Here is a 49855-nt window from a genome sequence, read left to right as displayed (position 1 = left end):
AAGGAAATTCTTTTCAAGGAAAATTATTTTAATATTATCAATGGTTATAAACAACTTTTTCTAAAGCCCAACGATGATGAAAAATATTTAGATGGATGCACCTTTGATGAAATATATGCATTATATAAATTTGATAGAGCGCTAAGAAAACTATTTTTAGATAAGATTCTTATAGTTGAAAACAATATCAAATCTGTCTTATCTCATTATTTTGCTTCGCAATACACAGAAAATAAATACTTAAAACTATCAAATTTGTCCAGGCGTGATCATGATTGCATAAAAGACTCTACCAGGTTCATAGCATCAGTTCATTCCGACATAGCCGACAAAGCAAAAAGGCATAGTGCTATATCTCACTATATTACAAACCACGGATATGTACCGCCATGGGTTCTCGTAAACATTTTGACCTTTGGAAGAATTAGCATGTGGATTTCCGTATTAAAGGATATCGACAAAGAAAATGTTGCACGTTCCTTCAAGATCAATGCTACTCAGCTAGGAACTTTCACCAAGTTCTTAGCGCTTGCCAGAAATATTTGCGCCCACGATGAACGTTTGTATTGCAGCAAGTTTAACATTATTGCTGACACTAAGTATCATACTAGTCTGAACTTGCTTACAAACGTCCACGGAGATTTCATTCGCGGAAAAAGAGATTGCATGGCATTGCTTATAACTTTAAAATTCTTCATCGGAGATTCTGAATATAAAAATCTTGTAGACGCGGTTTGGGGAGAATTATTTACACTCAAGTCTTCTTTAAAAACTATTAACCTAAACCAAGTTTTATCGAAAATGGGCTTCCCGAAAAAATGGCACAAAATACGAGACTTATAATCATTAAGAGAGTAGCTCATATGCTGCTCTCTAGTTTTATCAAGGAGGATTTACTGATGATTAACGCAGCAGTTTACGCTCGCTATTCTTCTGACAACCAGAGAGATGAATCCATCGACGCGCAGCTCCGTGCTGCTTATGAGTATTGCAAAAAGAAAGAATATCGCATTGTACACGAATACATTGATCGCGTCCAGACAGCGACCAATGACAACCGTCCAGAGTACCAGTCCATGATGGCCGATGCAAAAAAGAAAATGTTTGATGTTATTGTCTTTCATAAAATTGACCGTAACGCCAGAAACGAATTTGACTACTACTACCACAAAACACAGCTCAAAAAATATAACATTCGTTATGAATATGTGGCTCAAAATATCGACGATTCCCCAGAAGGACAAATGATGGAAGGAATCATGGTATCATTTGCCGCCTACTATTCGCGAAATTTGGCAGGCGAAGTAAAAAAGGGCCATCGTGAAAACGCGCACCAGCAACTCTGGAACGGCGGAACCCCGCCCCTTGGGTATGATGTAGTGGATCGAAAGCTAAAGATCAACGAGCAGGAAGCAGAAGCAGTACGGATGGCCTTTCGGATGCGAGCAGAAGGGAAAACATTCTCTGCTATTATAAAAGCCTTGAATGAAGCCGGCCACTTAACGAAAAAGAAAAACAAATTCACACCTAACTCAATTTCCGATCTTTTAAGTAACGAAAAATACATTGGAACTTATGTATTTGGAAAGGTCACAGGAGGCCGTAGCGGCCCCAGGAACAGCCATATGAATAACCCTGATGCAATACGATATGAAAACGCGATACCGGCTATTATTGACCGTGCTACGTGGGAAATGGTGCGAGATAAATATGCCAAGCGATTAAAGCAATCTAATCAAATTGAAACGTACCTGCTCTCCGGCCTAATCAGTTGCGAATGTGGCGCCCCAATGTGCGGCGGTCGCGTACGCAATCAAAAAGGCATTCTATATGTCTATTACCGCTGCAACGACAAAAAATGCAAGGTCGGGAGAATTAAACGCGAAACAGTTGAAGAATATGTAGTTGAGTGCTTGCTTGAACATCTAAACGATCCAGTAAAGCGCAAAGCATTGGCGCAAAACATAGAAGACCACGCAAACACCTACAGCCAAATCTATACCTCCCACATTGCGGGCATAAAAAAAGAAATCGCCGCCTTAGACAGAAAGGCAGCGAAACTTTTGGATGCAATTGAAACGATGGGAATCTCTTCTGCTATCGCCGATCGGCTCAAAGAGATCGATAAGCAAAAAGAAGCAATGACCAAAAAAATTCAGCGGGCATCCGCAGCGGCAGCATCATTAGTCGGGCGCGATCAAATCGAGGCCGTAATTGATGACTGCGCATTTATTCTCAAAGATAACAAAAACAACCCGGACAAAGTCCGGGTTGTACTAGAATTATTTGTAGACTCGATCACGGTAAAACAGACTACCGTAGATGTCGTATACAAATTTGCGCCAAATTGGTGGAGACGAGGGGAATCGAACCCCTGACCTTTTGAATGCGAATTAACAGTTCAACCTAAAACACACTTAAACGTGTTGAAACTGATTTAAACTTACTCAGTAAAATAAGGCTTTTTAGACCTCCATCGGAAACAAATTGAAACGTCTTGAAAAACGTCTTGGGGTACAATTTGGGGTATACCCCATAATACCCCAAAATAGAAAAAGCCGCCAGCGTCAAAAGACAACCGGCGGCAATCATGCAAATGCGAGGCTGCAACTAAGGAGGACAATCCAAACCTGCACCCTCGGTAAACGGTTTTCGGCATTACCCGAAAGCGTTTGTTGCTAAGACACGTTTCTCCGCACGTCTACGGCGCGTTTAGCCTCTGTAGATATCATACCACCAAATGAGCAAATGCTCAAATGGATTTGGTAGGGGCATTAATGTCCTTACCAAATTGCCGGCATCGGAAAAATGGTTAGAACAAACCGAATAGTTTATCGGTTTTAACCACATACTTTATTTCATAGCCACTCTTGCCGCCAACATGGTACTCAGCAGCTAACGCTTTGTCCTTGCTATAGTTGCGCTGCAACCCAATGGGAATATAACTATCGCCACCATGCCGCCCGTACCCTGCGGACCATTCCCAATTGCGGTATAGGTTGACCTTCATCACATCGACTTTCCATTCCTTGTTGCCGTCTTTATTTACGACTTCCTGCGGCACCACGGCGGTGCGATCCGTCTTTTCTAAAGCCATGCTCGGCAGCGTCTTGTCACCATCGTTAATGCGCTGCGCCACCGATCCGGCGGCCTGGTCAACTGTCGGCGCTGTTTGCACAAACGTAACAGACGGAGCAAGGTTTCCTGCCTGTGCCGCTTTGACCGCCGCCGCCATTGCATCGGCGTTCTGCTTGCTGATCTTCAACTCATTTTGCAGATAGTCAGAGTTAGCTGCCTGCGCCGCTGTCATCACCGCCGCCTTTTGCAGCGCCTCTTCGTGCGCGGTGTTTTTTTGCCACAGCCATGCCAGGCCGCAAATTAGGGCCAGCACGAGCAGAATGGCACCACCACAAGCCGCAATCTTCGTCTTTGACCATCCGACAGCAGTGCCGCTTAATCGCTCCATGGCGGCCTTTAATTCTTCGTCGGTCATATCATCACCCTTTCCCAAACAACGCGCAAAGAGAAGCGGTGCCAAGGAGCGAAAGACCCAAAGCACCGCCAACCAAAGAAAGAACTCCCAAGGCAGTTCCTTCTCTCCCGCCTCTGTGGATATAAAGTACATATTGCAAAATCAGCGCGAATCCTGCGGCGGACATGAATCCGGCCATGGAACCACCTCCATCTCTTCTGCGCAGCACAAGGCGGCGTCGGTGCCGCCGAGCCACACACAATAAACAGGTTTTTTTATTCCGGTTACGTTTTCGGCCAGGCCAATGATTTCTCCGGCTTGACCGTGATGTTTACCGCGCAAAATGCAGACTCGTTGGCCGACCATTTTTATTCCCCTTTCTGTGCGTAAAAATCACTAATACCGCAAGCCAGCGCTTTGGCAATATCGTCTCTGTTGTTTTTCAGCAACACCGCGTCTTCTGTAGAATCAATAAACGCTACTTCTGCCAAGACTGCAGGCATGTTCGTGGCACGCAGCACAGCCAAGCCGTCACGAACCTTAATACCTCTGTCCGGGATGGTGCTGTCAATGCCCTGCAGCGTTTCCACAAGACGTCCTTGTACGGCTTTGGCCAAGCGTTCGCCGTCGCCACCAAGGCTAAAGCACAGCGTTTCAATACCTCTGGCTTCCCCATTGCAGGCGTTGCAGTGAATCGAGAGGAATAAATCGGCCCCGTAGGCATTGGCTTCGTCGCATACGCACGGAAGGTCCGGCGTCTCCCCGGTTAGGTTGTCGCTTTGCAGCAATACAACTTCATAGCCAGCTTGCTCAAGATATGCTTTGACCCGTTCCCCCAGGTCCAGAACTACATCGGCTTCGCGCATGTCATAGCCGCACGCGCCGGAATCTCTGTTCACATCATGCCCAGGGTTAATAAAGATTTTCATAATTTAGCCACTCCTTTTTCTTCGCGTAATTGCGCCAGTTTAGTCCGGAGGAAAACAGGTATGTAGCCGCCATACCCTGCGCGATCCACGTTTTCCAGCAAGCTAAGACCTTCCATACCGGCATACCCACAAATAACCATGCCCCGCAGTAAGTGATTCAGGCCCATTCCTAAATCAAGCATATTGGCAAGCGACACAACCAGGATAATTGCCACCTTGCGCGGTATGCCCATAAACCCCTTCTGGCTTGATAGTGTGCCGGTCTTCCAAGCTGCCAGCATTCCGGTGATATAGTCGCCAATAATCAAAACCATCAATGCCTGTGCGGCCTGGTCAAAACCTCCGACGAGAAACGACAAGCACCCGCCTGCCGCTGAACAAATGGCCCATGCGTCTACTTCTGTTTTGGTTCGGGAAATGATGTTTAACAAAAACTCCATGCGTCACCTCCGTAAATGAATAGAGTCAAGTTTATTAGTTTGGGTTAGCTGGTATCCATAAACGCGCCTCCTAGCCGTAAAATGGGCATGAAAAAACCGCCCTGTTAAGAGCGGCTTATCAATGAGATCATTTTTTGAGAATTTCCAGCAGCTTGGCCTTGCCTTTCTCGTTGTACATGAAGGTAGGCATTTGCTTGGCACTGTGTTCGGATTGCCCAAGGACCATCATACCGTATTCGTCTGTTTTGAGATTGTTGGCGTTGGCTGCTTTACCCACGTTATTCCGGTTGGTTCCCGCCTCTAATGCAATGTCGCTGGCGCTATAGAGCCGATCCACCTGCGGTCTGGGAAGAACCCCCTTCCCTGCAATCATTTCCACCGCGTTGATTTTCAGCAGCTCCGCAGCCACCGGCGAAAGGTGCAGGCTATCTGCTTTCTGAATCAAGAACTCCGCGTCCTTGCGCCGAGCGTTCATCAAGCGAGCCTGCGCGTTTTTATTGCGAGCTTCGATTATGGCCGGGTCGATTTGTTTGAAGGCCTTAACAGTTCCTTTGCGCAGTTCTTTGAGTATCTTGCGGACCCTGGCGCGGAATTCTCTGGCTATTTGTGTTTTAGCAAGCATAGTTACTTCATAGATTCCATCTTCTGTGAATACGCGAGTTTCTTGTTCGCCGGAAGGTGTACCCATTTTGACTACACCTGAAAACTCTTCCGTTCGCAAGTAGGCATTTCGGTCAACAACCTTGCTGATTGCTTGCCGGGGATTGGCATAGCCTAACGCGCTCCCTAGCTGGTCAGACGTCATAAAATAACTATCAGTATCTTCATTGCGCCAAAAATCGCACGTTACGCCCCTAAAAACTTCCGATTTTGCCAATACTAAATCGCTCATTGCAATACCTTCCCTTCTTCGTTCAAACACTCCATCAACATATCCTTAATGCGTTCTTCAATCATTCCACTTTCATATTGCTTCTGCAAAGACTCAATCAGGGCATCGCGGTTATCCTTATCCGGGAATATTGCCCGCACCTGTACGCATAATTCCACTGTTTTGGTCATAAAAAATCCTCCTTCGTGCTACGCCTTGCCGAAGAAGGTTTATCCGTGCTATGCTTATAGCAAGGCTAACCTCTTTTCGGAGAGGCGTGCTGGTGGGAAGTCCGCTTAACTCTTGGTCGGGGAGAGCGGCTTCCTTTTATTTTTGGTTTTTTTCAAGGTCTGCTTTTATAAGCCCGATTATGTAGTCCTTTAAGGTTTTCCCTTCAAGGGCTACTTTTACTTTTATCTGCTTATAAAATTCTTCATCAACCTTAAAATTGATGGCTTTCTCCATCTTTCGCCTCCTTCCTGTCTTCTTGTAACCATATTACTACATTACAACATAGACAGTCAAGAGGCAAACCAAAAATAATTAGAAGCCGCATTCCGGGTACGAAAAAAGCGCCCCGAAGGACGCTTGTGCTATAATGACAAAGGAGCCAACCTGTTCGCCCAGGAAGGCTCCAACAACAGAATAAGGAGGTGACACACCTTGGAGATCCACATCCTCTTCGACAACGACGTGGTTATCCGGGTGGTGGCTATAGCAGCTTTCATCTGGCTAAGCCGTCGCTGATCCTTATCCCTGTATTAGCCGTTGCCCTTTTGCCGAGGGTAGCGGCTTTTTGTCTGCCTTCAGTATACCATCGCGCTGACTATCTGCCAACTGTCTTTATTACTCTACAAAGTCATCAAGGTATTGTGTGCGCCTCCTTTCGTCTCTTGTCATAGATTTTCTAGACCGTTCATAATCTGTCAATGACTGATTTTTAACCGCCGTGCGTACCGAAGAAGGAGATACGCGAAGCTCACGCAATTTATCCCTGTTCTCCTTTGTGGGATTGTTAACGTATGCATCAATAGCTTTCTGACGCTTCTTGGCGTCGTCTTTCTTTATGGAGCTGTCAATTCGCTTGGCATCGCTTTCTTCGGCTTCCTGGATGGTTCTAAATCCTGCCGCGCGGATAAGCCGTTCTTTGACCGTATCGTAAGTTGTTTTAGGTCTGCCTCTATCATCATCTTTGTGGCCTCTCCACGCTGCAACTAATCCACCAGCTGCCGGAGACAACGCACTAACAGCTCCAACGGGGTCCGCGTTAAATGACTTCGTTACGAAACCATAAAGCGTGCTTCCGGCCGGTCCGCCAAGAGTCGACATTACAAATTCCCAAGCACTATCAGGCATCCTAGGCATACTTCCGGCCTCACCAATCCCTACGCGTTTCGAGATGTCGATACCGGCAAAAGCGCCAACGCCGTACCAAGCTACTTTAACGCCAGCCTCTAGGGCCTTGTTACCGGCAGCCGCCTTTATCGTGTAGTTTTTAACGATGGTTTCCCAATCATCCCCTTCGGCGTCAAACAATACCTTTAACAACCACCCCAGTGTAGGGCCAACCAACAAGGCGAACCCAGGAATTCCCCAAACACCAGAAATAGCCATTAGCGGCAACCAAAGTCTAAGTTTTTGCCCAGCTGTCGTTTTGTTTGACCAGGGCATAAACTCCCACATTAGTTCCATTTGTTTTACAGGATATTTTTTAAACTGGAACATGGCTTGCGTAACGGGTCCGCCCATACGCATAAAGCGAGGTGTATCGTGTATTCCGTAGTCAAAATTGGCTTTTAGGTTGATCTCCTTGGCGTAGTTTAAAGCTTCTTGGCGACTCATTCCCTTTCCTATCCCTTGGTGATATGCCCCTAAAATGGTAGCAGCACGATTAACTTTCTCCACTTTGCCAAAAAACAGCATTCCTAGATTTCCAAAAGCATCAAGGGTTCGCGATACTTTCCCACCGCCACCTTTGTAACGAGAAGATGCGGTGTATCCAGCCCCCAAGTCGGAAAAACCAATGTTTGTTTCCACCCCAGACTCTTTAAGAATCCTGGCATCTGCCAAGGATAGTTTTTTGAGCCGCTTAAAGCCACCAGCCAGCGCTCGGTAGCTCCCCATTTTCCCAGCAGCATTAATGCATTGTGTAAGGTTCACCATACCGGCCGCAACACTATAACCAAGTTTCATAATACCAGTCCACTTCATACCGGTGCTGCACAGTGACATCGTGGGACGGCTATATCCATGCATGTTTGTGAAATCTCCTATTACTGGAAATTCCTTGATGATACTGTCTGCCCATTCTTCCAGTCTAGTTGGTTCTCCGTTTACATCACTAATAAACCCCTTCAAAAATTCGGCGTCTCCCGTATGCTTACCGTCCCATTTTCCGTACCAGCGTTCAAAGAAGCTTCTGGATTTGCTTTTAAAGGGGTCTAGCGCTACATACCTGGCTACTTCATGGGTATGCCGGCGCATGGCCCACAGAGCGTCTTGCTCGTAGCCGTCTGCTCCTGTTCGATGCAGGACGCTACCCAAAAACCGATGCTTATTCTTCATGCGAACAAGATCATCCATTAAGACTTTTGCTTCGCCGCTAGAGATTTCAAACATATCTTCCACTTTATTCATGATGCGAAAATATTCCGCATCCCCTATTGTGGCAGCAGCCTCCGCAGCTCCCGGCATATGGAACGTCTTGCCTTTGATAATATACTCTTTGGATTTGTCCAGTTTGTTGGCAAAGCGCGAAGCAGCTGCAAGCGAACCAAAGCTAGCAATGGATTTATTTCCGTCATTCCCTTTCTCGTAAACGATAAACGATTCAAAGAAGTGACGAACATGGCCCTTACGCTTGTTGATCGGTGATGCTTGCTGTATATACGATACATATACAATGTCATCATTGCGAACGACCGCCATAGCTCCTGGTAGAATAGCACCGCCGCCAGCTTTTTGAATACGAGTGATCTGTACGTCAGGGTTGTTTTGCAATTCTTCCAATGCGGCTGTTGTCATTGGCGCATCTTCGGTTTTGTAGGTCTTTGGCTCTCTCCATGTGATAACATAGCGGTTTGCGTCAGGGCGAGATTCATGAACAATTTCATTGAATTTAGTATCCGTAATGGCCGCCTTAGCCGCAGCGATAATCTTCTCGTCTTTGTCTTTGTCTCCGGTAAGATCTATGCTTTCACTTTTCATTTCCGCACGTTGACGCATATTATTGGCTAATCGGTAAAAATAATCAGATAAACCGCGATATAACCGATATGCTTTGATGATGTTTTCAGCAAGCCCTTGGTTGCGAAGTTCTTGGTTTGTCCATTCTATTTCAGACATATCACCAGACATTAAGATGTTGATGAGTTTTTGCCGTTCTCCTTTTCCTTTGACTAATTTCTCGATTTTTTCAAGCTGTCGATCCGCTTTATTGCGAAGCATTTCATTTCTTTCGGTAGATTTTAAGGCAAGGTTGTAAATAACGCGAATAGCCGGATTCAACTTAGCTAGGTGGGAAGGTGAAAGTGTAAGTGTTTTTAGAACATTGGTACTGGTTTTTTCTTTTTCAACCGTTACGTTTTCGCCTGCTCTCCACCCCGTTTTCAGTCCCAATTTCAACATAAATTTTTTCCATGCTTTTTGCAACGTTTGTTTCACATTGGAGGAATCAGCGGAGTAGCGAATGTCGGTATCCTCTTCATTACGCTGCTCGCTTTCCTGTTCTTCACTACTATACGCCGGCACTTCCTTGTACGGGAACTTCGAGCGGTCTGTATATAACCGCTTGCCGTCTACGGCAGCCAAACCAAAAGATTGCCTTACCTGCTGTTCCAGGGCTTTTACTTGCGCAAGGTTTAGATGACTGTCCCTCTGCTCTTCTTGCCCAGAAGCAGCGGCCTTCAACTTAGCAATTACCTTTTGGAAAAACTCGCCCAGGCGATAGAATAAAGACTTGTCCTGAGTTGCAATACTTTCCAGCAGTCCACGGCGCGATACGGCGTCCGCCAACTCGTCTGCAAGCATTTCCTCCACCACTGCAGAACGCTCCATTTTATCTCCAAACGCAATGGTGTCCCGATAGGTTTCTACTTGCTTGTCAGTGACGCGAGAAGCGTCTTCCACGGCCTGCAAAACATCTTGGTAAAGTTCTTCATCGTTGTTGCGAAGCCAATGCATGTGCTCATGCCAGAACGTCCACGCTGGCCCTCTATTGCCATTACGGTTAATGTAAGTCACGTCTCCAAAATGGAAGCCGCGCAAGGAAGAGGCGCCAACAAAAAAACGCACCTTTACGCCCATGGTTTCCCCCACGGAAGCAATAGCACGCTCGCTGGAATTGATTTTTCCTTCGGGAACAAAGTTTACTTTTTGGCCTCGATAAGCTAGGAGCTCTTTTAGGTCTTCGTCAGAAAAAGCGTCTTCATCATCGGAAGCATCTTGGCTGCGCTTGATTTTGTAACTATCGTCTCCGTCTTTGCGAATAAAACTAAGAGACTTTAGTTCTCCCTCACTGGCGTGATCCTTGAATTTTTCAACCGCATTCCCATCGCCAACCCAGGCCTTGTGCTCCGGGTTCCAGCGGAAACCAGATTTTCTCAGTTCATCCTTTACGGCGTAGGTGTTGCCGGTTACGGCGTACTTTCCTTCCGGTTCAATCGCTTCTGCTTGCTTCTCCCCAGCATCCTCTTTTACCTTTTCTTTCACTTCCTGCCGATCCGGCATAGTGATATTTTCGATGCGGTCAAACAGATCCTTTATGGAATCGGAATTGGAAAGATCAATGTTTTTCTGCTGGATGTTTTGGGCGTTTTCTGGATTCGTTTGTTTTTCCAGTATCACAATGCGCGTTCTAACACTCGTTCCGGCGCGCTCAAAGGTGCAGGAAGGAAGTTTAACCTCGCCCACCATATGCAAGCCTTTGGCTTCGTCTGACTCGTACCATTTATCGAACTTGTCGGTAGCCGAACCTTCGGGAATCAACGCTACCACGCGGCCGCCGTCTCGCAGGTGCTTGGCGGCCTTGGCTACATGGTCAATAGCGGTCCTCCCTGCTGTACCAAAGGGCGGATTCATGACAACCGCGTCAAACTTATTCACGAGGTTTAGATTTTCAAAGGTGTCGTTGACTAGCTTGGCATTGTCCGTGACCATGTGCGCTTGCGAAGCTAACTGCTCGCTGGGTTCAACAATCGTATTGGTAGTGTTAGGCGAGAAGAAGCGGCTGATAGCGCCATGACCAGCGGAAGGCTCTAGTACACTTTCGCCAAGTTGCGGGTCGGCCCACTCCACCATCTTTAAGCCAAGAGGCTCAGGGGTGGCAAAGTAGTCTTTCCCTTCTTGCGCTTTATTACGGCTGTTCTTTTTTTGTCTGCCGAAATAGAAACTCTTAGCCCGTTCAAATTCGGTGAGATCACCGGCTCTGCCAGGAGCGTCCATTTCCTTGCCGCCAGTTCCTTCCTCGGTGTCTCCGGGCAGCCGGCGCTGCCAATCGTCACTCATTGTCTCCATGTAGAGGTTTACAAAGGAATCGCGCAGCCCTCTGGCTTGGTTACCCATAGCCAGGTTTTCCGCCGTAGAGGCGCGACTGGCAATGGTGCTGGCGAACAGCGAGCGCTCGATGGCCGTACCAGTGGAAAGGTAGCGAAAAATAGCATTGCTGGCCGAACCGACGCGATAAATGCGGCCCTCAATCTGTGTGGCGTAAATCGGGCGCGTGGGCATACTCAAATTAATCAGCACACGCTGATACTTACCAGTTGTGTCGTGCAGACTAATACCCGCATTGCCTGCGTCCTGCTGTACCAAGATAAGATTTTTGCCGCTGTTATCGTCCTGGAATTGGCGTACTATATCATCCTTTTCGCTCTTAGGGGTTTCCCCGTTGTACATCATAATATCGTCGCCAAAGGCGCTTTGCAGCGTTTCTCTCGGGGAAAGTAAAGACGCTACGTTTAGCCCTAACAAGTCAGGGCGTTTGGTCTTGAACAACTCGTATTGATGTAAGACGTTCTCTTCGTGATTGCCGTGGCCCAATAGGAACGGATGCACGGCTTTTTTCGCTTTCATGGATTGATGGAATAAGACTACCTTTTTGCCGCTTGCCAGATACTCTTTGACGAGTGGGATACACTCTTTGGCCTTGATGCTTTCCAGCAAGTATTTGCAGGCATTGCCGTTAAACTGTTTGCGCAGTACGTCGTACAGCTCGCGGAAGTCTCCGTTTTTCTTGTCGCTCAGCCAATCAAAACCTTCGTCAAACTTCTTGCCAATACCGCCGTCAACCAGGATAAAGCCACGGTCATAGTCTTGGTTTACCTCTAACGCCCTGCCGCTGAGAACGCCTGTACTCTTCAGCCATTCGTGAAAAGCGACTTCCATAACACGGTTATCTACTTGCGCGTCCGGCCGGGTCAATTTGTTATAACGCATACGGTAGCCAAAATGCTGCATCATAAAGCTATCGCGTCCGCCTGCGGAATTATAGCCGCCCTTCGATTCTCCTGGGTAATCGTACAAGTACCCTTCGCCGTAGTCCGTGCATTTGTCATACGCAAAGGGAGTAGCCGAAAGGAAAACTACCTTCGGCTTTTGGTCGGCCGGGATTGTTTTCCATTGTTCCACCAGAGCTTTGCGCTTGTCTTCCATCTTGGCATAAATTTCAGAAATGTCTTCTTTATGCTGGGAAATCTCCATAGTGAGAGAATTAACCTTGCTCCTAGATGCAGGGTCATTTTCTTTGGATAGCTTGCTGACCGCACGCTCTTTCTTGGCAATTTCCATTTCCAACGAGCGAATTTTCGAGGTTCGATGCAGCAACTTAAAACGCTCCCAGAAAGAGCGCGGATTCAAGGTAATGGCCCTTAAATTTTCCAAAGCCCCCGTGGCCTTGCCGGTTTCGGCTTGCATGAGGTTATGCGATTCATCGGCAACAACCAGATCCCAATTCCGGTTTACCAGTTCCTTATTGGCTTCCAAGTTGGCGTAGGTGGTAATAACAATGCCTTCGCCTTTATCCTTCGTGGAAGACAGTTCGGTTACGGTAAGTCCAAAATCATCACGCGCTGTATCAATCCATTGCGAAGTGACAGTGCCCCCAGGATTCACAATTAAGATATTCTTCTTGCCGCTGTCAAACAAGCGCTTGATAATGCCAAGGCCGGTATAGGTTTTCCCGGTGCCGGTGCCGTTGGTGAACATCATCCCTTGGCCGCCGGTTTCAAGCAGGCGCCTTTCGGCCTTGAGTACATCCTCTTGCTGTTCTGGCAATAACATAGGCAGGTCGTTCTTGATGCTCTCAAGATCGCCTGCCTTTTGTTTCAGTTCTGTTTTTCTTTTTGGAGTGGCTTCATGGTTGGATCGGTTTTGAGTAGATGCAACAGTTTGTCCAGTTCTTCCGTCGTCAAGGAAGGATTCTCCGCGCAGGCTATCCCTAACGCTTCTTGATAACTCAGAACCTCCGGTTCGTTGATCGCCGGATTCTTCATGCTGTACTCCGCTATGGCCAACCTCTCTGCTAAGAGAGGCGCTACTGTCACGAACGCTACCGCCACCTTGTTTCCCACTCTTTTCCGTAGGCGATAAAACACTTTGTCCGCTTCCGCCATCGGGTCTTCCGCTTTCAGCATCTCTCCCCAAGCTGTCTTGATTTCTCCTTTTGCCATCTCGTGAAGCCAATCCGTTGGCGCTGCCATGAACATCGTGATCGCCTCCATTCACCATTCCTTTAATTCCATTATACGCCATTTTTGCAAAAGGTGTATATTCTTCGCCTAAATCTTCTGCAATAACTTTGCTCAGCGCTTCTTCGGTGGTGTGTCCTTCTTTATGCGCAATACCAGCGTATTCAAACAGTTCATTTACCGTATCGGCGTCAAACTTCTTCCCTTCCGGGAAACTGTTTATCATGCTCCATGTACTAGGCAGGTAGGGCGTGATTTTATCGCCAGCTGCGCCAGTCATCTTTTCAGACCAATCAGCAAAGTTATTTACGCCGCGCTGCGCATAGATTAGACCCACGCGTAAGGCTTTTCCCATAAGGTCCGGGTTAAACATAGGATTCGCGGAAAGGTTATCTAAGCTCCCTTTCAAGTCTGCCAACGCTTCCGCAAGAGCTGCGTCACTATCATCCACCACATTGACCAGCTTTTTAGGCTTGCTCTTGGCCAGAAGTTTGGCTTTGAGCGCTTCCTTGCGGCTTACGTCAAAATCAAGAGCGGTTTGCGGTTTCGTTTGTTCGGAAGAAGGTGGTTCTTCTTTGGCAGGATGCTCTTCTTTTCCACTTACTTCGGCTTCCTGCTGCGCTGCTTTGCCGCTACGAGGAGTTTCTTCTTCTTGCGTCTTCTCGGTAGTGTTGTTTTTTACGTCGCTCGCAGGGCTATTTGTAGGCGTTTCGCTGGGGACTTTCTTTTCCCCAACAACTTTCTCGTAAGCAGCAAGCAATTCGCTTCTGCCGTGCGAATCAACAATGCGCTCGATAAAACCGTTGCGGCTCTTGCTGCCGGCTTTTCTGATCTTCAGTAATCTGGCAATTTGGTTTAACTGCGCGTCAGGAAGCGCCGCCAAGGCTTCTTCCATGTTGGAAGGAGCTTGGTCGGTTACGTTCTCTTGCGCTGCTGCTGTTTGGCTCGGTTGAGGTTCGGGGTCTTGAATTTGATTTGCGGCGTTTTCACGCTGCGAGGTTGTGGTGTTCTCATGGATTGGTTCCACCTTTGCTATTTCAGCGCTCTTTTGCGCATCTTTCTGCTTTCCTTGAACGAATGGCTGTGTTACTTCTTGCTCCTGCCGTGCCCTTTCTTCGCTTTGAACTGCAGCATTAAGGGAACCTTCTTCTGCTTGGTCAAATTTAACTGCCTGCGCCTTTTGCAGCGCTTGCAGTAAGTCAGGCATTACTTGCGAACGAAGATTGTTGGTTGCCGGTGCTACTGGGGCTTGCGTTGGTTGTTGTTGCCGCGCTTGCAGCGAAGCGGTTTCCGTAGCCGAAGCGGCACGCACATCCTCTGCAGCGCTTTGCCGGAATAGTTTGGCTTTATTTGCCAAAGCAAGTCCTTGCTCCGAAGCTGGGTTAATGGCTAAAAGCCTGCCTGCTTCTTGTTCCAGATCCATTGCTGTATTGAGCTTGGCCTTGGTTCCGGCGTGAATGTCGCTGTATAGAGGCTGTGCCGGGCGCGTTTGGGAATCCTGCGAGGTTGCTTTTTGGGCATTGACCGTTTGCTCTGCCACTGGCGCATTAAGAGCCGTATAGAGGTTCACAAGACCTTCGCGGCCTAACCCCAACTGCTCTTGAATAAGCGCCGCTTGTTCCGGGTCGGTTGTGGTTTCCATGATGTTTTCGGCCTGCGCCTTTGTATCCGCTGCCAGATTAGCCGGTTTTTCTGCTTGGTATCCCATTTCCTGCGCTTTCTTGGCAATATCCTGCATGTTGTTGGCTTCAAGCATCTTGGTAATGTCCGCCACCGTGGCCGGATCGGCTTGCACTTGCTGCAGATATTCTTTGGCACCGGCGTTCCAATTAGCCAATGCCTTTTCGTTTTCTGCAAAGGCTGCTTCGTTGGCGGCTTTTGCTTTGGCCATAATAGCAGCCGAAGACGCTGCAGCGGTTTTTGGAGATGCTACGGAGCTCTTGGTTCCCGGCGTTGCCGCCTGGTATTCTCCGGTAGGGTTGGCAATGTGGAAATGAGCGCCTTGGGTGTACTCGGTTGGGTGGTCGATTTCGTTTAAGACTTCCCCAAAGCCAAGTTCTCCGGCGCGTTTTTCAAGCCACGCCCGTCGTTCGGAACCGGCTTCGCTGTCGGAGATCATTGTCGGACTCCATAGGTCTACCGCCGTACCGGCTTTATGATAGCTCGTAGGGCTACCGTAGGCAGCGTCAGCTGGGCGAAGACCGTCTGTGATCGTAAGAGGATCATCACTGTAACGCTGGTTATACTCTCGGATCAACTGATAGACGGCGTTTTTCGTGGTAGGTGTTACCCCTTCAAAGTCGGCGCTGTCGCTAACCGAGAAGGAAGGAACGGATGTATCTTGCGTTACCTGTTCGGAATTTTGTTGCTGATTGCGAACCGAATCAAGAAGGGCCGCTGGGTCAGGAGCGTTATTCCGCTGCTGTTCAAGCGCTTCGCGGCCGCTGCCCATAACATGAGCTGTCCCAGCAAACATGCCGCCCATAGCGGCACCGGCATTAAAGTTACGCTGCATTTCTTCGTCCCAGTTTGCAGGATTCCATTGCGTTTCCTGCCCAAGAGAGCCACGTTTGAAGTTTTCCTGTGATGTTTCTTCCAGGCCTTCCGAACCCATTTCCGCGCCAACCGTAGCTCCTACCTTGGCTTTGTTGCTTTTCATCCAAGCCGGTGCTTTTTCCGCAAGTGCCGCTACCCTGCCAGGAACGATATTACCAAGCGCAGCTCGTCCCGCTTGGGTGAACGGTGCAAATTGGAGCGCATTGCTTGCCGTAAGAAAAGCCAAGTTCTTGGCAAATACCTCGTTGCCTATTTTTTTAGCCTCTTCTTCGCTGCGTCCTTCTTTTAGCGCCTGCTGATAAGCGTCTCCGGCTTCCGTACCACCTTCAAAGGCTGCTGTAGGAATGCCCATACCGGCGAAGGTGCCAATGGTTTGGGCAACCTTTTTTCCGCCAAGAGCGGCGGCAGCGCGCGCGCCAAGCGCAGCGCCGCCAAGGCCCATAGGCATAGTAGCAACAGTGAACGGCAGGGATTGGAGCACATCGGAAGCAACGCCATATTGTCCTAATTGGCTGGCATTGTTTGGGTCAGCAATATTGTCGATCATGCCCTGGCCGTTTTCGGAAACCGTTTGACCGCCAGGAATACCGGCCCACTCCATACCCTTGCCAGTGCCTTGAATGAGATTGCCAAAACCCATAGCAAAATCAGCAGATAGGTTGGCTACATGCTTGCTTGCCGCTTCCGCCGTAGGATTGCTACCGCGCTGGTATTCCATCCCTTCATAGCCGGTAGGAATAGACGGAGTAAGGGCTCCGTCATCTTTTGGGCCAAATTCTTTTAAGAAATCATCTGGACTATACTCTTTTTTTTGAGGAGGGTTCTTAAATTCACTCAAAAAATCATCCGGGCCATAACTCATACCCACTCACCTCTCCTATTCAGGAATCCAGCTCATTGCAATATCAGGATCTAATCCAGAATTAAGTATTGCCTGCTTGTTTGTTTCTACCCATTTTCTAGCTGCATCAGGTCCTTGACTATTAATAATGGCAGACAATGAAGACTGCAACTTAAAGGCACTTCCATTGTCTGCGCTATTTTGGTTTTGTTGCTGCCCTTGCCCTGATCCATAGGCAGAAACAATAGACGAAGCATCTGCAACTTCATCGGGAGTGAACTTCCTGTTGCCCATGGGAACTCCATTGCCTTCCTCGCGAGCATCATACCCAAGAATATATTTTGCTTTTTCAAATCTTGCCTTATCTTCTTTGTTTTGCTGTCGATTGTCATATTGCGTCTTGTACTGCAAGCGTCCATTTGCACCGTCCTGGCGCATTCCCTCTGTCTGTAAGGACGTTTTGTTGTTCATGCCCGTAGTAAGCACATGAGTTTGGTTCGTAGAATCAGTATTTCGCATAGAAACCTGTCCTTTAAAGGCATCACCAGGAGACAGCGAATTTTGCATGGTTTGCGCCGGTCCGTACCCGGTGCCGTTTTGCGGATACATGAGGGTTTGACCGCCAAGATCCTGCGCTTTGTATTCTGGATTGAGGTTCTTCATGTATTCCATAAACGCTTTCGGGTCAATGCCATTTTGCAAGGCCCATTGGGCTACGCTGCCGCCGACAGAGTTTCCGCTATTCTGCAGCGCTGCGGCTATTTGCGCAATCATAGGAGCATTTTGCTTGGCTTTCTGCTGTGCGTCCACAATCCCCAAATACTGCTGCGCCTTTTGCATAGTCTGCGGCGAATATCCTTTTTCCATTAACGCCTTCATGATGTCGGGAGAAGACTGCGCTCGCAACTGCGCAATGCCGCTGACCAACTTCTGCACCTCAGGCGAATACTGCCCGTTTTGATTGATTGCATCAAAGGAAATAGTAGCCGGTTGGTACGATGACTGCTGTTGCGGCGGTTGCAGACCACTTCCTAATCTGGCATTGGCTTGCGATGTGCTTTCGCTAGGAGAACTCAAAGACGAATTAAAAGCATACTGTCCTTGCGTTCCTGCGGGGCCTTTGGTTAGTGATGCATCAAACGCATACTGTTGCTGCCCGCTAGATGGGTTATTACGCATTTGCTCATAACTGGCCGCCGCATCGTCTCCGGCTCCAAAACCGCTCCCAAGACTTGCTCCTAAAAGCTGCCGCACCCGGTCCGCTTGCGCATGAATAGTTTGTTGCTGCTGGTTTACTGCGTCAATGTCCTTTTGATTGGTAAGATTGGCCTTGGAGTCTTCGAGTCCTTGCCATTGCTGTTGCTTGTCAGCAAGAACTTGGCGCGCGTCTTGTCCGGAAAGACCTCCCAAGCCCATCTGTTGCATGATCTGGTTTTGCGCGCTACTTGTATCCGTGCTGTTTACGGATGGATTGAGTGCTTGCGAGATCGTATTAAGAGCATCTTGCTCTTCTTTTTTTTGCTGCTGTTGCTGCATCATTTGGCCCAAAGCCATGCCAAGAGCAGACCACCGGTTATCGGCCGGTACATAAATAGCTCCGCCTCTTCCCAAAATAACGCCTCCTTACAATCCGAAAATACTGCTAATGGCAGAACTTCCGTTTTTAGATCCAGCCCACGAACCAAGGACGCCACCTAATAAGCCGCTACTGCCTTGCTGCACCACCGGCGTGCTCTCCAAACTGTACCGGCGGTTTTGGTCCTGGTTGTAGAAGTCTCGCGCCGCATTGGTACGGTTGGCCAAAATGGTTTGTGCGTCGCTGTTGGCTGCCAGTTGTTGCGCATTGTTGGTATTGGCCGCGCCGGACCATGTGTTGTACAGGCTATTGAGTGTTTGGTTGGCCGCATTATTGGCATTATAGAAACTGTTGGCAATGTTGGTTCCTGTTGTTGCGTTATTACGTGCGTTATCATAGGTGCTGTTAAGAACCGTATTAGACAAGTTTTGCCCGGAAAGGTTCGTTGCCTGGTTTTGACGCAGATTATCTGTTTGGCTGTTCAACGCCGAAAGCCCCTGTGTTTGGGCGTTCAGATTGTTGGTAAACTGATTTTGCGCTAGGCCTGCTTGGTTTTGAATGTTTTGATTGGCTACGTTAGCCTGCTGCCCGTACAAACTGGCCACGGTGTTGAGATTGTTGTTGTAGTTCGTGGCTGCTGTATTGGCTACGCTATCAGCAATGTTCCGGGTGGCCTGATCGGCGCTGGTGCTATCCAATACCCCGGCTTGGGTCAAACTGTTGACCGATTGCCCCAAAGCCCGATTAGCCGCCGTATTGAGCGCCGTTTGGTAGTTGTCGCTAAATGAGGTCGGAAGCTGCCCGTTAATCAAGCCGGACAGCCCCGTATTGGCCGTTTGCTCCATTTGGTTGGATTGACCGGAAATAGCGTTGGCTGCCGTATTGTACGCCGTTGGCGTAGACGCAATATTGCTGCGCAGGGTGTTGTAATCTCCCGTCAGCGCGCCGGACGCCGTATTGAAATTGGAAGTTCCTTGATTCACTGAATCGCGCAGGGCGTCAAAGTTTTGCCGTGTATCTCCCGTAGTATCGGCAAACCCTTGATACAGCCCATTATAGTTACTCCTCATGTCCGCATTGGAGTTTTGGTACTGCTGTGCCAGGCCTTGCGCGTAATTATCAATTTGGTTGCTTGTGCCACCTAGATCCCACATCATGTTTTGATAGCCTTGGTCTGCCTGGTCCCGAAGGGCTCTTGTTTGCGCTATCTCTCCGGTTTGGTTCCGTGCCGCAACAGCATCGTTATACTTGGCTAATTCGTCCCCAGAAATCTCACGCATACCGCTTCCGGTGTTTTGCGTTTCGTAATGACCTCCAGCGCCATTCTCTCCGGTTCCGTCATTAACCCATACCTGCGTTGGTTGACCGCTTGATTGCACATAATAGCGGCCGTTATTTTGAACCAACTGCTCATTGCCGGTAAAACCGTAGCGATTTTGCAGGTAGCTGTCATCCAGAGCGCTGCCGCCGTAAAGCTGACCGGCTAGTTGGTTACGCATGTTTGATTCCTGGCTTGTCTCCGGCATAATCAAGCTACTAGGGTCTGGATAACTCACGCTCGAACTCGATCCAAATAAAGCCTCTGGCATTTACTCAACCTCCCTCTCCATCACATATCCCACTACTTGCGCTCCCAGCATCCGTTCAAATGCCTTATGGCCCCGGTGCATGGAAACGCCCCAAATCTTTTTAAAGCCGTTCAGTTTGGCAAACTCTACCGCTTTAGCACCCCAATACCGGCCATCCCCAACCCACAAAACAAGGTTTAAAACCTCTTTGGTCAAAGGACGCAGGGCTAAAATTCCTCGTTCCGGCTCAAAGATAATGATGTTGGCCGGATCCGGCTGGTACGGGATGGTATGAAACTCGTTATGAACGGCGATCCATTCGTCAAACGTCCGCCGGCCGGGCCGCATTCTCTTTGCCATGCGGGTTCCCTCCTGTCTTTTGCCGCGACAGGCGCAGCACTTCTTCTACGGAAACACCTTCCTTTTCAGCTATGCGACCAAAGAAATATTGATTAGCTTTGTACCGAGCCAAATGCATCTTGCAATGCCAATCGCCACGGATAAAGAGCGAGCCAAACTTGTCCCAAAACGGAACCAAGCACTCACCGCAGCCGCCAGAGGCTTCGCAGTTCGCGCAGTCAGGACTTTGCTTCTTGATGTGGGAAAAGCAGAAAGGAAGCAGTTTATTGCTGTCTACACCGGTATCTACATGCCCTACAGGGTATGGAACATTAGCCGTCTTAAAGCGAAGACATGGAAACAACGCACCGGTATGATCTACGGCCAGCATGGACTTACCGCAGCCGCACCAACCTTCGGAAGTTGTTTTGGGTGTAAGTACAAACGGATCAAACAGGCGGAAGTATTTGTCCTTATATAAGTCTGTTTCCACCATGTAATCCGCGATTTTTAGCAGCTGCTCGTAGTAAAGTAAATCGTCTCCGCCTTCCCATATATCTTCATAGACAGTGTTGATCATAATCACGTCCATCGGCAAAGAAAGAAGGACTTTAGCGCTCTCAAACAAGGAGGGCAAACCGTCTCTGCCGATTGTGCTTTTGGTTAGGCCGCAGGGAGATTGCTTTCTCCAAAAAGGAAATCCCCTCATAACCGCATCAAAACTGTTGCTGCGTGCCAAATCATGCGCCTGTTTGCAACCGTCCAGGGAAAGACCCAGCACGAGCTTACAGCGCAGTTTCATAAGGCGCTGACGCATACTGGGAGTATTAAACAACGTGCCGTTTGTGGTGGCTCCAAAGGAAATATTTTCCCATTTCCCTTTTAGTTCGATTTCGCAGCGCTCCATAGCGTACTCAATCACATCCATATTGAGCAATGGCTCTCCGCCAATGAAGTCCACGCAAAGGAGCTTGCTTATTGGAGTGTATTGGTCCCGCAAAAAAGCCACCGCTTTATCGACGGTGGCTTTAGTCATGTGATATTTTGCTTTCCCCTCTTCGTAGCAATAGGAGCAGCGAAGGTTGCAGTCATCGGTGACGACAAAGGTAAAATTGTCGGCGTAAGGAACTTCCGGTGGTGCTTTATACATAGCGTTCGACTCCTTTGGCGCGATGGATTTCAAAGACCGCTTTTACAAAGTCCTCATAGGTCAAGTCCGGTTCTTTGACAAACATACTTTTGCATTTTGCTAACTCTGGATATTCTTTTACGCCGGTTGCCTGTTCTCCGCTTTCTACGCCGCACCAGACGCAGGGACAATACTGGCAAAACGGGCTGCCTGCAATCACGTAACCACCTGCATGATTTCATCAATGCGCTTTTGATTCTTTTCGAAGCCCTCTTTAAAGAGGATGTTTAGCTCTACCAGTAAAATATCTCTGTCTTCCCCAAATTGCTGCCGATATGCCTCAAGGACATTCATGGTGAGTTTATTTTCCCTTTGCAAACGGTCCATAAGACGAATAAACGCCACCTTAGAATAACCCTTGGTAGCGTGAAGAAGATCGTCTATTTTATTTTCCGGCAGGTTGTTTGAAATTAGGGTTAATTGCATTGCGAAAAACTCTTCTGTTGGCGAGATGGAATGAAGCTCTTTGAGAAGCTCATTTGCATTATCCCCGCTGGTTATGCTTTGCGTAATTTTAACTGTAAGCAAAAATGTTTTTTGATCGTCCATCTTAAACCTCCTCAACCACTAGAAATAGAGCAGTTGTTAAAGCAACCGCCGGTACAATCTTTGCCACAACTGTCACTGCAACTTGCAGTACAACCGCCTGTGCAACTGCCATCACAACCTCCTCCACAACCTCCTTCGCAACCGCCAATACAAGTACCGCTGCATGTGCCAGAACAACCAGAGCAGCTTGTGCAGCTAGAACATCCACCCGTACAGCTTCCGGTACAGCTAGTGCAACCTCCGGTGCAACTCCCAGTGCAACCAACGCAAAGTCCAGAACAACCAGCATTGCAGTCTGAAACGCCGCCTTGCGCCGGATGTGCCTCTAATGCGTTGATCTTGGTCCGAATTTCCGTAGTATGAATCGCTCGAATTGGGGTTTGGCCTGCGGTAATGGTGTTCGTAGGGGTAAAGGGAGCAAAGCCCTGCACCTTACTCCGCATCTCGTTGTAATAAATAGCCCTGGCGCGAACCGGAGAAGCGTCGGTGAAGGATTGGCTACCCATGCCTCGGCGCACCATCTCCGCGTTCAGGGCGTTACGAAGCTCCGTTAAGTGCGTAAGTCGCAGTTTAGTTTGTCCTGGCGTCAGGGTATCAGCCCAGTTTGTCGCCATATTCCCCTCCTAACTACGGTGCATAGGTGGCGTATAGCGGCACCCACGCCCCGCTGAGATAGATTTTGCGCGTATAGGTAGTGGTGTCAAGCCACTCCATACCTTCAACCGGGTTCGTTGGTGCTGTAGCGCTACGAATCAGGCCTCCAATAGGTACAAAGGCGGTACCGGTATCCATATAAAGAATCCGGGTATCAGATGCCAAATAGACGACGCCTGCAGCCGAAGAAACCTTATTGGCGTCCAGGCCCATAGAAAACTTAGTTACGCCGCCGGATAGAACCATGCCGCCGTTTGCCTTTAAAAACAAAACAGTGGTCCATGCAACAGGATTGATAGATGTACACACCTTGAATGCCGCAGGGTTAGTTGACGTGTCAATCCACCGCTCGTTTAACACAGGACTGTCCGGTGCAGATATAGAGCGACAATCAACGTTTAGCGTGTTGATGTACCCTAAAAGCACATCCAATTCGTCTTCGTGAAGAGAAAACCCCTCTCCTACTTTTGTACCCCCAGGAACAAGATTCAACGTATTAACGCGGCTAAATGTTGTCATGAAAACCCCTCCATAGAAAAACAAGCACAGATCCGCTGATTATGCGGAACTGTGCTTGTTTTTACAACTAAAGCAAAATTGCTTCTAAATCTGCAAGTGTTTCTGCTGCATCTACTAAATTGTATAATCCGCGCAATGACATTCTACGACCCTTTATCGGTTCGTATTCTTCCGCGGTAATTTCACCATCTACAAACTTTAGGCATTTGTAGTCTAGGCTTGACAATTCAGAGAGAATCAATGATTTTTTGATTCTCTTTTCTTGTTCAAGCAAATACTTCTCGTCGCTTGATAAGTCAACCCATTCATAAAGAGGATTTCCATCCACATCAGAAGCTCCCCACGGTCCTCCAAAAGCAATCGGTTCGCTAGAGTACGTTGCAATTTCTCCTGTGCTTTTGTTCACTAACTTATACATACAATCACTCCTTTTTATAACTCTGCATCAACGGTATAGTGATAAGCAAGATATACGTCGCCTGTCATTGTATTGTTAATCGAAGCCGATGCTCTATAGTCGCCAACATCAATGGCCAACCCGGACATTTCCGCCCCTGTAGTTTTTTCTCGAATAATGCCAGAATTTCCAGTAATAGGAGAGTACAGATTGATTGTCGGAGTAGTCCGTTTTTGCACCTTGTAGTAAATATGATTTTGATGGAACACGGCATTGCCAGAAGCATACCAGTTAACCTGGCCAGTATTTGTTACCTTACAAGGAACATCTAGTAGATTGTACGACTTTTCGTAATATCTCTGGCACAACATTAATTCTAGCGCATGGTGACGGAACTCGAAATCAGTCGCTGACGCCCCTTCTTCTAATTGAACCAGCGCAAAATCAACCTGAAGATTGCTATAATCATTTGGAAGTTGAAAATAAACTTCCAAATAACTATTAATCGAATTAATTGTTTTATCGGCAACAGAAGGGATGTCAAACGTAAAGGCATATTTCTTGAATCCTGACGTTAACGCGAGAGTTTTAAGCGTTCCTAACACATCAGAACTTCCTCCCGTCCCAAAGCATTGCCTAAAGTTAACACTCATCGGCGTGCCATCAGCAGATGCCTGTGCATAGAACGAAAAAGTGGCTTTTTTGCCAGCTAACGTACGTACACTTTCAATTCTTTGAGATATAATGCGACCACTAGTATTATTTCCATTAGTTAATTGCTTCCATCGCAAACAATACTTTGGAGATCCAGGAAGAGTTTCGGGAAGCAAGCCAATTTTGCTTACCGTTGCTACACCGCCTTCGCTGGTAGCAGCAACAAGCCAGCGATCAGCAGAATAAGCAAACGAAGTAGAAGGAGAACCAACGTGATGTGTCGTTGAATTGGACATGTTCATGGTCATTCCAGTTTCAGATGTTGTGACTTCGTCCTCAGGGTAAAGACGTGCTCCAGCCAAGTGAGAAACTGCTGTACTTCCAGAGACCCCCCTTGTGACAGTTAGCGTTACTCCACTTTTGCCAGTTACCGTCATAATCTCACTATCCACTTTGATGTTAAACGGAGGCGTATCAAACGATATGTCGGAAAGTAATGTTAATGTTGTTTGAACGCTTGTCATATCACTGGCAATAGCGCTTGTCGCCGAATACTCTATCGTATAACTTGTCGGACTAGGAACACTAGTGATAGCGCGAAGACGATTGTAATTAGTTCCTCCAAAACCATAATGCTGTACGGCCGTACCAACTGTTAAATCATGCGGAATGGAAGTGGTGACGGTAATTACACCATTAGATCGGCTCCTGGTTGCCACCGGAATTTTACGACTAACACGTTGCCAATACGAAAAATCGCCATTAATAAGTTTATTTTTTAGGCCCTGCATCGGAGCAGAGACTGGGATGCCTCCAGAGGTAGCACCGTCACCGACAAACAGATTTTTCGTATCTGTCGTCCAAACAAACTCGCCACTATCAAAAACAACACCTACGCGCTCTGACTCTTTTCCTCTGCGGGCCAAAAGTTTATAACTCATTTACACAATCCTCCTTTTTTTAAAAAAACAGCATTAAAATATTGTCCCTCCATCGATAGTTGCTAAAAACACAGGATCTGTAGCTCCAAACTGCAAATAACGCCACAATCCACCTCCGTATACATACAGCCGACTTGCCGGAGTGGTTGCGTTCGTATTATTCACAAGACGGATATCGGTCTCAACTCCACTGTCGGACAAAGATGGCGGTGTATAACCACTAAAACTAGAGCCGTAATCTCCGACATCAACACCAACAATGCCATCAATCACCATATTAGGAGTAGCCAGTTTGGAATTTTGAGCAAAAGCATTTGGTTTCATAAATTCCCTCCTTTTTTTTACAAAAAAGGAACAATCAAACGATTGTTCCACCGTCTATTGTAGAACCATCAATTGGTTTAGCTTGTAAAAGAACCCACCCTTTGTTGGTGTCGTCTCTTCGTTTCAGTACAACATCGTCAACCCAAACTTCCTTGGCAATCGCGTCACTTGGAGCTGTTCCAGTATTGCGGAGAGTGCGCATGGCGTTTAATTTCCCATATAGCAACTGAACCTCTGCATAGAGCTTTACAATTCCATCTTTTACCCGGTTTGTGCTGGTTGTGATTGTATTTTGAACGCTCCAATTAGCCATTAATCCACCTCCGCATACTCAATTAAAAGACCGCGCATCCCAAACCCACCGGAAGTGAATTGGATGTGCGGCTCAATGTAGTCCACTATGAAATTGGTTTGGTCAATGTTGTCGAATTGGTCCAGGTCGCCAGAGTCGATAAACTCGGTAGCCATATCAATGATCTCCGTCGCCTGGTCAATGGTAAGTCCGGCAATAGAGGCGTTTATCGGCATGGAATAGTGGCCGATAGAGACGCTTCCTTGGCCGCTAGTACCCTGTTGCGGAACATACTTGACGCGTTTTACCAACATCTGGCCATAGGATGTGTAGCGCTTGGGAATCACATCGGCCACAATGTCGAAGGATTGTACAACATCTTGGGCGCTGCTGACAATATCGTCCGTCTCATTGGGTCCGCCGATAATGGCCCAATCCCCCTCTTCGCGGGTTACGTCCGGACTGAGCTTATACAGCTTATAGCCAATCGCAAAATAGCTGTTGGTGCCGTCCGTTGTGGCCGCTTCGGCTTGGTAGGCCATGAGTTTGCGCCTGGTAAATGCCATGTTGGGATTAGCGTAATGCATGATCCACAAATAATAGTCATTGGCGCATTTGCACCAGAGCTGGTTTTTATGCGGCATCAGCCACAGACGCGCCGCCGCACGGTCTACGTTGAGCTTGCTGTTTACCGCAGCGCCAGGAGGCGTCTGTTGAATATCGCCGTATTCTACCACCGTATGCAGCGCCATAAGGCCCTGCGTGCTCATAAAGTACAGCTCATTATTGACCGGAAGCACGCAGTATTTATTGGCGGCATCAAAGGTAAAATTGAGCGGTTGGCAGGTCCAATCCGGGTAATATCCGCTGATGTGGTAGATAGCGTTTTTTGTTCGAGAAGAATTGCTCTTAAAGACAATAATGTCCTTGGATAGCAGGCCGATTGCCGTAATATCGCAATCGTCAGCCCGGTTCACGCCCAGGCGCAGCGCGTTCATCTCGTTGGTGTCGAACTGCCAGTTAGAGGCGTTGCGAATACCCGAAAAGTACAGGTAATCGTCTCCTACCCTGGCAATAACCAGGCGGCCATTCTGCTCGAAAACAATATCTGCCGTCAGATCAAAAGATTTTCTTGCCCAAATCGCCGTGCCATCGGTTGTTGTGGCTCCCCATGCGGGAGCGGTGCTGCCGGATGTGCCGCCGGTGGTGCATTCGTAATAAACCGAAGGGTCTGAGGCGTTAATGATGCAGGTTCCGGCCGTATACGCATGATTGTTTTGCCACGCCGTATAGGTATAGACCTGCGCCACATTGCTCAACGCTGTCCCGTCATACTGCTGTAGCACACCGCCGGAAGCAATGTATATTTTGCCGTTGTAGCTGCACCAATAGGGCACTGTGCCGTTTAATTGTCCGACCAAGGTTGTTGCCCTTGTCGCCGCATCTGCAACGTACAGAGTGCCATTGGCGTCGCAGGCTAGAATCTTGCCGAATATGGCCGCATAAAATAGATGCTTGGCCACAAAAGGCATGTCAATCACAACGTCAAAGCCGTCCACTAGCTTCAGCGCGCCGGAAACGTTGTCATACTCGACGTTGATCGCCTGCTGCAACTGGTTATCGGCAATGCTGTCCGGATCTTTTGAGTGGCACTCTCCGCCGGACAGATCAAAGATGTTGAGCTTGCGCATTTGGTCAACGTCATGCTTGGATATTCTACGTCTAGGCATATGCGCTCTCCAAAAGGGAGGCTATCTCCGACATCAGCCCTTTATCTTGGTCAATTTGGTACTCGTTGCGGTTCAATGCGTAAATAGCCGCAGCGCGGGAAATCACAGGCATATACCAATCCGGCAGCGGCATAGTGTCATTCATAGCCGCAATATAGGGCAGCTTTTTCCAGTACCGCGCCGAGACTGTGGCAGAGCCGTCATCAATCACAAAAAGGCCCCCATTGACATGTACCGGCACAACTCCGACAGGGCCGAGAAAGTCATCCGGCACCGCCATGCCGCCGGAAATGGTAATGTCAGCTGCCATGAAAGGGTCTTTGGCTTTTACCAGCAGCAGATTCACCTCTTGAATGGCTGCATTGGTGAACTGGATCAACTCCAAGTCCGTATAGCCTACGTTTTGTACGTCCTTTACTTCGCGGCGCAGCTGCACCAGAAAGTCAGTCACGATCAAATCCAGTCACCTCCTACACGCTGAACGGCATAGGCCGGACAGTCCGCGAGTATTTGCGCTTCGAGGCTAGGTCAATCACCGTCTGCGATACCGTAGAGAGCATACCGTCCTGGCCGCCGTTCATCTGTGAGACAACCATCTTACGCAACAGGTCGTAAAACGGCGCAGGCAGATCAATACTATCGGCTGCTGCGGCAACGTCCGGCAGGTTGCGCTTATAAGCCAGCGTCACCGTCTCGCACGTCGCATAGAGTTTGTTGCCGCTGATGCGGTAGCCGCTCTGGTCTAGCTTCTGCGTTCTTGGGTACGGCGTGAGCGGGTTCTCGCTAGGATCCAAGGTCGCAATAATATTTTGGTAGTCATCCGGCAGTGCAGCACAGCCGTCAAGCAAGGTTAAGGTTGCCTCTGCCTCTGCCAAGTCGCTATCCATGTTGCAAAGCTCCATACTAACCACATGCAAAGCATGGTTCAAGGATCGTGTAATGTCGTAGTCAGAGTACATTAGGCGTTTCTGGTCTCCCAAGTCCAAGCGAATTGCATACACCAGGGCACCCACATTAATCAAAAACACCACCTCCACAAAAGCAAAAACAAATTCAGACGTTCTTCGCCACCTGGAATTGCGGGAACAAGCGCAGGAATTTACGGAAATACTTCATGTACTCCGCCTCGTTTCCCGCTAACCGCGCGCGCCGGGCCTCCACCAACCATGGATTTTCATTCCATAGCCAGTGTGGAATGCAAGCAATGCATTGCATACTCTTGCCTGCGGTGCGGCCGTCGTTCATCTCCCGCATTTCTTTGGCTAGCCGCAGCGACGGACGAAGGTCCATGCGGTTGGTCAGGGTGATTTTTCCTGTTTTTCGGTCAATGTTTAGCTCTCGGGCCAGTATAGACACTCTCTCACCACCTCAAAAAGAAAGGGCCAGCCAGAGAGCCAGCCCTAAAAATCAGCTACGAACCGATTTGACATTCACACAAGCGGCATTGGCCAGCGGCGCCCGGTTGACGAGAGTCAGCCAGCTTTCAATGACGCGCTCTTCATAGGTGCCTTTCTTAGCCGGTTCAATCTCATGGGTACGATCAAACCAGCGCAGCTCCCAATACTGCCAATCGAAAATGTCAATGCGGGTGTTGGACTGCAGGCGGTGCGCCGTCAGATCCAAATTACCAAAGTCGGAGTTGTAGGTGTTGACTACTTCGGTCAGCTCCTTCTCCTTCTGGCTGCGGGTTTTTTGCGTGCCTGCCGTAAAGCCGCTGAACCGGCGCTTGTTGCGTCCGGAGAGAATGGCCTCGGTAGGTTTGCCGCCGCGATACCACGCATACTGCATAGCCTGGTTGATGTCATCTTCCGTATAGGCCGCATTACCGCAGTCAACGATGTTATCCAGGCAAACATAGTGCGTGCCGGAACCGGCGGCGGTAATATTCACCACATTGGTGTTGCGAATGGCGTCTTCCAGCGTCGGATGCACCGTAAAGGTGGTAGCGCTGAGGACATGCACATAGTACATTTCGTCCGCAACTAGGCCGGTAGGCAGCGTACCGGTGGAATAAAAGGTTACAAACTCGCCGGTTTGGTAGTTATGGGCAGAGCCGGAGGTCAAAATTTCGGTATCAGTAGCCGCCGTTACGGTCAGCTTGCAGCGGTCCAGGAAGTATTGAACGCCACCCATTACGCCAGGATTCGATGCATCTCCAATCGAAGTCTGCGCAGATTTCATGATAGCGTATTCAATGTCCGCCGAATGCTCCAAGAACATTTTGTCGGATTGGTAGCCAATTTCGGAATCGACTACATACTTTTTACGCTTTTCCTGTGCATCCGTCACAAACACGGAGTTCATGAAATGCTGGCAGTTGTTGGTGTGGCGCTTCCGGGCTGCCGCCTCAACGCTGGTGAAGTCCACTTTTTCCAGGTGTTTGTTATCCTGCGGCGGGCGCAGCGCGTCGCTCAGCCAGTTTACCGTCAGATCCGTGGCCGGTTCGCCCTCGTTGATTTTACCCAGGAGGTAATTGCTCTCCGGGTCGATGTTGGTAATGATGTTCACCATGTCCTCAACGCTACCCTCAGCGGTATAGGTGTAGGACTGCGAAGTAGGGTCTGCAAAAAGCTGCATGTTAAATTCCATTTAGATTCCTCACTTTCGTCGTTTACTGTACATTTCTTGGAACACAGCGGCCCGTTGGGCCTTGTTCATGTTGCGCAAATTGCGCATATCGAATGGTTCCTGCTTTTGCGTCGCCCCTTGGCCGGTTGAAATGGTCGGAGGCGGCGTAGGAATTTGCTTGGGTGTCGTAGTTACTCCCGCATTGGCCGCATAGATTTCCGCGCGAACCTTGGTGTAGTAGGCTTCGAGCGTGTCAACGTCCTCCTGTGTCCCTTGCCGGGCGCGTAACCGCTGGATGGCTGCATCAATCGCTTGGCCTTCGCGTAGCGGATAGTCCTGGTAGCGGGTTTCCATGGCGTTCACAATCTCCTGGAACTTCGGATCTTGCTTCTTTTCAATGGCGTTTTGCCGCAGCTGTACTTCTAAAGCCGCCTGCTGCCGTTGCTGTTCCTCCACTTGACGTTGCTGCTCTAACTGCTGCGCGGCCAGTTGGTCGGCCTCTTTGATAACCAAGTTGGTCTGCATGGTCAGCGCCACGTTATAGCGCGTCATGAGTTCGCCGTCAGCAAGACCGTCCGAGATTTCCTGCAGTTGGTCCGCCGTAAAGCCGCGTGAAGCACGATCCCTGGCAACGTTGGCAACCATATCCATAATCTGTTCCTGCGTCATTTGAGCAGGATTGGCCTGTAGAGGCTGCATTTGCGGTGCTTGTGGATTTGTCTGCATCGGAACTTCCGGCGCGTTAGGATGCATTTGCGGCGGTACAGGTGGCTGTTGCTGCTGGAGGTGCAAGGTTTGGAGAGCACGCTCTTTGTCCTTAATAGCCTGCGTTTTGCGGGTGTAGTCGGCTTGCATGGATTTGTAGAACGGCTGCAGCTCAGGAGGAATCCGGTTCGGGTCCAGCTTTTCAATGCCTAATTCCTTGACCTCTTCCGGCGTATAGGGTTGCTGCGCTTGCGGCGCGGTCCCTTCTGGCGCGGTAGGAGGTTGGGTTTCTGGCTGCTGTGGCGCCGGTTTCGCCTGCTGTTTGCGCAGGTCGATAACATGGCGGCGGCCCTTGTCGTCCACTTCGAGACGATATGCCGGTTCCGACTTGACCTCTTCTGTGCTTTCCGGTGGTTGCGGCGCTGTCACTGTAGCCTCCGGCGGTGCAGTAGGCTCGACAGGCGCGGCGGTAACCGGTTCAGCGGCAGCGGGTGTCGGTGCGGTTGGTTCCTCAGCAAAGTGCTGCAGGTTAAACGTCCATGTATCCATTGATAATCGCTCCTTTAGGGCTGCTCTAGGCTTGGCCCGTAATATGTGACGGTTGCTCTATGGCTTGTCCGTCTCCCGGCAGTTTAATGACTTGACAGGCGTGGTCGGGGCATAAAAAAACAGCCCTACGGCTGCTCGTATGTCATTGCAAATACGTCTGGTTTGCAGGGGTAAAACTCGCCCTTGACGCCCTTGATAATGTAATCGCCTACGTTTGCGGCAAGATCACCTTCCAGTGTCGAAACAATCAACTTCGGCTCGCCGGTGCTGTACGACACTCGAACCGGATCAAGACCGGCTGCGCTAAGCGCCTCCAAGCACTCAACCGAATCGTCGAAGACCATGGCTTCAATCACGACGGGCTTTTTGCGGTACTGCTTCACCTCATTCCGACCATGTTCCCATGGCCGACCACCTCCTTCTCTATTTGCAGCTTTTTTTCTTCTGGTTGCACTTTCTCGCCATTACGCTGCCAGTTTTCTGCGCAGCTGTTTTTCTAGCCATTGCAGAACCTCCTTCACTCCTTCTCAAGCGACGCTTTCGCCATGATCCCTTTACCAACTTGCTCCGCCATACGGACAGCAAACGATTCTGCCGCCTGTAGGCGGTACTTCGCGCCCCATAGTTGCTCATTGCTGGTGGCGTTTTTAATGTCCGTCACGGCCGCATTACGCTCGTTATCCAGCCATTCCCGGACTTCCTCCTGCAAGATTTGGCATAACTCCCCCTGGTCCACCTGGCGGCGTAGCTGGATTTGCCGGGCCTTGGCCTTGTTGTCCAATCGGAACACCTCCCATCGGTTGCATAGGTTGCGCCGGTGCCATAGGTTGTTGCTGTTGCATCACAACCATGTACTGCTTGATTGCCTGCTGTATGGCCGCATCTGCTACTTCCTGTGGTATAAAACCAGCTCTCGCAGCCATAGCCATTTGGATGAAGAACGGCGCGTCTTTCCATGTGATATTGCCATTAGGCTGCTGTTTGACTTGCTCCAACGTCAATTCCTGCTGGAATTTCTGCTGTTCCGCCTGTAGCTGCTGCTGCATAGCCTGCTGTTGCTGCTGTGCTTTCTGCTGCTGCACCTCCTGCGGGTCTGTTAGCAGGTCTTTGGTGTTCTTCATGCCCATGGTCTCGAAGAGTTCCTGCGCCAGTTTGTACCAATTCTCCGGCGTGGTAATACCAATCTGCGTTAGCGTAGGCATGATCGACGCCATGAGCTGTTGCAGCATTTGGATCTTCATTTCGTTCGTGCCAGCACCATTGCCGACATTGACGATAAGATCAAAGTCTCCCTGTATTTCGTGCATTTCCGGGCTTACATCTTGGTTTAAGAGGCGAATCAACTGCTCCCGGTCCATGTACTTTTGATTAAGAGAGATCAAAAAACGGATAATTGGCAGCCAAGTTGTCTCGGCAAAGGTCCGCGCAATCAGCAACATACGCTTGTTAGCTGCGCCCATGATAGCCGATATGCCGCTGGCGGTTTTGTTTAAGGACGAGGCATCCAACCCTTGATTGTAGCGGGTTACGCCGGTACGGCTTTCCACTTCGCCCTGCACCACTTCGAGCAAGTTGAACGTCGCCGGAGACAGCTGGTTTACAGCTACCGGGAATACGGCAGCTCGCGGATCGCCATTGTTGACGGGAATGTAGTTCTCCCCAGCCAGCACAGCGTTTATATCCACCTTAGCCACGTCGATAAAGGTTTGCGGGTCATTGTTCTTGGCTACATTGATGATGATTTGCCGCATGAGCGCCGTCTTGAGGTCTTGAAGCTGCTCAATTAGCTCTGGTACTGAATCATCCCCCACAATCCGATGCGGGTCTACCAGCGGCGAGAAGAGGAAGAACGGCGGTATCTCATAATCGTTGAGCTGCACACGCAAAGGCACGTCGCCTACGGCCCATAAAACCACATTTTCAAGGATGCCGTCGCCGTTGTAGTCGCAGGTCATATAGGCCTCATACAGCTCGATTTGCCGCAGCGCCTTGTCATCCTTGTACTGATTGCCATAACGCCGCAAGGATGGGTTGTTGCGCAGCTCTAACTCGGTATAGCGCACATTTCCGGCCTTCTCCAAGGCCTCTTCGACGTTTTGGAAGATACCGTCTTGCTCTTTCTTAGCCAGATAGTCGCCGTTTACAATAGCCCGATGCGCCACAAAGCGGCACTCAGAGAGCTTTTTACCCTCGGACGTGAAGCGCAGTTCCGACGGTGAGAGGTTTTCCAGTACCGGCTGATTCTTTTTGAGCTTGATTTTGTCGAAATGTAAGCTGAAAAGGTCGCCTTCCGGCGTCAGCGGTTGAATTTCCTGCAGTTCAATCTGCCCAGCGGCCTCGACAGCAATGAGTTCCAGCAGTTTTTGCTGGTCTGCCAGCACGGCAAAGGGAATGCGGCTCTTTTCCTGCTTCCAGTACACTTTTGCCGCGCCCATATTGTTGCGCAGGCCCTCGTTAAGAATGCCGTACAGGAACATAAACAGGCTGTTCTTGCGCTCTACTTGGTACTGGATAACGGTCTGCTGTCGCTTAGCCGGTTCATCGTCCTCGCCCATCACACCCTGTATATCTACCGGCGCTTGCGTGCCGCAGAACACATCCATGAGGCTTGGCATGATCCAGTTGACTGTACTCTTAACGTCCTGGCTGCACCATTCGGACAGTTCGGAGAGCTTCGGGAACTTATCCCGGAAATGCTCCTTCTTGGCGTCCACAATGGCTTGCCTCTTAATGAGCTTTGGCTCAATGTCGGTCTTGTAGAAGCGGTTGGCCTCGTCGCGGTCCTTTTTAAACTGCCGCATGATAACATCCAACTGTTCCGGCGGCAGCTCGTCCAGGCTAATCTGCGGCGTCTGCTCGTCTTGCTGATGATCGTCCGGGTTAGCCATGCCCTGTTGCGGCGGTCCTCCTTGTTGTGGAGGCGGCCCCGGAGGCTGTTGCAGTTGTCCTTGTGCCGGTTGCGGCGGCACAGGCGGCCCTCCTGGCTGCATAGGAGGTGCTTGCGGTAACTGCTGCGTCATTTGCCCCGGCGCTTGCGGCACCATACCTTGCGTACGCTGCAGCATCATCTGCTGCTCCGGCGTCATCGGCGGATGATTACTGAGCATACTCTGCAATCCTTACCTCAGCGCTGGATGCAGCCACCACATAGAGCGCCACGCCCTCGCCAGGAGCGATATTAAAGCGCTTACTGCCCTTAGCGGGGATGCCTAAGCCGGTGTCCACCGTAACGTCAGCCGGTCCCACATACACATCCCCGGCACTGGCATTATAAACGTCAATCATGTGGCGGCCACGCAGCGGCGTAGCAGCGGAAGCCAGCAGTACCGGCGTAGTTGTCGCCGTGATTTTGGCCGTCCGCATAGTAGTGAATTGGTCATTGTGCGTCATTATCTTGCCTCCCTTACATACTGCCCCACTTGCGGGGTTTTTGTTTGCCTGTCACCGTTTCTGCGCGGTCAAGCAGCCAGCGGTTCGTATAGAGTCCATAGCGTTCCGCGTCCTTAGCATGGTCCTTTTGCTTCAGCGGCTTATCTTGGCCAAGCTCCTGCGCTTTTTGGTCCCACACATACGTTGCATTCTCTTTGATGGTGTTGCTGCAGGAGTCATGCACAGCGTATTGCTCTTGCTGCAGCAGGCTTGCCACCCAGCGAATACCATCCAACACACTATTCTCGGCCTCGATGACCATAAAGCCATCTTTGCGTAATTGGGCAATAAAAGAGGCCGCAGAAGGGTCAACGATAACCGTCTTCCTTTTGCCGCCTGTAAAATGTTGCAAGTCCTTGGAATACTCAGCATCCGTCTTTTGTATGCCTGTCTCGCGGCTACTGTAGTAGTATTCCCTTGCCGTATAGTATTTTTTATCCTGCTGACTAAAGCCTTGGTGCAGAAACGCCGTAGGGTTCCCGGTGCCGTAGTCAATCGTGATCCACTCATTATCGAGTTTTGGAACCTCTCTGACTACGTGCTTTGATTCATCCCACATGTCGTAGATAACCCCCTCCGCCAACACCCACAGGCCTAGTATCATGCGCTTGTACCACAAACCAGAGTACAGGCGCTTGTATCTCTCTTTAATCTCTTCTGACAGGCTTAAATTGTCATCAAGAGTAAAATGCAGGTGCAGTATGCGCTTTTCCTTAGCCTGGTCGATGTAGTCGGTCTTAATAAAGTGATATGGACTCTCCGGATTGCAGTTCATCCATATCTTAGATCCGGCCACGGAGCAACGCGCAATCATCTGCTCTACAAAGGACTGCGGAAACAGCGCTACTTCATCGGCCAGCGCCCCGGCAGCGGTTAAGCCCTGCAGTACATCCTGGCTTGCCTCGTTGTTAGCCCCGAAGCAATAGTAGATGTTGCTGCCGATCTGTACGAAATGCTCACTGCGATTATAGCGGTACGGTATTCCCTTTGCCGCAAGAATCTGGAACATCGGGCGCAGTATATTACGCTTTAGCGCTCCTACAGACTTAGAAGCAATAATAAAAGCCTGATTCTCGAAAGAATCAAGCGACCACATAAGGAAACTATCAATCATTGCAACAGTCTTGCCAGAGCGCACAGAACCATCAGCAATAATCATGTCATATTCTGCGTACGGGCTACCTTCTACCCACCATGTAAGCAGTTTCTTTTGTTTGTTAGAGAAGGGAAGGAACTTGAACGCCGCTTCACTCTTCATCGTTCCAAACCTCACTCACGGTGCCTTTAAGGGCATCCACATAAGGCTTGACACTTTGTTTCTCTGGCGGCTTATCCTTGTTCTCGGCAACCTCTATTTTCCGTTTTTCCAGATCCAACCTCTGCTTATCAAACCACTGCTTGTGCTTGTTTTGCGGGTTCATATTAAAGTAATCAGCCAGCCAACTAAGCGCCTTTTGCCGGTCTTCAAGTTTGACCTTCATCCCAGACTTGCCAACGCTGATTTCACATATCAAACCGCCGTCCACTTGCTCGTGACTCTTGAAGTTCATGTAGTTGCGCCTTGTTGTCGCCATGCTGCCATCGTCAAGCATGATCTGCTGACCATCAGCACCATAAACAGGAACGTCTTCTGTCCCAAACTCGGTAAAATCTGTCATATCGGCAAAGGCTATGCGCATGTAGCGCTCGACTATATCGTCGGCCGACAGAATGAGTGCTTGGTTCTGTATTCCTTTAAGCCGTTCTATTTCGGAACGAATGTAAGGTTTTGTAAGGTTCTCGTACCCTATAACTCTCGCTGTGTTCGGAGAATACCCAGCCTTAATTGCTGCTTGCGTTGCATTGCGGTTATTAACGAAGAACCTGCAGAATAACTGCTCTCTCTCTGTTAGCTCCTCGTTCTCCGGTGCAGTAAAAACAGCTTTAACTGCCGTCTTAACTTGTTTTGGTACGTTCCCTTTCAACTTTTCGTCCCACTTGTCGGTGTTTTTCCACTTCCTTACCTTCACATCGGAGACGCCAAGCTCTTCTGCAATATCCTTTAGTGGCTTTTTTCCGGAACTACTTCGCCATATTTCGTATGCTTTGTCTCTTTCTGGACTCCTGGCTCTTGGCATCTACAATATCACCACCTCCGAGGATAAATAAAAAAAAAATCACCAACTTGCATGATGACTCTTTACCAACGCTTTAAGCGTATCCCTTTGCCCTTGCAGCTGCTCAAGCCAGTCAACGGCCTTAGTCTCCATTGCCTTGGCCAACAGCCACGCCTGCTTTGCTATCTTTACATCGGCGTCAGCGTTGGCATAAGCATTGATAAGCGTTTGGTGCGCCGGTTTAAGACTATGCTTCTCAATCGCCACAATCTTGGCCGTAGACAAAAGATCATCATACGCAGCGCGTGCATTGGCTCTTTCCACCTTGTACTGCGTTACCTTCCGCGCCGTCTCCGCTATCTTGTTCTCTACCAGCGCCAATAATTGCTGATGTGTTTGCAGTCCTCCGTCTTCCGGTATGTACAGATCGTCTTCGTCACTCATGCCGTCTTCCTCCCCTGCGTAGTTCATTTCCACACCTCCGGGTATAGCCCCCGTAAATAGTCCTCACAGGCTTTCTTTACCGCCTGACTTCCTTTTCCAAAATGCCTCTCTTGGTGGTGCTCCCAGCAAAGCAGACAGCCCTTTTCTGGCACGTCCTCTTTGCTTGCACCGCAGCACTCGTGATGCCATTTCTCGGCAATAGGTACATACTTACCACAGCCAGGCACAACGCAAGCATAATCATCACGCTCATGAACAAACTCGTTTAACGCTCTTATGCCGCGTCCTTGCAGCCGGACGCGCTTTTTCTTCTGCAAGTTCAAAATCCCCACCACGCTTTTCTGTATCCTTGCGGCACAGGGTCTTCCCTTATCTCCCCTGGCCTCATGCAATCAATAGCGGTAATGCCGCGCTTGCATCCGTCAATATTGATCTTTCTGTCGTTGCAGCGGCCCTTTTGCCGCTCTAAACAATCTCTGCATTGTATATACGGCAATTAGGCCACCTCCTAAAAATAATTTGAAAAAATATTATTAAATCATGTTGACGCCTTTGACTTGATATGATATTATTAAATCAAGATAAAGGTTAACAACGAAAGGGGAACGACAAAATGGATTTAACAAACAAACAACAAGAATCCCTCGTCAACTACCTAAAGGCAAAAAGAGAGTTTAACCGTCACGTCGACGCAGCTAAAATCGGCTGGAGCAGCAAAATGCTTAAAGCGGTAAAAGACGCAGCCAAAGAACTGAAAAATCACTTTAGCGAAGAAGAATACGATTTTTTGACAAGCGCAGCTTATTTCCCGGAACTGGAAAATCATTTTTTAGGAGGTAAATAAAATGACTACAAACAAATGGGGCGGCAAAAGAACTGGATCGGGTCGCAAAAAAGAACTATCTAAAGATGCTCGTGTACGCTCGATCACCGTTACCGACGATGAATTTGGAAAAGTGAAAGAGTATATCGCCCAACTCAGGATTTTCGATTACGCTTACGGCGTACCAGGCGATTGCCGGTTTGTCAAGGTTACTGGCGAGGATGGAATCTTTTACGACTTGGTTAAATCCACAGACTCCAAAAAGCACATCGAGGCCCTTGCGTCCGAAGGATACACAGCAACTACAGTCAGCAAGACAACCGTACCGGCTTGTAGGTTTAGGGATTTTACAGACGGATTGCAAAAATACCGTGATGCATCAATTAAAAATGGTACAGAATTTTACTTCTAACTCTCAGCCCTCCTAGCGAGGGCTATTTTTTTGCAATAAAAAAGGAGCGCCGCATTGGCACTCCCTATTAACTCATGCTCTCATATTACATTGTAAAAAGGCTAATTTGGGGCAACCCTAAATTATTTTTAATTCGTTCTGAAATTCATGACCTTTTTAAAATTACCATTAGCGTCATAAACAACAATTAGACAAGGAACATTAGCGTTTCCAATTCTATAAATACAAACTCTCTGCCCGTTCTTATCTGCCATTTCACTGACAATGCTTAATTCTCTTTCCGCGGTGATATTGCTTGCCGCTTGTACTCTATCTCCCTTGTCAGAAGAACATCCAAGAAACAATGCCGCTGCAAAAACAACCAGTAAAACAGTTTTAAACTTTTCCATCACAGTATCCCCCTCCTAATCGCTACCCTTACCGCTACCTCAATAATGTCATTCCACCAGTTCTGCATCGTCTTTTTCGACGGTACAAACGCCTTGCCGTATTGCCGCTCATGCCAATCTGCATATCTCGCTTGCACGTAATCAACCCACCCCGGGCGCCCGACTTCCCCTGTATTGATATTCTCCGCAAATCTGCGCATCTCAATAAAAGCCTTTTTCTTTTCGCCAAAGATCGCCTCCGTATCCTCCACTGTCATTATCCACATCTTCTGCCGCTCTAGCTCAGCTAAAGACAGCGCCCTCTGCTCTGTAGGATTGCTTGTACCGCTCCCATGTGGCATACCTGTATTAACTGTAGCAGATAACTCCGTATAAGATTCCTGCGCGTCTATGTAATCCCTGCGCCTGTCATGGTAGTTTAACAGCCAATCAGCCGCAATCCGGTCTTGTCTCTTAAAATCTACCGCTGCTAACATCTCGCCACCTCCAAATCATATAAAGCCAAATAGGGAGGTCTAAGCCTCCCTTTGTTTATGCCTGTTCTGCTCTTTTTTTAAGTAGTTGGTCAAGCAGCGTTTGCTCACTCTCATTCGTGTTCATCTGCTCCACAGCCTCAACCTGTTCCCGATGCCGCATACCTAACAGCCCATAGCCTGCAATATCAGCCCAAGCGTCCTCACCGCCCTCGCCATTACCTCGAGTTAGCCTGCACAGCTTGTCGATGATACGCACAATCAATAGCATATCGCCCAACTTATCCACCGACACACCTTGCGGAAACAACTCTAGCATCACCTTATGGCTTGCGCTCACAGCATCGCCGTACTGCGCTTGCTTGCTATCTACAAGAGCGCCTATTTGCTGGCCTCGTTGCTCAAAGATCATTGCTTCGCCTCCGCATGATAACCCCTCAACGCATTTTTCCGATCCACCTTATTCCTGATCCGGTTCCGTTCTGACTCGCTCTGATAGCCGATGATATACAACAGCGTCTCGCACGCTACCTGCACATCGACCAGTTCTTCCCCAGCACGCTCATAATCGCCCTTGAGCAGCTCTTTGACCACTTCCCACACCTCGCATAGTATGTGGAGGATTTGACGCGGCAGGGAGTTATTGGCGTAGGCTAAGCATGGTTTCATTTGCTGGCCTCCAAATCAACAGGCATCCCTTGCCTTAGCATTGGACCAAATTTTTCTTTATCTTTGGAGTTCCCTTCCTTATCATCAGAGTTCGCGCCGTTATCTTTGGAGTTTGCTTTCTGCCGAAATTCTTTTTTCCAGCACTCAGCCTCGTCTTGCTTGCAATGAACAAAGCTATTCTGCGCTACGCAAATCTTCCTGTCTTGCTCAAAGTCTCGCATCTTTACCCCTCCCAGGGGGGCTTTACGCCCACATATCATATTCATTCTCGCACATATCATATTTATGATATTGATATCTTTGCGCCACTTATGCGCCACTTATGCGCCAAGTTTGTTTTTCTGGCGCATAGATTTATAAACATTTTTTGAACATCGTTTGCCGTTTTATTAACTATTCGGCAACTAACAATGAATTAACAAATCAATTAACAAAATGTTAGTTCAAATTAACCAAATTTGCTAAAAAGGTATGTCCTGATCATCCGGCACGCTCGGCCCGAACCCATAGCCATTTTGATTGTTGGCGTCTTCCTTTGGAGCATTGCCGTTCTTGCTGTCCAAAAACTCTACATTCTGCGCTACAATTTCCGCTACGCGCCGTTTGCTTCCGTCCTGCGCCTCATACGAGCGAATTTGCAACCGACCTTCTACGAGAATGCGGCGGCCCTTAGTGAGATTGTTACCGACTATCTCGCCCAACTTCTCCCAGCAAACCACAGGAATAAAATCAGTCTGTTCTTGTCCCTGCCCCACGCGGCGGCTGACAGCCAGCGAAAACGATGCTACTGCCTTACCGGCCGCCGTATAACGCACCTCCGGATCTTGTGCTAAGCGCCCCACTAAAATTACGCGATTCATTACTCATGCACTCCTTTTAAAGTTTTTCTGCACCTTTACCAGCGCCCCGGCCTTAATTGCCTCGCTCCGGCAACTATATCCATGACCTGCCATGTGCGCCGCCGTGATGTACTCCGCCTCTTTTTCGCAGCATTCGCAGCGCTCCCATGTCTCGGTTGGAATCATGCCAGGCTTTTTAATACCGTCATACACCGCGCATTGTTCAAGGCAAACCTGCCGGCGGTCTTTGGTTGGAATCATCGCTTGAACCCCTCTCTTTTGGCTTGATATGCCGGCGCTATGTACGCCAAACATCCCCAGCACGTCTCTACTGTGCAGATAATCACGTACCCTTTGCGCTGCTTTATCTCGGCCTCGCATAACGTCACCTGCTCTAACTCCATCACAGCACCCTGCGCACTTCGTAAACGCAAATCGTTCCTACCGGTACTGGCCCCTTTATCTTCGCCTCCACGTCTCTTTTGATTTCCAGCGCCGCAATATAAGACGTTACCGGCTCACCGTGCATGATGTGCTTACCCTTGTTGCTAATCCCATGCCTTGACCGATTCTGCACCACGATAAATTCCACTCAGCAGCCCTCCTTGTAGTGTAGGCACTTCCAAGCCCTTGCTCTTTTTGTTCCTCGCTTCTTGCATCTGACTTTTTCGCCGCTATAATTTAGCCCTAGATAATACGCGCAGGTTTCGCATAGATTCATGCCCTCACGCCTCCCCTGCCCACTGTGTAGCCATAGCCTTTGCTATTCCTTCAAATGTTTTCGCTCTGTTACGCGCCCGGTCTGTCGTGAAAACTCCACGATGCTTCTCGCCATGTTTTTTGCTATAAGATCCACTAGGACACCACGTTTTATCAGGTTCAACTATTTTTGTAGGAGCAAGAGGCGGCAACCCTTTCAGCCAAAGTTGTGTTCGTTTTGTAAACGGATGCCCGAATTGATACGGCTGAATTACTTGCGTCTTTTCTGGCAACTTATAAACCTTGCTTGGCGTTGGGTTCTCAATGCAGATTCTTTTGCAGTTCGCGTTGTAAAATTGGAGGAAGAATTCTTTTGCTTCTAACCCTTTTTCATATCTCTCTTTGTTCAACTCGCCGCCCTTCCACAAGTGCCGCGCCCCTGCGTTGGTAAGATAAGTACAAGGAGGGAAGGCAATAATCATATCCCAATGCATTTTTAATAACGGTTCAACGTCTTGCTGTAAATGCCACTCAGGATGGCCTCCTGTGCAAGGCTCAATGTCGCAAGAATACGCCTCATGACCAAGTTTTCGCAGTTCAATGGTTACCGCCTGAGATTCTTCACAGGCCACTAGTATTCTCATTCCCCATCCCTCCATACACCGCAAAGCATTGCATCTGCGCCGGTTCTTTTGGCCTGCGGTCTGTCCTGTACAGAGTATCGCCAATCGTCTTCTCAGCTCGCTCGACAGTTGTCACCATGTAGCAACCTGGCGTTGTGATAACCGCACGATGGATACCGTCTTTGAGATAATTTCTGTCTGCTCTAGCGATGTGATACTCTAAGTCGCGAGATATGTCTTTGCCCTCAGATTGCATCTTTACACCTCTCTATCTCGGCTATTGCCGCAAAGATTGGATAGATTTGTTGGGGCACTACGGCATTGCCTAATGCTTTAATTCGGTCCACCCCATTGGGAAGCCCATAAAGGCTTCTGCATAATCTGGATTCAAATGAGTCAAATCTTCTTTCCGCTTCCTGAAACGACTTGCCAATTTGTCGGAACGGTATGTGTGGCTCCCGAAAAATCTGTTTTTTGATACTCCTTTCCACTCGCTTGCTGTCAATGTTGGCCACAGTAAAGACCCTGTCCCTTCTGTGATAACCACCAACGGAACAAGCCGGAACAATAAACGCTTGCGTGGAGTAGCCGACACTTTCCAAGTCAGATAGCACATTGTCGAGGCCCAAGGATACATGACCAGCAACATTTTCGCCAATAACCCAATCTGGCCTGACTTCGGATATAATTCTAAACATCTCAGGCCAGAGCGCTCTGTCATCTTCATGGCCTTTTCGCTCCCCGGTAAGACTGTATGGCTGGCAAGGATATCCGCCGGCCACAATGTCAACTCTGCCGATTCCTGCATCCTCTAACGCCTCCCTTCCTAGTTTCTTCACATCCTCAAATATCGGCACATTAGGCCAGTGCTTTTTCAGCACCTTCTGGCAAAACGGCTCTATCTCGCAAAAAGCCACCGTCTCAATTCCAGCCCACTGAGCTGCAAGGTCGATCCCACCTATACCGGAAAAGAGCGAAAGCATCTTCATTTCCGCATCACCGCCACAACAATCTGACATATACGCTCTTTCGCTTTACGCTGCTTCTCCATCTTCCTAGCCTGTCTTCCTGACTGACCGATTGTGTCGTAACGAGGTTTCATAGTTATGCCTCCCTCTCTCTACAAGCCACAGCCACCGCAAAGGCGGCCCAACAATCTGCCTTGAATCCGTAAAACCAGTCCGGGTTTTTCTTAGTGCCTTTGCCGTTTTTCAAATCATGCTTTGCAAAGCGGTCTATCAGCGCCCTGCGTATGTTCGCATCCTTCGCCCTCATGCTGCCGCAAATGACCATCTTCTCGTCCTTGCGATAAATCTTGTGGAATGACGCAACGCTTGTCTGATTGACCGTTTCCAAAAACCTTCCTATCCACAGGCACGTTTCAAACACTTCCGCGCCAACAGCCATTCCGTAACTGGCAATCATTTCAAAGGCGAAGGACTTTACCTTGTGCTTCTTGATAATCTCAGGCAGCATCTTGTTTAGCTGCTCATTCTCAACCTTGGCTACCTCTAGCGGCTTATAGTCTTTGTCTACTACCACATACGCGGATTCGATGTTACCCGGGTCGATTGCTAAGAGAATCATCAAACCGCCTCCCATGCTTCCCTGTGATCGCACCGCTTGCACTTCGCCGGCTCCGGTTGACTTGGCTCCCAATGCCTGCAGGTTCCGCAAGCGGCTCCTTTTGGCGCCGGCTTGTATGAGTGCGGCTTAGGCATCGGCCTGTTAGCGTTATGCTTTCCGATATTGGCAGGAAGATTGTTGCTTCTCCTTCTCCACTCGCTTACAGCCGCTTTAGTCAGATTCAGCGCCACCGCCAGAGCCGCATCAGTTAGTCCTTTGTTGTACAGCATCATGCGGCGCTCTTGCTCTGCATCAGATAACTTAGTTTTAGCGCCTCTCGTTACAGCAGGCTTAATTCCCATGTCCCTGCGATACTTGCCAATTACTGACCTGCTTATGCCGATTAGCTTAGCTATCTTAGGGTCAGATTTTCCTTGCTTGGAAAGTTCAGCTATGAGACGCTTTTGCTCGTCTGTCATGGCTGTTGCTCCTGCTCTTCACGCAGCACCTTGCAAAGCATAGGCCAGATTACTTTTCCGAAAGTCATAGCTGCGGCAGGGAATGTTTTCACTCCTGCAAAAGTTTCCCAAGCATCAAAAAAATGCTCTGTGATAGTGCTGCTATCAGCTACTATGGAATAGCAATATCCTTCTTCTTCAACGCCATAACTTTCACAGTCAACAACTACCTGCCAGCAATCTCTAGCCGCTTCTTTGTCAATACTACCGTCTCGACGATAATCAATAATCATTTCTTTCCAGCGTTTTATTGATTCGTCAAAATCAAACACAGGGCGAGAAACCTTGTTCAGTAAATAACCACAATCTTTTTCAAGTCCGATAAGAAACCTTTTGAAAGATTCTCCGGGGCTACTCCAACTATAGGCATAATCTCCGAAAGAACTATGGCATTGCATTGTGTTCGTCTCAAGGTCGATCGTAAACAGTGCCCACTCTCCACGATTCCATCGAATATCATACTTTTCGACTGTACTCTTTTTGCAAGTAAACTCGCTACTCACAACCTCGCCTCCTTCTCGCACTTCGCAGCCACACACAGCGCCGCGAACATCACGCCAAAGCAGCCTCCGAACACGCTGCCGGCTAGAAAGCCTATGACGAACATTTGTAAATCCTCCATTCGGAGATAGCTTTTTGCGCTTTTTCATACATTCTCTGTGTACTTGTGCATAAGTCTGTTTCTACATCGTGAAACTCTTCGCAAACATCCTCTAACGCCTCAACCAACTTCTGCACACGCTCGGCGGCTTCTGCTGGCGTAGTTTGCAGTATGTTTTTAATGTTTTTGTACTGTGCGCATTGGTTGTCTGGTTCAAACGGATTGTACAGATAATCAGTTGCCGTTTCCAGCGACCCACGCAGCACATCCACCTGCGCTTGCAGAGCGTCGCGCTCTTGTTTGTACGTCTTGCAAGTCTTTTCAAAGTTAGGTTCCCAATAGCAGCAATTGTCGTTTTCGTTCACGTCAAATCCCATAATATTGCAAATAAGCTTCTTGCCAACAAAATCAGCTACAGCACAGTTCCCGCACGTCTTCTTGCACTCGCTCATGCCAGTCTCCCCCTCTCATGCAACCTGCCAATCAGATTATTTATCCTCGCCAACTCACCACGGCATTGCAGCGTTTCTTTCTCGCCGTTGATCGCTTGCAAAGTCACCTTGAGACGCAGCCCTTTCAGCCATTGCAGCTTCTCTTTGTTTTTGTTCCGCAGCGTCCAAAATTGCATAGTGTTGCGCCACCTCCTTGTCGTAAACAAACGTTAATTTGTTCCCCACGTAGCGAACCGGAATCAACCCTTTCGGCGCTGACCGGCCTTTTTTAATCTGCACCGTGTAGTTCCAGGGATCGCCGTATTTTGCTTGCTCTTTCTCGTCTAGCGGCCTAACGTGAAGGCGAAGGTCTGCCTCATGCTCCATATAGGAGGCCATTGCAAGGTTTCCCGACTTGTCATTTTGCGCTACCATCAGCACAACCAAGCCGTATTTCTGCCCGACTGTTTTCAGCTTCTTTGCCGCGGATAATAGCTGTTTCCAATCGTCCTTGCTGCTGTTCATCGTATCCACGCGCCCGATGTAGTCAACCGCCACCAGCCTAATGCCGTGCTGCATAGAATACCGGCGAATCGCTGACATCATCTTCGGAATCGTCAACTCAGGAATGGTCACCGTATGCAAGCCGCCGTTGTACATGGCATCTAAATCACCTGTCAGCTTGCCAAACTGCTCGTCTGTGATCTTGCCAGCTCTCAGAGAGGTATTATTTACCGCATCATCGCTGGACAGGATTGCCGCCCACCGCAAGGCCATCTGCCCTTTGCTCATTTCCGTGTTGATATAAAGAGCGCTGACTTTCTGCGTGATTGCAATGTCCTTGACGATGTTCTGCGTTAGCGCTGTCTTGCCGCCGCCTGTTGGCCCTGAGATAATCACCAAGTCGCCTGCTTCAAGTCCGCCTGTTGCCGTGTTAAGCTCGAACGATGCAGTATACAGGCACTTCTTGTTGCGGCTTTTCTCGTCCATGCGCTCAGCAACCACACTGAGAATGTCCTCGGCTTGCTGTTTAGGCGTTACAACGTCCTCTTTCCCTTCGCCAGCGGTTAAGCCAAACAGTTCGCTTTCAAGGCTGTCGATAACCGAATCAACCGGCTCATTCTCTCTGCAAGCCTGTATAGCCGCTTGTGCTGCCGCCGCCAGCTTTCTCGCTTTCGAGAAGTCTGCGACGCGCCGCACCATGTCTGAGAATGTGCCTTTAGGCCAATACGCATCTTTCAGCGACATCCACGATGTTCCGCGCCCTTTAGCAATCGACTTGATCTCTTCGTAGACCGTGATTGCGTTTACCGGCTGTTCTTTCTGCCACATGCTGTTCATAGCCTCGAAAACATGCTGGTGAAATCTGTCTGAGAAGTCTTCTGCTTTCAGTTCAGCCAGCCCGTCATTCAGACAATCACCGTCTGTCAGCATCGCCGCAATGACTTGTTGCTCAAGACTTGTATCTGTCAAAGTTCAGTATTGGGACATCCTCAACAGCGTCCCTCTCCTTTCTGGCTCCGTTTATTTCGTCCGGAGCTCTTATTCCCTTAGACTCCCATCCGCTCAAAACTTTGTAGATGTAAGATGCGCTCCTTGCTCCGTTCTTTGCTGAGTGTTTTATTGCCGCATCCAACAAGAGAGGATTTAATTCATCTCTATCGATTCTGTCAGCAAATGTTTTTATAATTCCCAAATCTGTATGAGCTAAACAAAACACTCCAAGCTGTTCAGAAATGTATTTTTGCAATCTCAGCGAATGCGGAATCTCATCTCCGCTTTCGCCCGTAGAGAGATCTTCTTTATCATTCTTATCTTTCTTATATTCTTGGTAGGTGTTAGGTTGTTTGTTAGCTGTTTGTTGATGGTCTGTTAGCTGCCTGTTAGGTTGTTTGTTAGCTTCGTCTTCTTTTTCTTGGTAGAGGCCCCAATTTACTATAGTTATGAGCCTCCCTGTGTTTGTTGATTCGTTTGTTAGAAATTCGAGTTTTTCAAACTTTGCTAACGCAGTACGTACATTTTGGTTTGTTAGCCAACTTCCACAAGCAGCAGCAATTTTTTCAAGGCTTGTCACAAATTGACCAGGCTTAGCGGTAAATTTTTTACCCTTCCAAACCCAAGATTTTTCACTATGATTAGCCATGAGAAGTAACGTAACAAGAATCGTTTTTTGCTCCAATGTAGAATCTTTCCATATGGCTTTTTCTAATAAGCATCTATGCAACTTCACCCATCCAGCCATTCCTTCACCCCCAAAGGGGGCTGAGCGCCCCCTCTCAATCATTTTTGTTACTCTACCACTACCTTGTCTGGAGGCTGATACGCCTGCAGAAAGACGATTTCCTCTCCGTTCTCGCTGTACACGCGACCACTTTCATGATCTACTTTGAGCGTCTTTTTCAGTTCGCCCCAGGAAACACTTTCTTTGATTTCCGTCTTGATAAAGCAAGGATCATTTTCCTTTACCCACTCAAGTAGTTTAGGTGTTACTGCGCCGGCGCTTGCTCCGTCAACCAAGTATTGCAACGGCTGCTTTTTGATCTTCGCAACGCCAGCCGGCACCTTGATCGACTTCTTACCTCGCTCTGCTGATTCTGATTCCAAGTATGGCGCTAGGAGCATTTCAAGCCTCTGAATGTCTTGCTGCGCATCATTCACAACCGTTTGCAGCCATTCGTTGATTTCCTTGACCTGTTCAGCCGCCAGCACTTTAGCTTCTTCCACTTCGCGCTGCTTGGCCTTAATTTTCCGAACCACCCACTCTACCGAGCGCAGGTCTTTCACAACAAACTTTTCATCAACCTCGCCGGAGAGTCTTGTTTCCAGTTGTTCCGCTAAATTAGTCATGCTGTTGCCCCTTTCTGTTGGCACTTCATGCACAACGCTCTTTTAAACTTGCTTGCGCTAAACTTAGCGACATTCTCAGTAATCGTCTCGCCACACTCAGCACACTTATAAACGCTTGTATTGGCCCCCTGAGACGTTTTTACTGTTGCGTTGGTAAAAGTGGTATGGTTCGGCTTGTTCGCCGCAGGAGCAGCCTGTTGCGGCTGTCTGGAATACTTTGTGTCATTCATACCGCGATAAATGTCAGCGGCAACGCCAAACATCTTTAAAGCCGTTCCTAATGCATCCGTAGTTGCCATTTTGTAGGCTTCATCATTACCGTGTAAGCCGTTTTTATCTTTCTTCATTAGGAAGTCACCGCCAATAGCCGGTACAGGTGCGCTCCACTCGTTGCCCTCTTTGATGTAGGCTCTCACCTCAACGAAAACCATCACTTGACCATCATTAGCAGGTTGGGTCCAAGTGTTCACCACTTCAAACTTCCAGCCAACGCCGCAAGGCCCAAACTCTTTAGTCATGGCCTCATAGCGCCACTGAGGGTTAATATCCGACTTGCCTTTGAGATTGCCAAACTCGATAGTTTTAAGAGCGTCTTTCGGAACGCTGCGCAATGCATCATAGTGTTTCATTACGCCACCTCCAAACTAACTTTTGTAACCTTGACTGCTGCCAGCGCAAGCCCTTCTTGATGTGCAAACATCCTGCTTGCAATGTCCTGCGCTCGCTTCTCGTCGATTTCCTCAACAGCGATATTCGCCGCTACAGAGATTCCCTTGATTCTCTTTTTGCTCTCAACTCGCACAAGGTAAACCATGCTTGGCCTCCTTCTCAATCGCTTCTGCGCACTCAGGACAAAGCCAGCCATCAGCGTAGAACGATTGCACCATATCATCAGTTTTCACCATCTCGCCGCAGTTGGAGCAAGGTTCGGTAAGCAAGCAATCTTCGCACTTGCCTTCCTCATGCTCGAACGTGCTTTGCAAGATTTTATTGCACTGTTTGCACCGTTTCAGACCATCCATGCTCTCCGTCTCCTTTCAAAAAGAAGCTCAGCTTCTAAGCACCAAATCACGCTACACAAGTCCTCAAAGACCGTCGTGTCGCCGTCACGCCTTGCCGCATCAGCAGCAGACCTTACGGATTCAAGCCGGTTCTGACAATCAACAATCAGGTTGTCATTCATCTTCTACCTCCACAAACTCGCCATTAACAAGGCGGTAAAATGTGTTAGGTTTGATTTTTTCACCGTCTACTTTTATTGATTTAACATCAATAATATGGTATTCATCATCAATTTCTTTCCACTCAGTCAAGACGATCCAGCATCCTACCGCGCCTCGCGCTTTGCTTTCGTACCCAGTTGCGATTGCCACTGATTCTTTCCCCTCTACTGTGGCTCCTGACCGGTCGCCTGTATTGGTGGCTGCTGACCAGTCGCCTGTATTGGTGGCTGCTGACTGGTTGCCGGTATTGGTGGCTGCTGACCGGTAGCCGGTATTGGTGGCTGCTGACTTGTTGCCTGTATTGGTGGCTGCTGACTGGTAGCCGGTATTGGTGGCTGCTGACCGGTAGCCGGTATTGGTGGCTGCTGACTTGTTGCCTGTATTGGTGGCTGCTGACTGGTAGCCGGTATTGGTGGCTGCTGACC

Annotated in this window: 59 protein-coding genes; 5 read left to right on the top strand and 54 right to left on the bottom strand. The window is 48.8% G+C overall.

The annotated features are described in order from the left end of the window. Positions 1-843 (top strand): Abi family protein (locus PHF27_RS02615; protein WP_300065626.1); only part of this gene is annotated, 843 nt, incomplete at its 5' end. Positions 844-899: 56 nt separating this feature from the next. After that, complete coding sequence (locus tag PHF27_RS02610; RefSeq protein WP_300065624.1) at positions 900-2378, top strand: recombinase family protein; 1479 nt, start codon at positions 900-902, stop codon at positions 2376-2378. 434 nt (positions 2379-2812) lie between these two features. Here the strand turns inward: PHF27_RS02610 and PHF27_RS02605 are convergent, their stop codons facing one another. The 34 genes from PHF27_RS02605 to PHF27_RS02440 form a co-directional block, all read right to left on the bottom strand. Further along, complete coding sequence (locus PHF27_RS02605; RefSeq protein ID WP_300065622.1) at positions 2813-3565, bottom strand: hypothetical protein; 753 nt, start codon at positions 3563-3565, stop codon at positions 2813-2815. A gap of 69 nt (positions 3566-3634) precedes the next feature. Further along, a complete protein-coding gene (locus PHF27_RS02600) occupies positions 3635-3838 on the bottom strand; it encodes a hypothetical protein (RefSeq protein ID WP_300065620.1) in 204 nt (67 codons plus the stop codon). Positions 3839-3840: 2 nt separating this feature from the next. Next, positions 3841-4401 carry an N-acetylmuramoyl-L-alanine amidase gene (locus PHF27_RS02595; RefSeq protein WP_300065618.1) on the bottom strand — a complete coding sequence of 187 codons (561 nt, stop codon included), beginning with the start codon at positions 4399-4401 and terminating at the stop codon, positions 3841-3843. Then, positions 4398-4841, bottom strand: coding sequence for a phage holin family protein (locus PHF27_RS02590; protein ID WP_300065616.1), 444 nt, complete (start codon positions 4839-4841; stop codon positions 4398-4400). Before PHF27_RS02590 ends, PHF27_RS02595 begins: the two co-directional genes overlap by 4 nt. Before the next feature lie 127 nt (positions 4842-4968). Then, positions 4969-5733, bottom strand: coding sequence for a Bro-N domain-containing protein (locus tag PHF27_RS02585; RefSeq protein WP_300065614.1), 765 nt, complete (start codon positions 5731-5733; stop codon positions 4969-4971). Next, the gene (locus PHF27_RS02580) at positions 5730-5903 is read right to left on the bottom strand and encodes a hypothetical protein (RefSeq protein ID WP_300065612.1); all 174 of its coding nucleotides are present in this window, start codon (positions 5901-5903) and stop codon (positions 5730-5732) included. Before PHF27_RS02580 ends, PHF27_RS02585 begins: the two co-directional genes overlap by 4 nt. A 136-nt stretch (positions 5904-6039) precedes the next feature. Then, positions 6040-6177, bottom strand: a complete 138-nt coding sequence (locus PHF27_RS02575) for a hypothetical protein (protein ID WP_300065610.1) — start codon at positions 6175-6177, stop codon at positions 6040-6042. A 381-nt stretch (positions 6178-6558) separates the two neighbouring features. Beyond that, entirely contained in the window at positions 6559-16815 is a 10257-nt protein-coding gene (locus PHF27_RS02570; protein ID WP_300065608.1) for a DEAD/DEAH box helicase family protein, read from the bottom strand. A gap of 15 nt (positions 16816-16830) precedes the next feature. Then, complete coding sequence (locus tag PHF27_RS02565; RefSeq protein WP_300065606.1) at positions 16831-18405, bottom strand: hypothetical protein; 1575 nt, start codon at positions 18403-18405, stop codon at positions 16831-16833. Between the two features lie 12 nt (positions 18406-18417). Further along, positions 18418-19869, bottom strand: a complete 1452-nt coding sequence (locus PHF27_RS02560; protein WP_300065604.1) for a hypothetical protein — start codon at positions 19867-19869, stop codon at positions 18418-18420. A 90-nt stretch (positions 19870-19959) separates the two neighbouring features. Continuing rightward, complete coding sequence (locus tag PHF27_RS02555; RefSeq protein WP_300065602.1) at positions 19960-20298, bottom strand: hypothetical protein; 339 nt, start codon at positions 20296-20298, stop codon at positions 19960-19962. Next, positions 20261-21427, bottom strand: coding sequence for a radical SAM protein (locus tag PHF27_RS02550; protein WP_300065600.1), 1167 nt, complete (start codon positions 21425-21427; stop codon positions 20261-20263). The genes PHF27_RS02555 and PHF27_RS02550 overlap by 38 nt, the downstream gene beginning before the upstream one ends. Then, a complete protein-coding gene (locus PHF27_RS02545; RefSeq protein WP_300065598.1) occupies positions 21420-21626 on the bottom strand; it encodes a hypothetical protein in 207 nt (68 codons plus the stop codon). Before PHF27_RS02545 ends, PHF27_RS02550 begins: the two co-directional genes overlap by 8 nt. After that, positions 21623-22015 (bottom strand): hypothetical protein, encoded by a 393-nt coding sequence (locus PHF27_RS02540; RefSeq protein ID WP_300065596.1) that lies wholly within the window; start codon positions 22013-22015, stop codon positions 21623-21625. The genes PHF27_RS02545 and PHF27_RS02540 overlap by 4 nt, the downstream gene beginning before the upstream one ends. Position 22016: 1 nt before the next feature. Then, entirely contained in the window at positions 22017-22304 is a 288-nt protein-coding gene (locus PHF27_RS02535; RefSeq protein ID WP_300065594.1) for a hypothetical protein, read from the bottom strand. A gap of 338 nt (positions 22305-22642) precedes the next feature. After that, entirely contained in the window at positions 22643-23188 is a 546-nt protein-coding gene (locus tag PHF27_RS02530; protein WP_300065592.1) for a hypothetical protein, read from the bottom strand. A 67-nt stretch (positions 23189-23255) separates the two neighbouring features. After that, entirely contained in the window at positions 23256-23606 is a 351-nt protein-coding gene (locus tag PHF27_RS02525; protein ID WP_300065590.1) for a hypothetical protein, read from the bottom strand. A 14-nt stretch (positions 23607-23620) separates the two neighbouring features. After that, complete coding sequence (locus PHF27_RS02520) at positions 23621-25180, bottom strand: hypothetical protein (RefSeq protein ID WP_300065588.1); 1560 nt, start codon at positions 25178-25180, stop codon at positions 23621-23623. Positions 25181-25213: 33 nt separating this feature from the next. Then, positions 25214-25504: a hypothetical protein gene (locus PHF27_RS02515; protein WP_300065585.1), complete on the bottom strand. Its 291-nt coding sequence runs from the start codon at positions 25502-25504 to the stop codon at positions 25214-25216. Positions 25505-25538: 34 nt separating this feature from the next. Continuing rightward, positions 25539-25817: a hypothetical protein gene (locus PHF27_RS02510; protein WP_300065583.1), complete on the bottom strand. Its 279-nt coding sequence runs from the start codon at positions 25815-25817 to the stop codon at positions 25539-25541. Further along, positions 25817-27526: a hypothetical protein gene (locus PHF27_RS02505; protein WP_300065581.1), complete on the bottom strand. Its 1710-nt coding sequence runs from the start codon at positions 27524-27526 to the stop codon at positions 25817-25819. Before PHF27_RS02505 ends, PHF27_RS02510 begins: the two co-directional genes overlap by 1 nt. Beyond that, positions 27519-27983: a hypothetical protein gene (locus PHF27_RS02500; RefSeq protein WP_300065579.1), complete on the bottom strand. Its 465-nt coding sequence runs from the start codon at positions 27981-27983 to the stop codon at positions 27519-27521. Before PHF27_RS02500 ends, PHF27_RS02505 begins: the two co-directional genes overlap by 8 nt. A 13-nt stretch (positions 27984-27996) precedes the next feature. Beyond that, complete coding sequence (locus PHF27_RS02495; RefSeq protein WP_300065577.1) at positions 27997-28548, bottom strand: hypothetical protein; 552 nt, start codon at positions 28546-28548, stop codon at positions 27997-27999. A 31-nt stretch (positions 28549-28579) separates the two neighbouring features. Further along, positions 28580-28882, bottom strand: coding sequence for a hypothetical protein (locus tag PHF27_RS02490; protein ID WP_300065575.1), 303 nt, complete (start codon positions 28880-28882; stop codon positions 28580-28582). A gap of 51 nt (positions 28883-28933) precedes the next feature. Continuing rightward, positions 28934-30115, bottom strand: a complete 1182-nt coding sequence (locus PHF27_RS02485) for a DUF5309 family protein (protein WP_300065573.1) — start codon at positions 30113-30115, stop codon at positions 28934-28936. Positions 30116-30124: 9 nt separating this feature from the next. Next, positions 30125-31348, bottom strand: a complete 1224-nt coding sequence (locus tag PHF27_RS02480) for a hypothetical protein (RefSeq protein WP_300065571.1) — start codon at positions 31346-31348, stop codon at positions 30125-30127. Between the two features lie 125 nt (positions 31349-31473). Further along, positions 31474-31731 (bottom strand): hypothetical protein, encoded by a 258-nt coding sequence (locus PHF27_RS02475; protein ID WP_300065569.1) that lies wholly within the window; start codon positions 31729-31731, stop codon positions 31474-31476. 134 nt (positions 31732-31865) lie between these two features. Beyond that, positions 31866-32057, bottom strand: a complete 192-nt coding sequence (locus PHF27_RS02470; protein WP_300065567.1) for a hypothetical protein — start codon at positions 32055-32057, stop codon at positions 31866-31868. Continuing rightward, entirely contained in the window at positions 32026-34455 is a 2430-nt protein-coding gene (locus PHF27_RS02465; RefSeq protein WP_300065565.1) for a hypothetical protein, read from the bottom strand. The genes PHF27_RS02470 and PHF27_RS02465 overlap by 32 nt, the downstream gene beginning before the upstream one ends. Beyond that, positions 34445-34738, bottom strand: a complete 294-nt coding sequence (locus PHF27_RS02460) for a hypothetical protein (RefSeq protein WP_300065563.1) — start codon at positions 34736-34738, stop codon at positions 34445-34447. The genes PHF27_RS02465 and PHF27_RS02460 overlap by 11 nt, the downstream gene beginning before the upstream one ends. Before the next feature lie 13 nt (positions 34739-34751). Then, positions 34752-36035, bottom strand: a complete 1284-nt coding sequence (locus PHF27_RS02455) for a PBSX family phage terminase large subunit (RefSeq protein ID WP_300065561.1) — start codon at positions 36033-36035, stop codon at positions 34752-34754. Then, positions 36025-36894 carry a terminase small subunit gene (locus PHF27_RS02450; RefSeq protein WP_300065559.1) on the bottom strand — a complete coding sequence of 290 codons (870 nt, stop codon included), beginning with the start codon at positions 36892-36894 and terminating at the stop codon, positions 36025-36027. The genes PHF27_RS02455 and PHF27_RS02450 overlap by 11 nt, the downstream gene beginning before the upstream one ends. Positions 36895-36933: 39 nt before the next feature. Further along, entirely contained in the window at positions 36934-37344 is a 411-nt protein-coding gene (locus PHF27_RS02445; protein WP_300065557.1) for a hypothetical protein, read from the bottom strand. After that, positions 37341-37652: a hypothetical protein gene (locus PHF27_RS02440; RefSeq protein WP_300065555.1), complete on the bottom strand. Its 312-nt coding sequence runs from the start codon at positions 37650-37652 to the stop codon at positions 37341-37343. Before PHF27_RS02440 ends, PHF27_RS02445 begins: the two co-directional genes overlap by 4 nt. A 278-nt stretch (positions 37653-37930) precedes the next feature. Between PHF27_RS02440 and PHF27_RS02435 the strand changes: the two genes are divergently transcribed. After that, complete coding sequence (locus PHF27_RS02435; RefSeq protein WP_300065553.1) at positions 37931-38161, top strand: hypothetical protein; 231 nt, start codon at positions 37931-37933, stop codon at positions 38159-38161. A 1-nt stretch (position 38162) separates the two neighbouring features. Then, positions 38163-38552 (top strand): hypothetical protein, encoded by a 390-nt coding sequence (locus PHF27_RS02430; RefSeq protein ID WP_300065551.1) that lies wholly within the window; start codon positions 38163-38165, stop codon positions 38550-38552. Positions 38553-38680: 128 nt separating this feature from the next. On the opposite strand, the gene PHF27_RS02425 is transcribed toward PHF27_RS02430, so the two are convergent. From PHF27_RS02425 to PHF27_RS02330, 20 genes are all read right to left on the bottom strand, one after another. After that, on the bottom strand, positions 38681-38944 hold the full coding sequence (locus PHF27_RS02425) for a hypothetical protein (protein WP_300065549.1): 264 nt from the start codon (positions 38942-38944) through the stop codon (positions 38681-38683). After that, complete coding sequence (locus PHF27_RS02420; protein ID WP_300065547.1) at positions 38941-39417, bottom strand: hypothetical protein; 477 nt, start codon at positions 39415-39417, stop codon at positions 38941-38943. Before PHF27_RS02420 ends, PHF27_RS02425 begins: the two co-directional genes overlap by 4 nt. Before the next feature lie 55 nt (positions 39418-39472). Beyond that, positions 39473-39826 (bottom strand): hypothetical protein, encoded by a 354-nt coding sequence (locus PHF27_RS02415; RefSeq protein WP_300065545.1) that lies wholly within the window; start codon positions 39824-39826, stop codon positions 39473-39475. Beyond that, a complete protein-coding gene (locus PHF27_RS02410; protein ID WP_300065543.1) occupies positions 39823-40083 on the bottom strand; it encodes a hypothetical protein in 261 nt (86 codons plus the stop codon). Before PHF27_RS02410 ends, PHF27_RS02415 begins: the two co-directional genes overlap by 4 nt. After that, a complete protein-coding gene (locus PHF27_RS02405) occupies positions 40080-40304 on the bottom strand; it encodes a hypothetical protein (protein ID WP_300065541.1) in 225 nt (74 codons plus the stop codon). Before PHF27_RS02405 ends, PHF27_RS02410 begins: the two co-directional genes overlap by 4 nt. Before the next feature lie 240 nt (positions 40305-40544). Then, entirely contained in the window at positions 40545-40943 is a 399-nt protein-coding gene (locus PHF27_RS02400) for a single-stranded DNA-binding protein (protein WP_300065539.1), read from the bottom strand. 3 nt (positions 40944-40946) lie between these two features. Continuing rightward, positions 40947-41303, bottom strand: a complete 357-nt coding sequence (locus PHF27_RS02395; protein WP_300065537.1) for a hypothetical protein — start codon at positions 41301-41303, stop codon at positions 40947-40949. A gap of 22 nt (positions 41304-41325) precedes the next feature. Further along, positions 41326-41514, bottom strand: coding sequence for a hypothetical protein (locus PHF27_RS02390; RefSeq protein WP_300065535.1), 189 nt, complete (start codon positions 41512-41514; stop codon positions 41326-41328). Positions 41515-41647: 133 nt separating this feature from the next. Continuing rightward, on the bottom strand, positions 41648-42265 hold the full coding sequence (locus tag PHF27_RS02385) for a hypothetical protein (protein WP_300065533.1): 618 nt from the start codon (positions 42263-42265) through the stop codon (positions 41648-41650). Between the two features lie 224 nt (positions 42266-42489). After that, positions 42490-43233 (bottom strand): DNA cytosine methyltransferase, encoded by a 744-nt coding sequence (locus tag PHF27_RS02380; protein ID WP_300065531.1) that lies wholly within the window; start codon positions 43231-43233, stop codon positions 42490-42492. Between the two features lie 115 nt (positions 43234-43348). After that, positions 43349-43921, bottom strand: coding sequence for a hypothetical protein (locus PHF27_RS02375; RefSeq protein WP_300065529.1), 573 nt, complete (start codon positions 43919-43921; stop codon positions 43349-43351). Positions 43922-44285: 364 nt separating this feature from the next. After that, entirely contained in the window at positions 44286-44831 is a 546-nt protein-coding gene (locus PHF27_RS02370) for a hypothetical protein (RefSeq protein ID WP_300065527.1), read from the bottom strand. A 91-nt stretch (positions 44832-44922) separates the two neighbouring features. Beyond that, complete coding sequence (locus tag PHF27_RS02365; protein ID WP_300065525.1) at positions 44923-45381, bottom strand: hypothetical protein; 459 nt, start codon at positions 45379-45381, stop codon at positions 44923-44925. A 54-nt stretch (positions 45382-45435) separates the two neighbouring features. Beyond that, entirely contained in the window at positions 45436-46794 is a 1359-nt protein-coding gene (locus PHF27_RS02360; protein ID WP_300065523.1) for a DnaB-like helicase C-terminal domain-containing protein, read from the bottom strand. A gap of 19 nt (positions 46795-46813) precedes the next feature. Next, positions 46814-47602 (bottom strand): DnaD domain protein, encoded by a 789-nt coding sequence (locus PHF27_RS02355; RefSeq protein WP_300065521.1) that lies wholly within the window; start codon positions 47600-47602, stop codon positions 46814-46816. 47 nt (positions 47603-47649) lie between these two features. Next, positions 47650-48207: a host-nuclease inhibitor Gam family protein gene (locus tag PHF27_RS02350; protein ID WP_300065519.1), complete on the bottom strand. Its 558-nt coding sequence runs from the start codon at positions 48205-48207 to the stop codon at positions 47650-47652. Continuing rightward, positions 48204-48836 (bottom strand): hypothetical protein, encoded by a 633-nt coding sequence (locus tag PHF27_RS02345; protein ID WP_300065517.1) that lies wholly within the window; start codon positions 48834-48836, stop codon positions 48204-48206. The genes PHF27_RS02350 and PHF27_RS02345 overlap by 4 nt, the downstream gene beginning before the upstream one ends. Further along, positions 48836-49021, bottom strand: coding sequence for a hypothetical protein (locus PHF27_RS02340; RefSeq protein ID WP_300065515.1), 186 nt, complete (start codon positions 49019-49021; stop codon positions 48836-48838). Before PHF27_RS02340 ends, PHF27_RS02345 begins: the two co-directional genes overlap by 1 nt. Next, positions 48999-49229, bottom strand: a complete 231-nt coding sequence (locus PHF27_RS02335) for a hypothetical protein (RefSeq protein WP_300065513.1) — start codon at positions 49227-49229, stop codon at positions 48999-49001. The genes PHF27_RS02340 and PHF27_RS02335 overlap by 23 nt, the downstream gene beginning before the upstream one ends. Before the next feature lie 153 nt (positions 49230-49382). Next, entirely contained in the window at positions 49383-49580 is a 198-nt protein-coding gene (locus PHF27_RS02330) for a hypothetical protein (protein WP_300065512.1), read from the bottom strand. Here PHF27_RS02330 and PHF27_RS02325 point away from each other — a divergent pair. Then, a partial coding sequence (locus tag PHF27_RS02325) for a hypothetical protein (protein ID WP_300065511.1) occupies positions 49574-49855 on the top strand: 282 nt, incomplete at its 3' end. The genes PHF27_RS02330 and PHF27_RS02325 overlap by 7 nt on opposite strands.

This window comes from Anaeromusa sp. (genome assembly GCF_028691475.1).
Classification (GTDB): domain Bacteria; phylum Bacillota; class Negativicutes; order Anaeromusales; family Anaeromusaceae; genus Anaeromusa.
Note: the sequence above shows the minus strand (reverse complement) of the source record. Positions and strands in the feature narration are given on the sequence as shown.

Excerpts from the sequence above, each read along its gene's own strand:
- PHF27_RS02610 (WP_300065624.1), top strand. The coding sequence starts at position 900 with ATGATTAACGCAGCAGTTTACGCTCGCTATTCTTCTGACAACCAGAGA.
- PHF27_RS02600 (WP_300065620.1), bottom strand. The coding sequence starts at position 3,838 with ATGGTCGGCCAACGAGTCTGCATTTTGCGCGGTAAACATCACGGTCAA.
- PHF27_RS02595 (WP_300065618.1), bottom strand. The coding sequence starts at position 4,401 with ATGAAAATCTTTATTAACCCTGGGCATGATGTGAACAGAGATTCCGGC.
- PHF27_RS02590 (WP_300065616.1), bottom strand. The coding sequence starts at position 4,841 with ATGGAGTTTTTGTTAAACATCATTTCCCGAACCAAAACAGAAGTAGAC.
- PHF27_RS02585 (WP_300065614.1), bottom strand. The coding sequence starts at position 5,733 with ATGAGCGATTTAGTATTGGCAAAATCGGAAGTTTTTAGGGGCGTAACG.
- PHF27_RS02580 (WP_300065612.1), bottom strand. The coding sequence starts at position 5,903 with ATGACCAAAACAGTGGAATTATGCGTACAGGTGCGGGCAATATTCCCG.
- PHF27_RS02575 (WP_300065610.1), bottom strand. The coding sequence starts at position 6,177 with ATGGAGAAAGCCATCAATTTTAAGGTTGATGAAGAATTTTATAAGCAG.
- PHF27_RS02570 (WP_300065608.1), bottom strand. The coding sequence starts at position 16,815 with ATGAGTTATGGCCCGGATGATTTTTTGAGTGAATTTAAGAACCCTCCT.
- PHF27_RS02560 (WP_300065604.1), bottom strand. The coding sequence starts at position 19,869 with ATGCGTAACCAACTAGCCGGTCAGCTTTACGGCGGCAGCGCTCTGGAT.
- PHF27_RS02555 (WP_300065602.1), bottom strand. The coding sequence starts at position 20,298 with ATGGCAAAGAGAATGCGGCCCGGCCGGCGGACGTTTGACGAATGGATC.
- PHF27_RS02550 (WP_300065600.1), bottom strand. The coding sequence starts at position 21,427 with ATGTATAAAGCACCACCGGAAGTTCCTTACGCCGACAATTTTACCTTT.
- PHF27_RS02540 (WP_300065596.1), bottom strand. The coding sequence starts at position 22,015 with ATGGACGATCAAAAAACATTTTTGCTTACAGTTAAAATTACGCAAAGC.
- PHF27_RS02535 (WP_300065594.1), bottom strand. The coding sequence starts at position 22,304 with ATGCTGGTTGTTCTGGACTTTGCGTTGGTTGCACTGGGAGTTGCACCG.
- PHF27_RS02530 (WP_300065592.1), bottom strand. The coding sequence starts at position 23,188 with ATGACAACATTTAGCCGCGTTAATACGTTGAATCTTGTTCCTGGGGGT.
- PHF27_RS02525 (WP_300065590.1), bottom strand. The coding sequence starts at position 23,606 with ATGTATAAGTTAGTGAACAAAAGCACAGGAGAAATTGCAACGTACTCT.
- PHF27_RS02520 (WP_300065588.1), bottom strand. The coding sequence starts at position 25,180 with ATGAGTTATAAACTTTTGGCCCGCAGAGGAAAAGAGTCAGAGCGCGTA.
- PHF27_RS02515 (WP_300065585.1), bottom strand. The coding sequence starts at position 25,504 with ATGAAACCAAATGCTTTTGCTCAAAATTCCAAACTGGCTACTCCTAAT.
- PHF27_RS02510 (WP_300065583.1), bottom strand. The coding sequence starts at position 25,817 with ATGGCTAATTGGAGCGTTCAAAATACAATCACAACCAGCACAAACCGG.
- PHF27_RS02505 (WP_300065581.1), bottom strand. The coding sequence starts at position 27,526 with ATGCCTAGACGTAGAATATCCAAGCATGACGTTGACCAAATGCGCAAG.
- PHF27_RS02485 (WP_300065573.1), bottom strand. The coding sequence starts at position 30,115 with ATGGAATTTAACATGCAGCTTTTTGCAGACCCTACTTCGCAGTCCTAC.
- PHF27_RS02480 (WP_300065571.1), bottom strand. The coding sequence starts at position 31,348 with ATGGATACATGGACGTTTAACCTGCAGCACTTTGCTGAGGAACCAACC.
- PHF27_RS02465 (WP_300065565.1), bottom strand. The coding sequence starts at position 34,455 with ATGCTCAGTAATCATCCGCCGATGACGCCGGAGCAGCAGATGATGCTG.
- PHF27_RS02460 (WP_300065563.1), bottom strand. The coding sequence starts at position 34,738 with ATGACGCACAATGACCAATTCACTACTATGCGGACGGCCAAAATCACG.
- PHF27_RS02455 (WP_300065561.1), bottom strand. The coding sequence starts at position 36,035 with ATGAAGAGTGAAGCGGCGTTCAAGTTCCTTCCCTTCTCTAACAAACAA.
- PHF27_RS02450 (WP_300065559.1), bottom strand. The coding sequence starts at position 36,894 with ATGCCAAGAGCCAGGAGTCCAGAAAGAGACAAAGCATACGAAATATGG.
- PHF27_RS02445 (WP_300065557.1), bottom strand. The coding sequence starts at position 37,344 with ATGAACTACGCAGGGGAGGAAGACGGCATGAGTGACGAAGACGATCTG.
- PHF27_RS02435 (WP_300065553.1), top strand. The coding sequence starts at position 37,931 with ATGGATTTAACAAACAAACAACAAGAATCCCTCGTCAACTACCTAAAG.
- PHF27_RS02430 (WP_300065551.1), top strand. The coding sequence starts at position 38,163 with ATGACTACAAACAAATGGGGCGGCAAAAGAACTGGATCGGGTCGCAAA.
- PHF27_RS02420 (WP_300065547.1), bottom strand. The coding sequence starts at position 39,417 with ATGTTAGCAGCGGTAGATTTTAAGAGACAAGACCGGATTGCGGCTGAT.
- PHF27_RS02415 (WP_300065545.1), bottom strand. The coding sequence starts at position 39,826 with ATGATCTTTGAGCAACGAGGCCAGCAAATAGGCGCTCTTGTAGATAGC.
- PHF27_RS02410 (WP_300065543.1), bottom strand. The coding sequence starts at position 40,083 with ATGAAACCATGCTTAGCCTACGCCAATAACTCCCTGCCGCGTCAAATC.
- PHF27_RS02405 (WP_300065541.1), bottom strand. The coding sequence starts at position 40,304 with ATGCGAGACTTTGAGCAAGACAGGAAGATTTGCGTAGCGCAGAATAGC.
- PHF27_RS02400 (WP_300065539.1), bottom strand. The coding sequence starts at position 40,943 with ATGAATCGCGTAATTTTAGTGGGGCGCTTAGCACAAGATCCGGAGGTG.
- PHF27_RS02395 (WP_300065537.1), bottom strand. The coding sequence starts at position 41,303 with ATGCGAGGCCGAGATAAAGCAGCGCAAAGGGTACGTGATTATCTGCAC.
- PHF27_RS02385 (WP_300065533.1), bottom strand. The coding sequence starts at position 42,265 with ATGAGAATACTAGTGGCCTGTGAAGAATCTCAGGCGGTAACCATTGAA.
- PHF27_RS02380 (WP_300065531.1), bottom strand. The coding sequence starts at position 43,233 with ATGAAGATGCTTTCGCTCTTTTCCGGTATAGGTGGGATCGACCTTGCA.
- PHF27_RS02365 (WP_300065525.1), bottom strand. The coding sequence starts at position 45,381 with ATGAGCGAGTGCAAGAAGACGTGCGGGAACTGTGCTGTAGCTGATTTT.
- PHF27_RS02360 (WP_300065523.1), bottom strand. The coding sequence starts at position 46,794 with ATGCTGACAGACGGTGATTGTCTGAATGACGGGCTGGCTGAACTGAAA.
- PHF27_RS02355 (WP_300065521.1), bottom strand. The coding sequence starts at position 47,602 with ATGGCTGGATGGGTGAAGTTGCATAGATGCTTATTAGAAAAAGCCATA.
- PHF27_RS02350 (WP_300065519.1), bottom strand. The coding sequence starts at position 48,207 with ATGACTAATTTAGCGGAACAACTGGAAACAAGACTCTCCGGCGAGGTT.
- PHF27_RS02345 (WP_300065517.1), bottom strand. The coding sequence starts at position 48,836 with ATGAAACACTATGATGCATTGCGCAGCGTTCCGAAAGACGCTCTTAAA.
- PHF27_RS02340 (WP_300065515.1), bottom strand. The coding sequence starts at position 49,021 with ATGGTTTACCTTGTGCGAGTTGAGAGCAAAAAGAGAATCAAGGGAATC.
- PHF27_RS02335 (WP_300065513.1), bottom strand. The coding sequence starts at position 49,229 with ATGGATGGTCTGAAACGGTGCAAACAGTGCAATAAAATCTTGCAAAGC.